Genomic DNA, 55,169 nt, shown 5'->3' with positions numbered 1-55,169 from the left:
ACCCCTTAAGGGTAAGCCCTGTTTTTTTCGCAATATGGCATGAAATCCGCCATATAATTTTCCGCTAAGCAAGCTTTGTGTAAGCAGGCCTGCTTGGTCAGTGCGGCAAACCGTGCTGGCAATTTCCGGAAATTGTCATCAACTTTTAACTAGATAACTCAACATGAACAAGACCCTCGTTCTGGCCGCCGTGATCGCCGCCGCTGCCCTGGCCGCTTGTGGCAAGAAGGAAGAAGCTGCTGCTCCCGCTGCTGCTGCTCCCGCTCCCGCCGCTGCTCCCGCTCCGGCTGCCGACGCTTCGGCGCCCGCTGCTGCTCCGGCCGCCGCTCCCGCTGCTGCCGAGCCGGCCAAGAAGTAATTCTTGTCCCGCCAGTAAAAAAGCCACCTCGCGGTGGCTTTTTTTACGCCCGTACACGGCGCAAGGCCGTGCCAGGCTCTCAGCGCAGATCGTCGGTGATGACCTGCAGGATGCGCTGGGCGTTGTCCGACATTTCGGGCGCGCCCTCGGCATTGAGCACGGACACGGTACTGCTGTCGCCTTGTCCGCGCACCGTGATGCGGTATTTCTGCGGGGTCTTGTCCTTGGGCGTGCCGCTGAACATGCGCGTGAAGAAGCCGGGTTCTTCCTCGCCCGGTTTCCTGGGTTCGACGTAGCGCACGAAATAGATACCCTGGCTGCGGTCGCGGTCCTCGACGGTGAAACCGGTGCGGTCCAGCGTCAGGCCGACACGGCGCCAGGCGCGGTCAAAACCTTCGCTGACCAGCACGACGGGCTGACCGTCGCGTGTGTCCAGACGAGATGTACGGCGAGGCGCCAGGGCAGCCTGCTGGTCGGCTTGCTGGCTGGGCGCCCCGAGCTTGATCATCAGGCGGCGCAGCATCTCCACTTCCATCTCGGGGTCGGTGGCGCGTGGCTGCCAGGCGAGTTTTTCCTTGCTGGCATCGGTATAGACCTCTTCCAGGCCGCGCTGACTGATGAAGATATCGGTGCCACCCGCGGCATTGCGTTCCAGGCGGGTACGGTACTTGTCCAGCATGTTGGTGGAGAACATGGCGCCGATGATCTTGCCCAGCGTGCGGCGCATGAAGTCCTGCGGCAGCTTGGCGCGGTTCTCGGCCCAGTCGGTTTCCATGATGCCCAGCTGGGCCTGTTCTGTGATCAGCGTCAGGCCGGCCTCCTGCCAGAACTCCTTGACCAGGGGCCAGAGCTTCTCGGCGGGCTGGTCGACCACCAGCCAGCGCTGCCCACCGACGCCATCGATGCGCATGCCAGGGTAGGCCGCCACCGCGATCGCATTGGCGGCGACGCCCTGTGCGGCGCTCGTGGCGTTCTGGTAGCCGGTGGCGCTGACCGTGCTGCCCGGCGTGCTGTAACGGGTGTCACGCGGCAGCTGTGTCAGGTCGGGCGGGATCGACAGCGAGGGCGCCTTGGTGGCGGCCTTGTAGTCGACCTTGTCACCGTCCAGTGTGGAGCAGGCGACCAGCGCCAGCGGCAGGCCCAGCAGGGCCAGTTTCAATACAAGCTTCACCGGCGATTTCCTTGGGGGAGAGTTGGTTCAGATCAGGCCGGTCGCGCGCAGCGCCGCTTCGACCACGGGCTGGTTGGCTGCCGTCAGCGGCGTCATGGGCAGGCGCAGCGTGCCGCCGCAACGGCCCATGCGCTGCAGGGCCCACTTGACCGGGATGGGGTTGGGTTCGACGAAGAGCTGCTTGTGCAGCGGCATCAGCTTGAACTGGATATCCATGGCGCGCTTCACGTCGCCGGCCATGGCCGCCACGCACAGTTCATGCATCTGGCGCGGGGCTACGTTGGCCGTCACGCTGATGTTGCCCTGGCCGCCGCACAGCATCAGGGCCACGGCGGTCGGGTCATCACCCGAGTAGATGGCGAAGCCCTTGGGGACCTCACGGATCAGCCATTGGGCGCGTTCGATGTTGCCGGTGGCTTCCTTGATGCCGACGATGCCCGGCACCTGGGCCAGGCGCAGCACGGTGTCGTGCGCCATATCGGCCACGGTGCGGCCGGGCACGTTGTACAGCACCATGGGCAGGTCGCCGACGGATTCGGCAATGGCCTTGAAGTGCAGGTACTGGCCTTCCTGCGTGGGCTTGTTGTAGTAGGGCACGACCTGCAGCTGGCAGTCGGCACCGACCTTCTTGGCGAACTTCGCCAGTTCGATGGCCTCGGCCGTGGAGTTGGCACCGCAGCCGGCCATGATGGGGACCTTGCCCTTGGCCTGTTCGACCGAGACGCGGATGATCTCGCAGTGCTCGTCGACGTTGACGGTGGGCGATTCCCCGGTGGTGCCAACCACGCCGATGCAGTCGGTGCCTTCGGCGACGTGCCAGTCGATCAGTTTGCGCAGTGTGGGGTAGTCGACGCTACCGTCCTCGTGCAGGGGGGTGACGAGGGCAACGATGCTGCCGGTGATCTGGCGATGGGAGGAGGTCATGTCCGCAGAGAGTTAAGTTCAGGCCAAAGAGGCATTCTACCGAGGGTGGGCTTCGGCCCCGCAGGGCAGGGCCTCAGAGTGGATAACGCGCCGGCGCGCTGGCCGTGGACAGGCCTGTTTCGCGCACGGCTGCGATGCGCTGCACATAACGTTGGGGCGCGGTCAGGTAGCCGTCTTCATAGGCCACGATGCGCAAGGTGCGGCAGATCTCCAGCAGTTCGCCGGGGCGCAGCAGGAAGTCCGGGCGCGAGGGCTTGCCGACGGTTTCATTGCCCGCGGTGAAGGTTTCGTAAATCAGGACCCCACCCGGCGCCAGGCTTTGCAGCAGCACTGGAAATAGCGCACGCCAGAGGTAGTTGGTGACCACGACGGCGTCGAAGGCCTGAGGCTGTCCGTCCCGCAGCAGGGGCCAGGGTCCGTTCTCGATATCGGCCTGCAACATGGTGCCCAGGGGCGCCACGGCGGCGATCGCCTCAGGCGAGCGGTCCACACCGGTCACAGGGTGGCCGTGCTGGGCGAACCAGCGCAGATGACGGCCATGGCCGCAGGCCACGTCCAGTACGGTGCCGCCGGGGCGGACCAGATACGACCAGCGCTGGACCCAGGCCGAAGGCGCCTCCGTGCCGTGCACGGGAGGGAGACTCATCGCGGCTTGACCTCGTCCTTGAGCGCGGCCAGGGCCATGCGCTCCACCAGGCCGGGGGCCAGCAGCTTGAGGTAACGCCCCAGCTTGCCCTTGGTGCTCATCACGACTTCGCGTTGGCGGCGGTTCATGCCATCGAGGATGAGGCGGGCGCAGATCTCCACCGGCATGGCGTCGTCTTCCTTCAGGCCGCTGGAGCCGGCGGCCACACCGGCCGCGTTGAGCCCGCGGTAGCGGATCTGCGTGGCCACCACGCCAGGATAGGCCGTGGTGACGCTGACGCCAGCGGGCTTGAGTTCGGCGCGCAGCGCCTCAAAGAAGCCCGTCATGGCGAACTTGCTGGCACTGTAGGCCGTGCGTCCTGGCACGCCCACCAGGCCGGCCAGGGAAGAGACGGCTACGACCTGGCCGCGGCTGGCCTTGAGGTGGGGCAAGGCGGCGTGTGTGCACCAGACGCTGCCCCAGAGGTTCACGCGCATCAGGTCCTCGTACCAGCCCAGGTCTTCGGGTTGAACCTGCTCGAACAGGGCCTGGGCCGAGACGCCGGCGTTGTTGACGAGGGCATCGAGCCAGCCGAATCGCTCTACGCTGCGCTCGATCAGGGCGCGGCACTGGGCGGGATCGGTCACATCGGTGGGCACGACCAGCACCTCGCTGCCATGGCCGCGGCATGCGCTGGCCACTTCCTCGAGCTGGGCTTCCTTGCGGGCGGCCAGGGCCAGGCCGGCACCGGCGCCATGGCGTTGCGCCAGCTGGCGCGCCAGTTCGGCGCCGATGCCGTCGGAGGCACCGGTGATGATGAATGTCTTCATGGTCTCGGGCTTCATGGGCCGAGTTTGCCACGTGCCGCCCCCGGTCGGGGGGCGGGATAGTCCCGATCAGAAACAGGACCAGAGCTGGTCGGCCAGGGTCAGCAGGAACTCGGGTCGGGTGTAAAGCGCGAACACGGCCAGCAGCAGGACCAGGGCCACGCTCCAGACCAGCAGCTGACGCGGGAGCTTCTTCATGCCGCCTGCGGTGAGCGCCGGATCGCGGCTTCGCGCACCGGCAGGTTGACCAGGGCCGCGGCCACGCCCAGGCCGATGGCGATGTACCAGACGATGTCGTAGCTGCCCGTCTTGTCGTAGAGGTAACCGCCCAGCCAGACGCCCATGAAGGAGCCGACCTGGTGGCTGAAGAAGACGAAGCCGCCGAGCATGGAGAGGTGGGCCACGCCGAAGATCTGCGCCACGATGGCGTTGGTCGGTGGCACCGTGGACAGCCACAGCACACCCATGACGGCCGAGAAGACGTAGACGCTCATGGGGGTGAGCGGCACCAGCAGGAAGACCGTGATGGCGATCGAGCGGGCGAAGTAGATGAAGGCCAGGATGTTCTTCTTGGCCAGGCGCTGGCCCAGGGTGCCGGCGATGTAGGTGCCAAAGACATTGAACAGGCCGATCAGCGCCAGCGAGTAACTGGCCACCTGGGGTGAGAGTCCGTGGTCCTTGAGGTAGCTGGGCATGTGCACGCCGATGAAGACCACCTGGAAGCCACAGACGAAATAACCGGCCATCAGCAGCTGGAAGCTCGGGTAGGCGAAGGCTTCGCGCAGGGCCTGCAGGATGGATTGCTCGCGCTTCGGGGCCGTGCCGGCGGCAAAGCTCGGCTCATGCAGGCCCCAGGCCAGCGGGATGATGAGCAGGGCCGCCATGCCCAGCGCCATCAGCGCCTGTTGCCAGCCCAGGCTGCTGATGAGGAAGCCTTCGACCGGCACCATGAGGAACTGGCCGAAGGAGCCGGCCGCGGCGGCCACGCCCATGGCCCAGGAGCGTTTGTCGAGGCTCACGTTGCGGCCGATGACGCCGTAGATCACGGCGTAGGTGGTGCCGGCCTGGGCGATGCCGATCAGCACGCCGCAGCTCAAGGCGAACAGCAGGGGGGTAGGCGCGTTGGCCATGCCGATCAGGCCCAGCGCATAGAGGATGGCGCCGGCGATGATGACCTTGAAGGCGCCGAACTTGTCGGCCAGCATGCCGGCGAAGATGCCGGCCAGGCCCCAGGTGAGGTTCTGGATGGCCATGGCCAGCGCGAAGGTTTCGCGCGTCCAGCCCTGGGTCTGGGTGATGGGCTGCAGCCAGAGGCCGAAGCCGTGGCGTATGCCCATGGAGAGGGTGACGATGGCGGCGCCGCAGATCAGCACCTGGGCCATGGAGAGAGTCTTGTTGCTATGTGTGCTCATCGTTGAAATGTAGCGAATTCGGCCCTTGCCTGCCGGGAGGGCTCAAGTTGTAACTGTATGTTTATCCAGTGAACGCCGTGACTGGGTCTACAATTCCGCGCCATGGCTGTCAAACCCACCCCCGAATACTCCGAAGGCTCCATCCGCGTCCTCAAGGGACTGGAGCCGGTCAAGCAGCGTCCCGGCATGTACACCCGGACGGACAACCCGCTGCACATCATCCAGGAAGTGCTGGACAACGCGGCCGACGAGGCCCTGGCCGGCCATGGCAAGAAGATGGCCGTGACCCTGCATGCCGATGGCTCGGTCAGCGTCGAGGACGACGGGCGCGGCATCCCCTTCGGCCTGCACCCCGAGGAAAAGGCCCCGGTGATCGAGCTGGTCTACACGCGACTGCACGCCGGCGGCAAGTTCGACAAGGGGCAGGGCGGGGCCTACAGCTTCTCGGGCGGCCTGCATGGTGTGGGCGTGTCCGTCACCAATGCCCTGTCCAAGCGTCTGCAGGTCAGCACCTACCGCGAGGGCAAGGTGGCGACGCTGGCTTTCTCGGGCGGCGACGTGGTGGAAAAGCTCAGCACCCGGGCCCAGGCGGCAGGCGACCGCAAGCAAGGCACGACGGTACGCGCCTGGCCCGATGCCAAGTACTTCGAATCCGCCGCCCTGCCCATGGGTGAACTCACGCACCTGCTGCGCAGCAAGGCCGTGCTCATGCCCGGCGTGACGGTGACCCTGACGGTCGAGAAGACCAAGGAGACCCAGACCTGGCTCTACAAGGGTGGCCTGCGCGACTACCTGATGCAGTCGCTGAGTGCCGATCCGGTGATCCCGATGTTCGAGGGCGAAGGGTATGCCGAGAACAACGACAGCTTCGCCGAAGGCGAGGGCGCGGCCTGGGCCGTGGCCTTTACCGAAGACGGCGCGCCGGTGCGCGAGAGCTACGTCAACCTGATTCCCACCAGCGCCGGTGGCACGCACGACAGCGGCCTGCGTGACGGCCTCTTCACCGCCGTCAAGAGCTTCATCGAACTGCACAGCCTGCTGCCCAAGGGTGTCAAGCTCTTGCCGGAAGACGTGTTCGCCCGCGCCAGTTATGTGCTGAGCGCCAAGGTGCTGGACCCGCAGTTCCAGGGCCAGATCAAGGAGCGCCTCAATTCGCGCGATGCCGTGCGCCTGGTCTCCAGCTTCGTGCGCCCGACGCTCGAACTCTGGCTCAACCAGCATGTCGAGTACGGCAAGAAGCTGGCCGAACTCGCCATCAAGGCCGCGCAGACGCGCCAGCGCGCGGGCCAGAAGGTCGAGAAACGCAAGGGCTCGGGCGTGGCTGTGCTGCCGGGCAAGCTGACCGACTGCGAAAGCCGCGACCTGAACCACAACGAACTCTTCCTGGTCGAGGGCGACTCGGCCGGCGGCAGCGCCAAGATGGGCCGCGACAAGGAAAGCCAGGCCATCCTGCCCCTGCGCGGCAAGGTGCTCAACACCTGGGAGGTCGAGCGCGACCGCCTGTTCGCCAACACCGAAATCCACGACATCTCGGTCGCCATCGGGGTTGACCCGCACGGGCCTGACGACACGCCGGATCTGAGCGGCCTGCGTTATGGCAAGGTCTGCATCCTGAGTGATGCCGATGTGGACGGCTCGCACATCCAGGTGCTGCTGCTCACGCTGTTCTTCCGCCACTTCCCCAAGCTCATCGACTCCGGCAATGTCTACGTGGCGCGCCCGCCGCTGTTCCGCGTGGATGTGCCGGCGCGCGGCAAGAAGGCGGCGAGCAAGGCCTATGCCCTGGACGAGGGCGAGCTCACCGCGATCCTGGACAAGTGCGCCAAGGAGGGCGTGGCCAAGGAGCGTTGCCAGATCAGCCGCTTCAAGGGCCTGGGTGAAATGAACGCCGAGCAGCTCTGGGAGACCACGCTGAATCCCGACACGCGTCGCCTGTTGCAGGTGCGCCTGGGCACTTTCGACAATGCGCAGACCGAGACCGAGATCACCAAGCTCATGGGCAAGGGCGAGGCTGCGGCCCGGCGTGAGCTCATGGAACTGCACGGCGATTCGGTGGAGGTGGACATCTGATGTCTTCTCCGGCATACCGTCCCCTCGTTGCGCTCCTGGGGCTGCTGGTGCTGCTGTGGCAGTCGGCCGCCTGGGCCGACGTCTGGGCCTATGTCGACGACAAGGGTGTGCCGCACTTCGCAGCCGAGCAGCTGGACGAGCGCTACGCGCTCTATTTCACGGACCAGGCGCCCGCGGACGCCACCCGTGCCGGTGCCGTGCCCATGGCCCCCACGCGCCTGCATGCCTTCTTCGAGATCTCGCCGGACTACAAGGCAGTGCGCCACCTGCTGCGCGAGGCGGCACGCGAGCACGACATCGACTACGCGCTGCTGCAGGCCCTGATCGCCACCGAATCCGGCTTCGACGCGGCGGCCGTCTCGCCCAAGGGGGCGGTCGGCCTTATGCAGGTCATGCCGGCCACAGCGCGCGGCTACGGCTTGGAGGACCAGCGGCGCCGGCCGGTGGCGCGCCAGCTGGCCGATGCGCGCATCAACATCCAGGTGGGCAGCCAGCACCTGCGCCGCCTGCTGAAAAAATTCCCGGATCGAGTCGATCTGGCGCTGGCGGCGTACAACGCCGGCCTGAAGACCGTGCGCCGTGCCGGCAACCAGGTGCCGCCCTATCCCGAGACACAGAACTACGTGCGCACCGTGCTGGCGCTGTATGCCGTGCTCAAGCCGGCGGCCGACAAGACCTTGCCCCGACCCTACCCGCAGCGTGAACGTGACGAGTTTGCCCGCCTGGACGACGTGGCTGAACCCGGTGCTGCCCTGAAACGCGACAAGAGTTACTGAAGAAACCGATGGATCAACCTACCCTCGATTTAGCGGCCGATCCGGCCGGCGACGACGCCCTGACCCTGGCCCACTACGCACAGCGCGCCTACCTCGAATACGCGCTCAGCGTGGTCAAGGGCCGGGCCCTGCCCGATGTCTGTGACGGCCAGAAGCCGGTGCAGCGCCGCATCATGTACTCGATGTCGCGCATGGGCCTGGGTTACAGCGGTCCCAACAGCAACACGGCGGCCAAGCCGGTCAAGAGCGCACGCGTGGTCGGCGACGTGCTGGGCCGTTTCCACCCGCACGGCGATCAGGCGGCCTACGATGCGCTGGTGCGCATGGCGCAGGACTTCGCGCAGCGTTACCCCTTGATCGACGGCCAAGGCAACTTCGGCAGCCGCGACGGTGACGGCGCCGCGGCCATGCGTTACACCGAAGCGCGGCTGGCCAAGATCAGCACCTTGCTGCTCGACGAGATCGACGAAGGCACGGTGGACTTCCAGCCCAATTACGACGGCTCCACCGAGGAGCCGAAGCAGTTGCCGGCGCGCCTGCCCTTCACCCTGCTCAATGGCGCCAGCGGCATCGCCGTGGGCCTGGCCACCGAGATCCCCAGCCACAACCTGGGCGAGGTCGCCGCGGCCTGCGTGGCCCTGATCAAGAACCCGAAGCTGGCCGATGGTGAACTGCTCGACTTGCTGCCGGGCCCCGACTATCCCGGTGGCGGCCAGATCATCAGCCCGGCGACCGACATTGCCGAGGCCTACCGCACCGGTCGCGGTTCGCTCAAGGTGCGTGCGCGCTGGAAGATCGAGGAACTCGCGCGCGGCCAGTGGCAGCTGGTGGTGACCGAACTGCCGCCGGGCGTGAGCACGCAGAAGGTGCTCGAAGAGATCGAGGAGCTGACCAACCCCAAGGTCAAGGCCGGCAAAAAGGCGCTGACGCCCGAGCAGAACCTGCTCAAGGCCACCGTGCTGGCGGTGCTCGACGTGGTGCGCGACGAGTCCAGCAAGGACGCGCCGGTGCGCCTGGTCTGCGAGCCCAAGACCAGCCGCATCGAGCAGCAGGAACTGATCACGACCCTGCTGGCGCACACCAGCCTGGAGACCTCGGCACCGATCAACATGACCCTGGTGGGGCTGGACGGCCGGCCCACGCAGAAGACGCTGCGCCAGATGCTGGAGGAGTGGATTGCCTTCCGCCAGACCACCATCGAGCGGCGTTCGCAGCATCGCCTGGACAAGGTGCTGGCGCGCATCCACATCCTCGAAGGCCGGCAGCTGGTGCTGCTCAAGATCGACGAGGTCATCGCCCTCATCCGCAACTCGGACGAACCCAAGCCGGCCTTGATCGCGCGCTTCCGCCTGTCCGAGCGCCAGGCCGAGGACATCCTCGAAATCCGCCTGCGCCAGCTGGCCCGGCTCGAAGCCATCAAGATCGAGCAGGAACTGAAAGAACTGCGCGAAGAGCAGAAGAAACTCGAAGACATCCTGGGCAGTCCGGCAGCGTTGCGCCGCCTCATGGTCAAGGAGATCGAGGCCGACGCCAAGGTCTTCGGCGATGCACGCCGCACCCTGATCCAGGCCGAGAAGAAGGCCGTGGCCGAGGTGAAAGTGGTGGACGAACCGGTGACCGTGATCGTCTCGCAGAAAGGCTGGGTGCGCGCGCGCCAGGGCCACGGCCATGATGCGGCAAGTTTCGCCTTCAAGGCCGGTGATGGCCTGTACAGCACCTTCGAATGCCGCACCGTGGACACGCTGCTGGCTTTCGGCAACAAGGGTCGGGTCTACTCTGTGCCGGTGGCCAGCCTGCCCGGCGCGCGGGGCGACGGTCAGCCGGTGACCACCCTGGTCGAACTCGAAGCCGGGACCCAGCTGGTGCACTACTTTGCGGGCGCACCGGCGGCCTGGCTCCTGCTGTCCACCTCCTCGGCTTACGGTTTCCTGGCCACGGTGGAGAACATGAGTTCGCGCCAGAAGGGCGGCAAGTCCTTCATCAACTGCGGCGAGGACGACACCGTGTGCCGGCCTTCGCCGGCCAACGTGCCGCCGCAGCCACCGGCCACGCACGTGATCTGTGCCTCGAGCGGCGGGCGTATCCTGACGTTCGAGATCAGCGAACTCAAGCCCATGCCCAATGGCGGGCGCGGCCTGATGCTGATCGACCTGGAGCCCAAGGACACCCTGGCCGGTGCCGCGGCCTACACGCGCAGCGTGAAGATCGAGGGGCTTGGCCGTGGTGGGAAGGAACGCGACGAGACGCTGGAAATCCGCAGTCTCAACAACGCGCGTGCCGCACGTGGCCGCAAGGGCAAGGCGGCCGACCTGGGCTTCAAGCCGACCTCGGTGGTCCGCGTCGAGTAAGTCGCCAGCCATCGGGCAAAATCAGACCCGATGCATACCGACGTACTGATTGCTGGCGGCGGCATAGGCGGCCTGGCCGCCGGGCTGGCCTGCTCAAAGGCCGGCTGCCATGTCCGCCTCTATGAACGCGCCGAAACCTTTGGCGAGGTGGGGGCGGGCATCCAGATGGGGCCCAACGTCGTGCGCGTGCTGCAGGGCTGGGAGCTGGACAAGTCGCTTCGGCAGGTGGCGGCTTTCCCCGACCGGCTGCAGGTGCGGCACGCCCTCAGCGGGTCTGAGCTGGGCGTCTTGCGCCTGGGGCAGACCACGGTGCAGCGTTACGGCGCGCCCTATGCCACCATCCATCGCGCCGATCTGCAGCAGTTGTTGCTGAATGCCTTGCAGCAGCGCGACGCCGTCTGGTTGCACACCGGCAAGACCGTGAGCCGTTATGTGGAGACCAACGGCGCGGTCGGCCTGAGCCTGGATGACGGCTTGGACGTCGAAGGCGATGCCCTGATCGCGGCTGACGGCCTGTGGAGCCGGGTACGCGAACAACTCCTGAACGACGGTCCCCCGCGCGTGGCCGGGCACCTGGCCTATCGTGCCATGCTGCCGCAGGCCAGCCTGCCGGCAGCACAGCGCAGCCAGCAGGTGACCGCCTGGCTGGGGCCGCGTCTGCACGTGGTGCAGTACCCCGTGCGCGGCGGCGAGTGGCTCAACGTCGTGGCCATCGTGCACGGGCATGTGCAGGGTGGGCTGGAGGATTGGGACCATGGGGCCAATGCGGCCGACCTGCAGGCCGCGCTGGGACGCACCTGCCCCGCCTTGCGCGACCTGATCGCGGCCGTGCCGGACTGGCGCCTCTGGGTGCTGTGCGACCGTCCGCCCCTGAGCGCAGCCGACCAGATGGCGCGCGGCCATGTGGCGCTGCTGGGGGATGCCGCACACCCCATGCGTCCTTATCTTGCCCAGGGCGCCGGTATGGCCATCGAGGACGCGGCCGAACTGGCGCGCCAGGTGGCGCTGGTGGATGGCGTGCTGGACGTGCCCACGCTCTTGCAGCGTTATGCGCTCAACCGCTGGCAGCGGTGTGCGCGGGTGCAGGCCCGCTCCATCCGCAATGGCGAGATCTTCCATATGGAGGGGCCCATGGCCTGGGCGCGCGATGCGTCGCTGCGCCTGCTGGGCGAACGCCTGCTGGATCAGCCCTGGCTTTACCGGTTGCACTGAAACCAGGAAGCTGAGCGAAAGGCCTATCATCGCCAGTCAGGCCGATTCATCTTGCCCATCATTGCGGTCGTGCCGGCAGAGGAAAGCGTATGGCGTATATCGGACCTTTCGATCATGTATAGAAGAAAACTGGTTCTGGCATTTTTCTCGCTGTCCGGTCTGATGGTGGTTCAGGCGGCACTGGCGTACTGGATTGTTCGACAAGTCCAATACCACGAGTTTCGCAGCCATATCGCGCATGACATGCTCACGCGCTACACCAATATTTCAGCGGACAAACAGCGACTCAAAGTCTGGTATGCGCAATTGCTGCTGACGGGACAGGCTCCGGAGGGGACACGTGACGCTCTTCTGATCAATATCGACCAGAATATCGATACCCTGCGCCAGCTCGCCGGGGTGCAGGCCGAATTGGGTCGGGATCCTGCTAGGGTCCAGGCGAACAGTCTGCTCAATCTTGAAACCCTGGCTATTCTGGAGACGAACTTCTCCAACTTCAGTGAGCGGGTCAAGCGCACGAACGAAGAGGGTGCCATCGAAGACAAGAAGCTGATCTGGAACGAGGTGCTGCGGATGTTCGACATGGCGAACCGCCATGACGTGCGCATACTCCTGACCCAGGCGATCGAGCAGCAGACCCTGATCAACCGCGAGGCCGACGAAGATGCACAAGCCGTAATCCTCAGCAGCAACCGGATGATCGCCGGCATGATCGTACTGACCTGCCTGGTGGCGGTTTTCATGGTGTGGTATTTCACACGCAGGCTGAAGCAGCCGCTGGATGATCTCTTGCTGAGTACGCAACAAATGCAGAGCGGACATTTTGATCTTGAACAGCCGGTGGTTGTCCCCCAGCGCCGGCAGGACGAATTCGGCCAGCTCGCCAGAAGTTTCAATGCCATGGCGCTGGAGATCCACACCACGCGATTGCGTGACAAGGCTAAGCATGAAATGCTGGAAGCCGCTGTTCAGGAGCGTACCGCCCAGCTCTCGCGTGCCAATGCCGATCTGGTTCATGAAGACGCGCGCAAACGCCAGCTGTTTGCGGATCTGAGCCATGAACTGCGTACGCCGGCCGCCGCCATTCTGGGCGAGGCCGAGATCGCGCTGCGCGGCGATGACAAGGCGTCAAGTGACTATCGCCTGGCGCTGAACAACATCGCCAGCACCACACGGCAGCTCTCGCAAAGGATCAGCGAACTGCTCCTGCTCGCGCGTGAACAATCCCTGACTACTGGAATCCGGCTGGTTCGGGAGCCCTTGTTGCCGATTCTGGAGGAGGCCGTATCTCAAGCCCGCTCCATTGCCGAGGGGAGTGGGGTCATCGTCGCTGCGGTAGAGGCTCCTGCAGGGGACCTGGCGCAGGAGGTGAAGACGGACGCGCCCAAGCTGCTGCAGATCCTTATGGTGATCTACGATAACGCTGTGCGCTACAACGCCGAAAGCGGTGTCGTGCGAACTGCGTTTTGCGTCTCCAAGTCAGGAGTAGACATCATCATCTCCGATACCGGCATTGGTTTGCAGGATAGCGAAAAGGCTGAGATATTCAAACGCGAATTCAGGGGGACCCAGGCTCGGCGCATGCGCGCGGATGGCGCGGGTCTGGGGCTCGCTATTGCCAAGACCTTGGCCGACGCGCTGGGTGTGAGCATCCATCTTGAAAATCAGGTCGGTGGCGGATGCCGAGCCGCCGTGCGCCTGCCCCTGTGAGGCCCTATGCACATTCTGGCGATTGAAGACGACCGCCGCGTAGCGGATTTCCTGTCCCGGGGCCTGCGCGCCGAGGGCCATACCGTGCAGATGGCGAGCAATGGTATCGACGGCCTGGCGCTGGCTCGGCAGGGTGAGTACGCCGTGATTCTGCTCGACATCATGCTACCGGGGATGAACGGGATAGAGTTGTGCCAGACCCTGCGCAACGAGGGTCGGAGAGTCCCGATCCTGATGCTCACGGCCATGAGCACCGTAGAAGACCGGGTGCTCGGCTTGCGCTGCGGCGCCGACGACTACCTAGGCAAGCCCTTCGCGTTTGAAGAGTTGCTGGCCCGCATCGATGCCCTGCGCCGCCGGAGCAGTACCCGCAGCGGTGATGAGCAGATGCTTACTGTGGCCGACTTAGTGTTCGATCGGGAAAAAATGCTTGTCAGTCGCGCCGGTGTGACCATCAGTCTGACGGCCAAGGAAATGGCCTTGCTCGAATTATTGATGCGTTACCCTGGTCGTCTTTACGGGCGCGAACGTATCCTGGCCAACGTGTGGGGCGTGCACGAGGACCCTCTGACCAATGTGGTCGACGTGTATGTTCGTCGCTTGCGGGCTAAGCTGGATGAAGGTGGCGCCGTGCCGTTGATCAAGACGGTGCGCGGTCTTGGCTACAAGATCGAAGCCTGAGTGTCACGCCGCACCAGAAATGTGAGCGTACCGCCTCGTTCATCAGATGTTAATGTTCCATTAATCAAGGAGTCATCATGATTTTGCTCGGATGCCCTCTAATAGCTGCAGTGGAATGAGGTGCGGGGGCGCACCGAGTCCTCTTTGTTCCCCAATGTTGTTTATTGAGAGGTTTCCCGTGCTGTCAAGACGAAAAGCGATGATTTCCCTCGGCGCGCTGTCCGGTGCCGCCCTGGCCTCCACGGCCCAGGCCAAGGAAGTATGCGAGGTGTATACCCCGGCCACGCAGGCAGCGATGACGCCAGATATGGTGCTCAATGAGCTCAAGCAGGGAAATGAGCGTTTTGTCAGCGGACGTCTGCTCAAGTGCGACTTGATGAAACAGGTCCGGGAAACCGCCGAGCAGCAATCGCCCATAGCGACTGTCGTGGGTTGCATCGATAGTCGTGTTCCGCCCGAACTCGTGTTCGATCAGGATCTGGGTGACATTTTCTCTGCACGCATTGCCGGCAACTTTGTCAATACCGACATCATCGGCAGCCTGGAATTCACGACCAAGCTAGCTGGCGCCAAGCTGATCGTCGTGCTCGGCCACAGCAATTGCGGCGCCGTCAAGGGCGCAGTTGACGACGCCAAGATGGGCAATCTGACTGCGACGCTGGCCAATATCCGCCCGGCGCTTGCCAAGCTCAACTACACCGGCGTCCCGAGTTCCAAGAACAAGGAACTGGTTCAACGCGTGGCCGACCAGAACGCCAAGGATGCCGCCAGGATGATCATGGACCGCAGCGAGGTGATCGCCAACCTGGTGAAAGAAGGTAAGGTCAAAATTGTTGCCGCCATGCACGACCTTTCGACAGGGAAGGTCAGTTGGTTCGGATGATAGCGCGCTCGCACTAGCCTTTCTGTTCATCTGGCGTTCATTTCTGGTTCATCGATGCCTCATCCGAGGACTTGTCATCTCACATCAAATCTGGTCTGCGTCTTTCGCGGGACTGGCGCCAGGACCGATGCATTGACGGCGCTGTCAGCCCGTCAAGCGACCGGTGCCGATGACGCCTGGCCAGGAAGCGAGGTTGGATGGCTGATTCCGCTGCTGATCGTTTAAGTTCCGCATCGAGGATGACCGAGGCGCTCAAACCATGAAACCATTCCAGCGGAAGCAGAGTTTCTGCATGTACGTCATCAGCAGGGTCGTGTCATCATGTGCGGGACCCAGGTGCATGGCATCCAGCCTCGGGAGTCCCACGCAAACTGGTCTTCTGCTGTGCATGATCGCGCTCGCCGTCTTGCATGGCCCGAGTGCGATGGCCCAGGGCGTTCCGCGCACCCAGCCGCTCAAGCCCGGGGTTGCGGTGAAGGCGGGAGAACAGGCGGCAGCCCTGCGTCGCCTTGACCTGGCAGACGACATACAGGAGCAGACGCAGCGTGCGTTCAAGTTCTATCTGCAAATCTTCCTGGATGTCGAGGCCACAAAGTCCCGTGCACGCAAAGGTGAAGCCATCTCGCTCGTGTCGTCCAATCTGGACACGTTGCGCAAGGAACGTCTCTCGGCGCCACAGAATGCCCTGCTGTCGGAGATCGACACCATCTGGTCCTTGATGCTGCGCAAGCTCAGTGCAGATCCCGAGAAGGAGGCGCTGGCCCAGCTCATAGCGCTGAACGACAAGTTGCTGGATGGCTGTGAAAAGCTGGCGGCTTCGCTTTCGAAGGATAGCGTCGGTGGCGATCTGGTTCACCTGATCGGGCACCAGGAAATGCTGATCCAGCTTATCGCGCGCAATTACTTCCTCTACCACGCGGGTTACAAGACGCCGGAAGTCAAGGCCTCCCTCCAGAGCCTGCTGGATCGTTTCACCTCGGTTGTAGAACAACTGACCGAGTTCGGGGCCAGCACACCCCAGTTCAAAAAAAATATTGAACTGGCTACTGTGCAGCTGATGTTCCTGCGGAACAAGATTCGGTCCATAGACCAGGAGGGCAAGGCGGACTGGGTCAGCATGTCGAAGTTGAGCGATCGCCTGCGAGAGGTGCTGCACGAGCTGCGTCTGTGGGCCGAAAAGCAGGCAACTGTGCAGTAGGGATTCGGCTCGCTAGGATCGACGCGACTGACGGCCACGATCCTCCGCTTTGACGCCGTCTGGCGGCCTGACTAGATTTTGCATTTGCTCTCGCTATCCCGGCTTTCTGGGGCGATCAGCGGCGGCAGGCCCACCTTGGCGCGGGCCCGGTGACAGCCCTCGCTGCCTTCCTCGAATTCGCGGCAGGGCGAGGGGCGCCACTCGTAGATGCCGCAGGCCACCTTCTCGCCGAGCTTGCCCGTCAGCGCAGCGCAGCGCGGTGGCCAATGGTCGGTGCCGCGCATGCGTGCGGTGTTGCCGTTGACTTCGACGGTCAGGCCTGTGGGCACATGACCGCCGTTCTCATCGAGTTCGTAGCTGGAGAAATCGACACGGCACCAGGAACAGCAGGCGCCGCAACTGGTGCAGGCAGACATCAGAGCCGGCCCAGCAAAAGATATTCCATCAAGGCCTTCTGCACGTGCAGCCGGTTCTCGGCCTCGTCCCAGACCACCGACTGCGGCCCATCGATGACCTCGGCCTCGACTTCCTCGCCGCGGTGCGCGGGCAGGCAGTGCATGAAAAGCGCATCGGATTTGGCGGCACGCATCATGTCGGCATCGACGCACCAGTCGGCGAAAGCCTTCTTTCGGGCCTCGTTCTCGGCCTCGTAGCCCATGCTGGTCCAGACGTCGGTGGTCACCAGATCGGCTCCCGCGCTGGCCTGCATGGGGTCCTTGAAGACCTTGTAGCAGGAGCTCTTCACGCCGGCCACGGCCGGGTCGATTTCGTAGCCGCTGGGGGTGCTCACGTGCACGGTAAAGCCCAGCAGTTCGGCCGCCTGCAGCCAGGTGTTGGCCATGTTGTTGCCGTCACCGACCCAGGCCACGGTCTTGCCCTGGATCGAGCCGCGGTGCTCGATGTAGGTGAAGATGTCGGCCAGGATCTGGCAGGGGTGGTATTCGTTGGTCAGGCCGTTGATGACCGGCACGCGAGAGTACTCGGCGAAACGCGCGATCTTGTCCTGCCCGAAGGTGCGGATCATCACCAGGTCGACCATGCGGCTGATCACGCGCGCGCTGTCCTCGATGGGCTCGGCGCGACCCAGCTGGCTGTCGCCCGTGGTCAGGTGCACCACGCTGCCGCCGAGCTGGTACATGCCGGCCTCGAAGCTCACGCGCGTGCGCGTGGAGGCCTTCTCGAAGATCATGGCCAGGGTTCGGTCGGTGAGCGGTTGATGCTTCTCGTAGGCCTTGAACTTCTTCTTGATCAGCGCGGCGCGCCCGAAGAGGTAGGCGTATTCCTCGCGGCTCAGGTCGGTGAACTGCAGGTAATGCTTGAGTTTCGTCGCTGTCATCGCGCGGTCCTCAGGCTTCGGCCAGGAAAGATTTCACCAGGGGCACCAGCAGGCTCACCACTTCGTCGGCCTCGGCCGTCGTCATGATGAGCGCAGGCACCAGGCGGATCACGCTGTCGGCCGTCACGCTGATCAGCAGGCCGGCGTCGGCCGCGCGGGTGAGCAGCACACCGCAAGGCTTGGCCAGTTCCACGCCGATCATCAGGCCCTGGCCGCGGATGTCCTTGACGCCGGGCAGCTTGCCCAGTTCACGCTCCAGCGCGGCCTTGAGGTGGGTGCCGACCTTGGCCGCGTTCTCCAGCAGGCGGTCCTCTTCCATGATGCGGATGGTCTCGATGCCGGCGCGCATGGCCAGCGGGTTGCCGCCGAAGGTGGTGCCATGGTTGCCGGGCTGGAAGATGTTGGCGGCCTTGGGGCCGGCCACCACCGCGCCGATGGGTACGCCCGAGCCCAGGCCTTTGGCCAGCGGCATGACGTCGGGTTGGATGCCGGCCCATTGGTGGGCGAACCATTTGCCGGTGCGACCCATGCCGCACTGCACTTCATCGATCATGAGCAGCCAGTCGTTCTGATCACATAGCTTGCGCACCTGCTGCAGGTATTCCGCGCGCATGGCATGGATGCCGCCTTCGCCCTGGATGGTCTCGAAGAACACGGCCACCACATTGGGGTTGCCGGCCGTGGCCTTCTTGAGCGCCTCGATGTCGTTGAGGGGCACGCGGATGAAGCCTTCCACCAGCGGGCCGAAGCCCTTTTGCACCTTCTCGTTGCCGGTGGCGCTCAGCGTGGCGATGGAGCGGCCGTGAAAGGCCTTTTCGTAGACCACGATCTGGGGTTTGTCGATGCCCTTGTCATGGCCGAACTTGCGTGCCAGTTTCAGGGCGGCTTCGTTCGCTTCCAGCCCCGTCGAGCAGAAGAACACATTGCTCATGCCCGAGAGTTCGACCAGCTTCGTGGCGAGCTGCTCCTGGCCGGTCACGTGGTAGTAGTTCGAGGTGTGGATGAGCTTGGTCAGCTGGTCCTGCAGGGCCGGCACCAGGCGGGGGTGGTTGTGGCCCAGGGTGTTGACGGCGATGCCCGCCAGCGCGTCCAGGTATTCCTTGCCGTTGATGTCCCAGACGCGGCAGCCCTGGCCGTGCGACAGCGCGATCGGCACGCGGCCGTAGGTGTTCATCACGTGGGGAGACGCGGCTTCGACGGGTTTGGCGGCGGGGGCGTTCATGGCTACACACTCCGGAGAGATCACAAAACAAGGCGGCCCAACGCAGGTTGGGCCGTTGAGACATGATTTTAGGGCCTGTTCCAGGACTTTTTGCAAGTGTGTCCCGGCGGTTCGGCGCAGACGACCGCTGCCTTGCGGGCGGGGATGGATCAAGTCTTATATAAGATAAAATACTGGCAACCCACCCGCTGCCGGACCAGCCGCTGTACCCAGCCCGCGCCCGGCGCCCGAGTCCCAACCCATGGTCTCCAACGCCGCCAAGGAAGTCTTCATTCTCGGTCTCACCCGGACCGGCAAGGCTTTTCGTCCCAGTGACTGGGCCGAGCGCTTGGCCGGCGTGATGAGCCCCTTCCGCCCGGGCGGCCCGCAGCCTGGCAGTCACCTGCGTTATTCCCCCTGGTGCATCCCCAGCTCGCTCGACGGCGTCAAGTGCGTCATCGTGAACCGCGAGCTGCGCGATGCCGAGCCCATGGCCTGGGACTTCTGCATCAATTTCGCACGCGACAACAACCTGCAGGTGCGCGAAACCGACGGGCAAGGCCGGCCTATCGTCTGAACCATTCCTTGCGCCCACAAAAAAGCCGCTCAAAGAGCGGCTTTTTTGCTTTGCTGACAGCGCACCCGTTACAAACGGCAGACCCTTTTCAGGATCCGTGCGATTTGCCTGAGATTCAGGCGGCGGCCAGGGCCTTGACCTTGGTCGACAGGCGGCTCTTGTCGCGAGCAGCCTTGTTCTTGTGGAAGATGCCCTTGTCGGCCACGGTGTCCACCACGGCCTGCATCTTGCCAAACAGCTCGGTGGCTTTGGCTTTGTCGCCAGCGAGAACGGCTTTTTCAACGTTCTTCACGGCGGTGCGGTATTTGGAGCGCAGGGACGTGTTGGCTGCATTCAGCTTGACGTCCTGACGTGCGCGTTTGCGGCCCGACGCCAGGCGCGGGTTCTTTTTCTTGGGCTTTCCAGATGCCATATCAATAGTTCCTTGTGTCTGTGGATGATGTCAGCAAAGCCGGCTATTGTAGCAGTTTGTGGCGGGTAATGTAAGTGAGCGCTCAGGGGACGGGGAGCCCGGCTACACTCGCTCTCAATGAGCCTCTTCAAAGCCGCCTCGACGGTCTCCTTGCTGACCCTGGCCTCGCGGATCACGGGCTTGGCGCGTGAGCTGCTGATTGCCACCACGTTTGGCGCCAGCGCCCTGACCGACGCCTTCAACGTCGCCTTCCGCATCCCCAATCTGTTCCGGCGCCTGTTTGCGGAGGGGGCGTTCAGCCAGGCCTTCGTACCGGTGCTGGCCACGGTCAAGGAACAAGAGGGCGAGCAGGCCACGCGCCAGCTGGTCGACCGCGTGGCCACGGTGCTGGCCTGGGTGTTGCTGGGTGTGAGCGTGCTGGGGGTGCTGGCCTCGCCGTTGCTGGTCTGGCTGATGGCCGCGGGCTTGCGCAAGGTGGAGGCGGGCAACGCCTTTGACGCGGCCGTCGTCATGACGCGCTGGATGTTCCCCTACATCGCCTGCATGTCGCTGGTGGCGCTGGGCGCCGGCGTGCTCAATACCTGGAAGCGCTTTGCCGTGCCGGCGGCCACCCCGGTGCTGCTCAACGTGGCCATGATCCTGGCCGCCTGGCTGGGGGCGCCCTGGTTCCAGACGCTGGGCATCGAGCCCATCTACGCGCTGGCGGCCGGCGTTCTGGCGGGCGGGCTGCTGCAACTGGGCGCGCAACTGCTGGCCTTGCGGCGCATCGGTCTGTTTCCCTCCATCGGCCTGAGCCCCTCGGCGCTGCGTGCCGCCTGGGCCGACGAGGGAACACAACGCGTGCTCAAACTCATGGCGCCGGCCCTGTTGGGCGTGAGCGTGGCCCAGGTCTCGCTGCTGATCAACACGCAGATCGCCTCGCATCTGGCGCCGGGCAGCGTGAGCTGGCTCAGCTACGCCGACCGCCTGATGGAATTCCCGGTGGCCCTGCTGGGCGTGGCCCTGGGGGTGGTGCTGATGCCGCAGCTGGCGGCGGCCAAGGCCGCCGACGACGCGGCGCGTTATTCGGCCATGCTGGACTGGGGCCTGCGTTTGGTCGTGCTGCTGGCCGTGCCCTGCGCCGTGGCCTTGTTGACCTTTTCGACCCCTCTGGTGTCGGTGCTTTACCACTACGGGGCCTTCAGCGCACGTGATGTGCAGATGACTTCCCTGGCCCTGATGGGCTGGGGCGTGGGCCTGCTGGGGGTGGTGGCGATCAAGGTGCTGGCCCCGGGTTACTACGCCAGCCAGGACATCCGCACGCCGGTGCGCATCGCCATCGTGGTGCTGGTCTTCACGCAACTGCTCAACATTGTTCTGGTGCCGCTGCTGCAGCATGCGGCACTGGCCTTGTCGATCGGCATCGGCGCCATGGTCAATGCCGCCTGGCTGCTGGTCGGCCTGCTGCGCCGCGGCAGTTACAAGCCCTTGCCGGGCTGGGGCGTGTTCGCGCTGCAGGTGCTGGCCGCCTCGGCGCTGCTGACGGTGTTCCTGATGTGGGCCGCCAGTGCCTTCGACTGGACACGCCTGCAGGCCCAGGCGGGCTGGCGCATCGTTCTGCTGGCGTCGCTGGTGCTCGGCGCCGCTGCCATCTACCTGGGGGCCGTCTGGGCCGCGGGCCTGCGCTTCCGGCAATTTCTAAAGCGTTAGGGGCCTGGGCCGCCATGAATCTGTCCTTCAAGCTGCCCACGCCGCTGGACTACTTCGGGACCCTGGTCCAGAGCGACGCGCAATTCCATCTGCTCGAAGTTGCCGTGAGCCTGGGACAGGACGACTACCCGCAGCTGGACGTGCAGCAGGTGCTGGCCGAGGTGGATGCCCTGCTGGCACGCCTGCACCGGCGCCTGCCTGCCGACGCGCCCGCCATGCACCGGCTGCGGCTGCTCAACCATTTCTTCTTCCACGATCTGCATTTCGGCGGCAACCTCAACCACTATGACGACCCGGATAACAGCTACCTGCACCGTGTGTTGGAGCGCCGGCGCGGCATCCCGGTTTCGCTGGCCGTGCTGTGGCTGGAGCTGGCGCAAGGCCTGGGCCTGCCGGCGCGAGGGGTGGGTTTCCCCGGGCACTTCCTGGTCAAGGTCAACCTGCCGCATGCCCAGGTGGTGATCGATCCTTTCAGTGGCCAGTCCCTGAGTCGCGAGGAATTGCAGGCGCGCCTGGAGGCCTGGCGCGGCAGCCACGGCCGGCCCGCTGCCTCCGATCTGCCGCTGGGCCACTACCTGCAGGCCATGCCAGCGCGCGAGATCGTTGCGCGCATGCTGCGCAACCTCAAGGAAATCCATCGCATGCAGCAGGACTGGGTGCGACTGGTGGCGGTGGAGGACCGGCTGCTGGTGCTGCTGCCACAGGCCTGGGAGGAATACCGCGACCGCGGCCTGGCGCGGGTCGAACTGGGGCAGCTGGAGCCGGCGCTACGAGATCTGGAGATCTACCTGGGGCAGGCCGGGGAGGGTGACGACGCGGTCGCCATCACGCTGCGCGTGGCCGAACTGCGCCGCGCGCTTGACTGAAGCCGTCAGGGCTTCAGCACTTCACCAGTTTCAGGAAGGATGGGATGGGGGGCGCTTCTTGCGCCTGGGCCGTCTCGACCGCGCGCATGGGCGCAGGTGTGGTGCGAAGCGGGGCGTTGCCGGCCACCCGGTCCAGCACGCGCGTGTTGTTCAGGCGCGTGACGGCCGGTTGCGGCCGTGAGGCCAGCATGCGCGGCACAGGCGCAGGCGTTTCGCGTGCTTGCGGGCCTGGGGTGGGGCGGGTGGCGGGTGCCGTGATCGGGTCGGTGGAGACGGCGGGGCTGGCCGGTGCGGCGTTGTGCGCCGCCAGCAACCGACTGGGCAGGGCCGCAGGCGCGATAGGCGGGCGGGCGGGCAAGGGGGAAGGCGCGGCCGCGTGCGTCTGGGCCGGGCGGCCGGAGGCCGCCGCCGGTGCTGTGGCCAGCTGGGGTTCGAGCCAGCCCAGGATGGGTTCCCACTGGCGCAGGTCCGTGGTGACACGATCGGGCGACAGGTCGAACAGGGTCATGCCGCGCTCCAGGCACTGCACATAGGCCTGGCTTTCACGCAGCACGCCGAGAAAGGGCATGCCCAGGCCGGTGGCCCAGTCCTTGAGGACCTGGGGGGTGCGGGTGCGGGTGTCGATGCGCATGCCGATGCAGGCGACCTTGCAACGGCCGGTGGCCACGCGCGGCAGGGCCATGAGTTCGGCGTGGCAGTCGGCGGCCGATTCACGGTCGAAGGCCGAGCCGCATACGGGCATGAGGATGATGTCGGCGAACATGACCATGCGCGCCAGGTCGAAGCCGTGCAGGCCTCCCGGCGTATCCAGCACCACGTGGGTGATGCCGGTCGGCACGCGCAGGATGTTCTGGTCTACGGTCCAGGGCGCGATGGCGGGCAGGGCTTCGCTGCGCTTGCGCAGCCAGGAGCGGGTCGATTGCTGCCGGTCCACATCGCCGAGCATGACCGCGCTGCCCTGATGGGCACACCAAGCCGCGAGGTGGGCTGCGAGCGTGCTCTTGCCGCTTCCCCCCTTGCGATTGACCACAGCGATCACAGGCATGAATGCTCCTGGCGGTGAACCAAAAACTGCAGTGTGACCTGAAATAATCTGAAAGTCCAGTGTCAGCGGGTGTGGGCAGCTAGGGATTTTGTAGCGAAAAGCAACACTCGGCCGGATGAACCCGGTGCTCAGGCCGTGCGGTCCGGTGGCGGGGCAGGCCGCCGCAGCGCCAGCAGCACGAGCGCGGCGACGCAAAACGCGGCTCCGGCGGCAAAGGCGCTGGGCGCCCCCCACTGGTCCCACAGCAGCCCGGCCAGGGCGCTGGCCAGCAGCATGGACAGGCCGCTGACCAGGTTGAACATGCCGAAGGCCGTGCCGCGCAGATCCGCGGGGGCGGTGTCGGCCACCATGGTGGCCAGCAGGCCCTGGGTCATGGCCATGTGCAGGCCCCAGAGCACGACGCCGCCCCAGACAAACAGACCGTGGTCACTCCAGGCCAGCAGCCCGTCGGCGCCGATCAGCAGCACCAGGCCCCAGACCAGCAGCTTGCGGTGGTCGACCCGGTCGGCCAGCTTGCCCAGGGGGTAGGCCCCCAGGGCATAGATCAGGTTCATGACGATCAGCACCAGCGGTACCCAGGCCAGAGGCAGGCCACCCTGCTGCGCGCGCAGCACCAGGAAGGCTTCGGAAAAGCGCGCCAGCGTGAAGACCGCACCGATGCCTACCACCCACCAGTAGGCCGGTGTCAGCCGGCGCAGGTTTTCGCGCCGGATCGGGTTGGTGCGGGCGGTGCCGGCCGGGCGTTCGGGCTCCTGCACGCCGAACACGAGCAAGGCGACGCAGAGGAAGGCCGGGATCACGGCGACCCAGAACACGGCGTGGAAGTCATTGGCCCAGAGCAGCATCAGGCCCACGGCCAGCAGCGGGCCGAGGAAGGCGCCCACGGTGTCAAGTGACTGGCGCAGGCCGAAGGCGGCGCCGCGCAGCGCGGGCGGCGCGATGTCGGCCACCAGCGCATCGCGCGGGGCGCCGCGGATGCCTTTGCCAACCCGGTCCAGCAGCCGGGCGGCGATCACGGGCTCCATCGTGGTGGCCAGGGCGAACAGGGGTTTGCTCAGGGCCCCCAGGCTGTAGCCCAGCACGGCCAGCGGCTTGCGCCGGCCCCACCAGTCGCTGAGCGCCCCCGAGAAGACCTTGACGATCAGGGCCGTGGCCTCGGCGGCGCCTTCGAGCAGGCCGACCACCAGCATGCTGGCGCCCAGGCCGGTGACCAGGAAAACGGGGAGCAGGCTGTGGATCAGCTCGGACGAGATGTCCATCAGCAGGCTGACGAAGCCCAGCGCCCAGATGCTGGCGGGCATGCGCGGGGGCTGGTTATTTTCAGGCATGCGGGCCTGGCCAGCCAGGATCAGGCAACGACCACCGGTGCGCCCTGGCCGCGCGCGGCGATGACGCCGATCTCGTGGACCTGTTCACCCAGGCCGCGCAGGGTCTGGGCGGTGGCGGCAGCGCTGGCTGCGTCGACCACCACCACCATGCCGATGCCGTTGTTGAAGGTGCGGTTCATCTCGAAATCGTCGATGCCCGCGGTCTTCTGCAGCCAGGCGAAGAGTTCGGTCTGCGGCCAACTGCCCTTCTTCAGGTGGGCGGCCGTGCCCTCGGGCAGCACGCGCGGGATGTTCTCCAGCAGGCCGCCGCCGGTGATGTGGGCCAGTGCCTTGATCGGGTGCTGCGCCAGCGCGGCCAGCACGTTCTTCACGTACAGGCGGGTCGGCTCCATGACGGCCTGCCTGAAGGGTTTGCCGTCCAGCGTGGCCGGGGTGGTGGCGCCGACGCGCTCGAGGCACTTGCGCACCAGCGAGAAGCCGTTGGAGTGCACGCCGCTGGAGGCCAGGCCCAGGACCACGTCGCCGGGCTTGACGCTCTGGCCGGTCAGGATCTTGGATTTTTCGACGGCGCCGACGCAAAAGCCCGCCAGGTCGTACTCCCCGTCCGGGTACATGCCGGGCATTTCAGCCGTCTCGCCGCCGATCAGGGCGCAGCCCGAGAGTTCGCAGCCCTTGGCGATGCCGCCCACTACGGCCGCGGCCGTGTCCACGTGCAGCTTGCCGCAGGCGAAGTAGTCCAGGAAGAACAGGGGTTCGGCGCCCTGCACCAGCACGTCGTTCACGCTCATGGCCACCAGGTCGATGCCCACGGTGTCGTGCATATTCCATTCGAAAGCCAGCTTGAGCTTGGTGCCTACGCCGTCGGTGCCGGAGACCAGCACCGGTTCCTTGTAGCGCTTGGGCACCTCGAACAGTGCGCCGAAGCCGCCGATGCCGGCCAGCACGCCCTCGCGCATGGTCTTCTTGGCCAGGGGTTTGATGCGCTCGACCAGCGCGTCACCGGCATCGATGTCGACGCCAGCGTCTTTGTAGCTGAGGGGAGAAGTGGAGGGATGGGTCATGCTGGGGGCTCTGGTAGGGCGGGTCGGCGGGCGGCTGTGTTTTTAGTCCGGGCGCCAGCAGGCAAGCCCGATAGAATTCAGCCCTAGATTCTAAGGGTTCACCCCCCGTCTGCCTCCATGCAATTGACGCCCACCCAAAAACGCACCCTGACCTGGTGCCTGATCGCCGCCCTGGTGACGCTGGCCCTGTGGTTGCTGGCGCCGGTGTTGACACCCTTCGTCGTGGCGGCCGTGCTGGCCTATGTGCTGACGCCGGTGGTGGACAGGCTGGACCACCTGGGACGGGGTCGGATGCCGCGTGTGCTGGCGGTCCTGGTCGTGGAAACCCTGTTCATCCTGATCCTGGTGTCCATCGTGCTGCTGGTCGTTCCGATCTTCGCCAAGGAGCTGCCCCTGCTGCGCGAGCAACTGCCCCTGCTGGCCGACCGGGTCAACAGCGTGCTGAGTCCCTGGCTGGCCCAGTTCGGCATCAAGGTGTCGCTGGACGGCAAAAGCATCCACGCCTTTGTCGTCAAGTACCTCAATGCCAATGTCGAAGATACGGTCGGCTCGGTCATGGCCTCGCTCAAACTGGGGGGCAGCGTGGCGCTGGCGATCATCGGCAATGTCGTGCTGATTCCCGTGGCCCTGTTCCTGTTGCTCAACGACTGGGAGCAATTCGTGGCGCGCGCGGTCACGCTGGTGCCGCCACGGATGCGCACCGCCTATGACAACTTCATGACGGAAGCCGACGAAGTGCTCGGCCAGTACCTGCGTGGCCAGTTGCTGGTGATGGCGGCGCTGACGGTCTATTTCAGCGGGGCGCTGGCCCTCTTCGGCTTTGACCTGGCCGTGCCGCTGGGGGTGTTCACCGGCCTCGCCTTTTTCATCCCCTACCTGGGTTTCGGCCTCGGGCTGATCCTGGCCTTGCTGGCCGGCATGCTGCAGTTCGGCGGTCTGTATGGCGTGCTGGTGGTGGCGGGGGTGTATGGCGTCGGGCAGCTGGTCGAGAGTTTCTACCTCACGCCGCGGCTGGTGGGCCAGCGCATCGGCCTGCATCCGCTGGCCGTGATTTTTGCCTTGATGGCCTTTGGGCAGGTCTTCGGTTTCCTGGGCCTGCTGATCGCCTTGCCGGCCAGTGCCGTGCTGCTGGTGGCCATCCGCCGCGTGCGGGCCGGCTACCTGGCCAGCAAGCTGTACCTGGGCTGACGATGGCAGCCCCGGCATGAAGCAGATCGCGCTGGACATCGGGCTGGGCAGCGGCCCGACCCTGGCCAATTTCATGGCAGGCCCCAACGAAGCCGTGTTGCGCCATCTCAAGCTGTGGGTGGGGGACGGCTCCAGCGCGGCGATGCGCTCGCCGGTGCCGACCTATCTCTGGGGCGCCTCGGGCAGCGGCAAGACCCACCTGCTCAAGGCCGTGCGCGAGGCCTTGCGCGAGCAGGGGGCCACGGTGGGCTGGCTCGACGCCTCGGTGGCCGAGCCGCCGCCCTTCGACGAAGGCTGGGCTGCCGTGCTGCTGGACGACGTACAGCTCTACACCGCGGTGCAGCAGCACGCGGCTTTCAACTGGTTCGTGCACGCGCAGACCGGCCACCAGTGGGTGCTGGCCGCCGGGGCGACGCCGCCGGCCGATCTCAAGCTGCGCGAGGACCTGCGCACCCGCCTGGGCTGGGGCCATGTCTACGCCCTGCAGGTGCTCAGCGAGGCCGAGCGCCGTGCCGTGCTGCGCCAGGCGGCCGACGCACGTGGCATCTTCCTGGGCGACGAGATCATGGACTTCATGCTCACGCGCTTCAGCCGCGATCTGGGCAGCCTGATGCAGTTGCTCGACCACCTGGACGGTTATGCCTTGCAGACCCAGCGCGCCATCACGATCCCGCTGATCAAGGCGATGCTTCAAGAGATATGACCCACAAGACCAAGCTGGCCCTGTTCGACCTGGACCACACCCTGCTGCCGATCGACTCCGACTACGCCTGGGGCACCTTCACCACCACCATCGGCTGGACCGACGCGGTCGAGTTTGCGCGGCGCAACGACGAGTTCTACGCCCACTACCAGGCTGGCACGCTCGATGTGCACGACTATGTGCGCTTTGCCACCGAGGCCGCCCGTCTCAAGGGCCCCGAGGTGGCGCTGGCGGCGCGCGAGCGTTTCATGCGCGAGGTCATTGCGCCGGCCATGCGCCCACAGGCGCTGGAACTGGTGCGCCGGCACAAAGACGCAGGTCACGACGTGCTGATCATCACCGCGACCAACGAGTTCGTCACACGCCCGATCGCCGACGCCTTCGGTGTGGCGCAACTGATCGCCGTCGAGCTCGAGCGCGACGCCAGTGGCTGGATCACCGGTGAGATCCGCGGCACGCCCTCTTTCCGCGAAGGCAAGGTCCGGCGTTTTGGCGAGTGGCTGGCTGCACGCGGGCTGCATCGCCATGAAACCGAGGTCACTTTCTACTCGGATTCGATCAACGACCTGCCACTGATGGACAATGTGGACCATCCGGTGGCCACCAACCCCGACGACCGCCTGCGCGCCCTGGCTCTGGAGCGCGGCTGGCGGGTACTGGAACTCTTTACGCAATGATCAAGAAAATCATCAACAAGCTGCTGGGCAAGTCGAGCGCTGCCCAGCCCGCCTTCGGCAAACGCCAGGAAATCGGCGCCGCCGAACATGGCATCGATCCGGCCCTGGTCGACAAGCGTGCGCTGGACGTGGTGCACACCCTTCAGGATGCCGGCTTCGAGGCCTACATCGTGGGTGGCGCCGTGCGCGACCTGCTGGTCGGCCTGCGGCCCAAGGACTTCGACGTCGCAACCGATGCGACCCCCGAGCAGGTCAAGGGCCTGTTTCGCCGTGCCTTCATCATCGGGCGACGCTTTCGCATCGTGCACGTGGTCTACGGCCGCGGGCGTGAACACGAGGTGATCGAGGTTTCCACCTTCCGCGCCTACATGGACAACGCCGCCGCCGAGCAGGTGGCCGGCAACGAGCGCACCAGCAAGAGCGAACTGGCCGGCATGAAACACGCGGTGGACTCGACGGGGCGCGTGCTGCGCGACAACGTCTGGGGCCCGCAGGATGAGGACGCTACGCGCCGCGACTTCACCATCAACGCCATGTACTACGACCCGGAAACACAGGTCGTGGTCGACTACCACGGCGGCCTCAAGGATGCGAAGAAGCGTGTGCTGCGCATGATCGGCGACCCGGTGGCGCGCTACCGCGAGGACCCGGTGCGCATCATCCGCGCCGTGCGTTTCGCCGCCAAGCTCAGCCCCCTGGGCTTCAAGCTGGAGGCCAAGACGGCCAAGCCGCTGACCCAGTCCAAGGCCCTGCTGGCCGACGTGCCGCAGAGCCGCCTGTTCGACGAGATGCTCAAGCTGCTGCAGACCGGCCATGCCCTGGCCACGGTGGAGCAGCTGAAGATCCTGGGCCTGTCGCGCGGCATCTACCCGCTGCTGGACCTGGTGGTCGAGCGGGCCGCCGAACCCTTTGTGAAGGCCGCCCTGGAAGACACCGACCGCCGCGTGGGAGAGGGCAAGCCGGTGGCGCCCAGTTTCCTGCTGGCCTGCGTGCTGTGGTCCGACGTGCGTGAAGGCTGGGCCGAGCGCATCAGGCAGCGCCAGCACTCGCACCCGGCGTTGCAGGACGCCATCGACGACGTCTTCAACGCCCGCATTGGCGACGTCTCGGGCCGTGGCAAGCTCGCCGCGGACATGCGCGAGATCTGGATGATGCAGCCGCGCTTCGACAAGCGTGTGGGTAGCGCGGCCTATGGCCTGGTCGAGCAGCCGCGTTTCCGTGCCGGCTTCGACTTCATGCGCCTGCGCGCCGACGTTGGCGAGATCGATGTGGTGCTGGCCGACTGGTGGCAGGAGTTCAGTACCGGCGACGACAACCTGCGCCAGGACCTGATCGACCAGGTGCGCGAGGAACAGACGCGTCAGCGCACACACACGCCGCGTCAGCCGGCGGCACGCACGGCCAGCGCTGCACGCCAGCCCGACGCGCCGCGCGCCGCCGAGGCCGAGACGTCTGCTGAGGATGGCGCTGCGCCCAAGAAGCGTCGCCGGCGGCGTCGTTCCGGCGCGAAAAAATCCGGTGACGGCGCGCCGGACGCCGGGGCGTGAACACGGCTCCCGGTACTGCGGTGACGGCCTATGTCGCACTGGGTGCCAATCTGGGGGATGCTCCGGCCGCCTTGCGCCAGGCGCTGAACGACCTGGGAGCCTTGCCGCATACGCGGCTGGTGCGCGCCTCGTCCTTGTATCGCAGCGCGCCGGTTGATTCCTCGGGGCCGGACTACGTCAATGCCGTGGCCGAGTTGTCCACGGCTCTGGGACCTTACGACTTGCTGGCCGGGCTGCAAGGCCTGGAGCAGGCCGCCGGCCGCGAGCGTCCCTGGCACAACGCCCCGCGCACGCTGGACCTGGACATCCTGCTTTATGGTGAGTTGCGACAGGATGATCCGGTGCTGACCGTACCGCATCCGCGCATGATGGAGCGTGCTTTTGTGCTTCTGCCCCTGGCAGAAATCGCTCCGGGCCTCGTCAGTGCGGCGCAATTGCTCAGGGTCGAACAGCAGGTGATTTCGCGCCTGGCCGACCAGTGAAGCGGCGAGGTCGCCGCACTAGAATGGGGCGATCATTCATCAGGATGGAGCGATGAACTTCAGAAGCATGCACGTGGCGACCAAGCTCTGGCTGGCGGTCGCCGTCATCATCATTTCCCTCACCGTCTTGATCGCCTTTGCCGCTGCACGCTCGGCCCGCCTGCAGGCGGAGAGCGAAAGTACCCTGCGTGCGCTCAATAGCCGGGTCAATCTGGCCAGCAGCTGGGCGGGCCTGACCGAGGCCAATGCGGCGCGCACGGTGGCCATGATCCTGACCTTTGATCCCGGCGTCGAAAGCCGCATGGGCGATGACATCAAGGCCACCACGGCGCGCATTTCCAAGGTGCAGCAATCCATCGAGGCCATGGCGCTGAGCGCCGAGGAAAAGGCGCAGATGGGCAAGATTGCGGACCGTCGCAAGTCCATGATCGACGTGCGCAACCAGGCCCAGAAAGCCAAGGCGGCAGGCGACAGCGAGGGCGCCCAGAAGATCGTGAACGAACAGTACACGGCGGCCGTCAACGCCTACGTGGCCACGCTGCAGGAACTGGTGGCGCTGGAAGAGCGCGCCGAAAAGAGCTACACGGAAGAGGTCGCCCAGGCCCGTAGCCTCACCCTCAAGATCGCTGGCGCCGCCGTCGCCGTCATCCTGGCGGCCATCCTGGCCGGGGCGATGGTGCTGATCCGCTCCATCCGCGAGCCCCTGCGCGAGGCCAACGAACTGGCCTCGCGGATCGCCCAGGGCGACCTGAGCGCGCGCATCGACACTTCGCGCGGTGACGAATTCGGCGACCTCATGAAATCGCTGGCACGCATGAACGAGTCGCTGGCGCAGATGGTGCGGCAGGTGCGCCAGAGCACCGACAGCATCGCCACCGCCAGTGCCGAGATCGCCACCGGCAACCACGACCTGTCGGTGCGTACCGAGCAGACGTCCAGCAACCTGCAGTCCACGGCTTCGGCCATGGAAGAGCTGACCAGCACGGTCTCCCACAGTGCCGACAATGCGCGTCAGGCCTCGCAGCTGGCCTCCAGTGCCTCCACCGTGGCGCAAAAAGGCGGGACCGTGGTGCAGGAAGTGGTCGCCACCATGGGCGAGATCAACGCCAGCAGCAAGAAGATTTCCGACATCATCGGCGTGATCGACGGGATTGCCTTCCAGACCAACATCCTGGCGCTCAACGCTGCGGTGGAAGCCGCGCGGGCCGGCGAACAGGGCCGCGGTTTTGCCGTGGTGGCCGGCGAGGTGCGCTCACTGGCTGGACGCAGCGCCGAAGCGGCCAAGGAGATCAAGACCTTGATCAACACCTCGGTGCAGAAGGTGGACTCGGGTGCCCGGCTGGTCGGCCAGGCCGGCGACACCATGAACGAGATCGTGCAGTCGGTGCGCCGTGTGGCCGATGTGATCAGCGAGATCACCGCCGCCGCCGGCGAGCAGAGCACCGGCATCGCCCAGGTCAACACTTCGATTGCCAACCTGGACCAGATGACCCAGCAGAACGCCGCCCTGGTGGAGCAGAGCGCCGCCGCCGCGCAAAGCCTGCGCGAACAAGCCGACCAGCTGGCCCAGGCCGTGGCGGTCTTCAAGCTGGCGGGTGCTCAGACGGCTATCGCGACGGCGCAGCGCGCTGTGCCCGACAGCCACCCGAAGCCGCAAGCCCTGGCCCGTTCCGCGCCCGGTGCAGCCAAGCCGACAGCGGCCAGAGTGCCCGCTCTGACGGCCGCCAGGCCGGCAGCTTCAGCCACCCCGGCCAAGGCGGGCAGCGACGAGGACTGGGAAACCTTCTGACGGCCGCCGTTCTGTGCATGCCTCAGGGGCCTGCGCTGCAGGCCCCTGGCGTTTTCACTCGACCTCGGCGATCAGTTCGATCTCCACACAGGCGCCCAGCGGAATCTGCGCCACGCCAAAGGCGCTGCGTGCGTGTGCGCCCTTGTCGCCGAAGACCTGGCCCAGCAGCTCGCTGGCGCCATTGGTAACCAGGTGCTGCTCGGTGTAGTCCGGCGTGGAGTTGACCAGGGACATGAGCTTGACGATGCGCTTGACGCGGTTGAGGTCGCCGACGGCGGCCTGCAGCGTGCCCATGAGGTCAATGGCCACGGCGCGCGCGGCGGCCTTGCCTTCCTCGGTGCTCATGGTCTTGCCGAACTGGCCGACCCAGGGCTTGCCCTCCTTCTTGGCGATATGGCCGCTCAGGAAGACCAGCTTGCCGGTCTGCACATAGGGAACATAGGCGGCGGCCGGCGTGGCCACCGGGGGCAGCGTGATGCCGAGCTGCTTGAGTTGGTCGTTGATGCTCATGGGGACTCCAGGGGGATGAAAGCAAAGCGCGTCATTGTCGGTTATTGTTGCTGCCGGGTCTGCCCTCCCACATGAATTGCACGCATGACGAACCCGTTTGCCAACCTCCCGCGCGACAGCCGCGACACCCTGTTCCTGCTGGCCGTGATCGCCTGGGTCCTGTTGCCGCATGCCGGTCACCTGCCCTGGTGGTGCAGTGCCATGGCTGCGGGCATGCTGCTCTGGCGTGGCTGGCTGGCCTTCACGCTGCGTCCGCTGCCAGGCCGCTGGTGGCTGCTGGCGGCCCTGGTGCTGACGGTGGGCGCGACCTGGGTCACCCACCGCACGCTGCTGGGGCGCGACGCCGGCGTGACGCTGATCGTGGTGCTGCTGGCCCTCAAGACCCTGGAGCTGCGCGCGCGGCGCGACGCCTTCGTGGTCTTTTTCCTCGGCTTCTTCACGATGCTGACGAATTTCTTCTACTCGCAGTCCCTGCCCACGGCCGCCGCCATGCTGCTCGGGCTGATGGGCCTGCTGACCGCGCTGGTCAACAGCCACATGCCGGCGGGCCGGCCGTCGCTGTGGCAGTCGGCAAGCATGGCCACACGCATGACCTTGCTGGGCGCTCCGATCATGGTGCTGCTGTTCCTGCTGTTTCCCCGCCTGTCCCCGCTGTGGGGTACGCCGGGTGACGCCCTGAGCGGACGCAGCGGCCTGTCGCAGCGCATGCAGGTGGGCAACATTGCCAGTCTGGCGCTGGACGACAGCGTGGCCCTGCGCCTGCGCTTCGAGGACGGCACCCCGCAGCCGCTGCAGGGCACGCTGTATTTCCGCGGACCGGTGCTGTCCACCTTCGATGGGCGCGAATGGCTGCCCCTGCAGGCCACTTTCCCGCTGTCCATGCAGCCCCGTGCCGATCTGCAGGTGAACGGGGCACCGCTGCGCTACGAGGTCACGCTGGAGCCGCACAACCGTCCCTGGCTGCTCACGCTGGAGGCGACCGCCGTTGCGCCCGAGCTGCCGGGTGATCTGGTGGCGCGCATGAGCGAGGACTTGCAGTGGCGCGCCAGCGGGCCCGTCAACGACCTGCTGCGCTACCGGGCGCAGAGCCATACCGACTTCCGCCACGGCCCGCAGCGCATGCTGGCCAGCCTGCAGGACTACACCTCCTTGCCGCGCGGTTTCAATCCGCGCACCCTGCAGTGGGCGATGGAGCTCAGCCGTGAAACCGGCAACGATCCGGTGGCGCTGATCAACCGGGTCCTGAACCATCTGCGCACGGGAGGCTACACCTACACGCTGGAGCCCGGCGAATACGGCCAGCACACCGCCGACGAGTTCTGGTTCGACCGGAAACTGGGTTTCTGCGAGCACCTGGCCTCGGCCTTTGTCGTGGTGATGCGCGCGGCCGGCATCCCGGCGCGCATCGTCACCGGCTACCAGGGTGGCCAGCGCAACACGGTCGACAACTTCTGGGTGGTACGCCAGAGCGACGCCCACGCCTGGACCGAAGTCTGGCTCGCCGGCCAGGGCTGGCTGCGGGTGGACCCGACCGCGGCGGTCTTGCCCGGGCGCATCGGTTCCTTGCAGCGCCTGGTGGCGCCACGCGGGGCCGTCGCCACGGCCATGGGCAACGTCATCAGCCCGACCTTCGTACAGAATGTGCGGGCCGTGTGGGAGGCCGTCAACAATGCCTGGAACCAGCGGGTGCTGAACTACACGCAGAGCCGCCAGCTCAACCTGCTGCGCGCGCTGGGTTTCGAGACGCCGAGCTGGGAAGACCTGGGCCTGTTGCTGCTGGGCGCCCTGGTCACGGCCAGCCTGGGCGGTGCGCTGTGGACGCGCTGGGAGCGCCGGCGCCAGGACCCCTGGCTGCGTCTGCTCGAGCGTGTGCGCAGCCGCTTGCAGCGCGAGGGCCAGCCCCTGGGTGCGGCGGTGACACCACGCGAGATGGCTGCGCGGCTGGCGCAAATGCATGATCCCAAGGACAATCGGGTGCAGGCCATCCAGGCCTGGCTGCAACGCTACGAACAGCTGCGTTATGCGCCGCGCCGCGGACGCGGCAGCAGCAGCGACCTGGCGGCCCTGCGACGCGAACTGAAAGAACTGAGCTGGCCCACGTGAGCAAACGACAACCGACCTTCCTGCTGCTGACGGCCTTGCTGTTTCTGCTGTCCTGCCTGCTGCCGACGCAGGCCGCCACAGCCAAGAAACCCCGTCTCAAGCGCGTGCAGGACACGGTCCTTACCCTGATCGAAGGCAGCGGCCCGCCTTATGCCGGCCGTCCGGAGGCCATGGCGCTGGCCGACGAGATCGCCGAGCGCCATGGCCTGGACCGCAAGTGGGTGCGCCGCACCCTGGGCAAGGCCCGCCAGGTGCCCCAGGTGGTCAAGCTCGTGGTCCCGCCACCGGTGACAACGCCACGCAACTGGCAGCAGTACCGCAGCCGCTTCCTGGAGACGGAGCGCGTCCAGGCGGGCGTGGCCTTCTGGCAGGCCAACCGTGAACTGCTGGAGCGTGCCAGCAGCACCTACGGTGTGCCCGCCGAGATCATCATCGGCATCATCGGCGTGGAGACCTACTACGGCCGCCATATGGGCCGCTATCGCGTGCTGGACGCCCTGGCCACACTGGCTTTCGACTTCCCGCAGGAGCATCCCCGTGCGGCGCAGCGCACGGCCTTCTTTCGTGCCGAGCTTGGCGAGTTCTTGAAGCTGCGCCAGCAGGCCGGCGCCGACCCCTTCAAGGCGCGCGGAAGTTATGCGGGCGCCATGGGCATTCCGCAGTTCATGCCGTCCAGCTGGGCACGCCACGCCGTGGACTTCGACGGCGATGGCCGTGTGGACCTGGTCGACAGCACGGCCGATGCCATCGGTTCGGTCGCCAGCTATTTCAAGGCGCATCACTGGCGGCCCGGCATGCCCACCCACTATCCGGTGGAGTTCGACTACGAGCGCCTGGACATGCCGACCCTGCTGGCACCCGACATCAAGCCGACCTTCCCGGTAGAACAGTTCACGGCCAATGGCATCCTGCTGGGCGCTGCCGGCCGCGGGCATGCCGGCCCCCTGGCCCTGGTGGAACTGCAGAATGGCGACTATTCACCCAGCTACGTGGCCGGCACGGACAACTTCTACGTCGTCACCCGCTACAACTGGAGCAGTTATTACGCGCTGGCCGTGATCGAACTCGGGCAGGCGGTGGCGGCAGCGTTGCCGGCCCAGGACCTTCAGGCCAGCACCACGCCTTCGAACACCGGGTGCAGGGTATCGACCCAGAGGTCCACTTCGGACGCGCCGATCTGCAGATAGTTCAGGCAGGCCGGACCAAAGCGTTCCCATTCGGTCTGCGTCTGCACCCCTTCGTAATCGGCCACCAGGTGCTCGGCCACGGCGGTCAGCGCCACCAGGTTGCGTACCCCGGCCGGGATCGAACTGACGCGCAGCACGGTGAAGTCATGGTGCAGGCGGATGGCAAAGGCGATCACCGGCGGCAGAAACCAGGTGCGTGACACGATGGCGCCGACCACCGCGTGGTCGGTCCGGTGCACGGCGTTCTCGGTTTCAGTGAAGCTGCGGTCCTGCCGGGCCATGGCCTCGGCCAGCGTGCCGGCATAGCCGCGCACGCCCTGCAGCATGATGGGAATGCCCACGTGCATGAAAAGGCCGCAGGTCTGTGCCACCTCGGCATCCACGCCATAGAGCTGGCGGGCGATATAGGCCATGGCCAGCGAGCGCCGCGTCGAGGTCTCCCAGAAGTGTTCCACCAGCGGCGAATTGATACGGATCGCGCTGCGCGCCAGGAAGCCGGTCAGGATGGCCGCGGCCTGGCCCATGCCCAGCATGGTCACGGCTTCGGCCACGGTGCTGGCGGGGCGTGCGCGGGAATACAGCGGGCTGTTGGCTACGCGCATCAGTGCTGCGGCCATGGCCACGTCGCTGCCGGCAATGCGCGTGATCTCGGCCGGATCAGGGTCGCTCTGGCGCATCTCCAGCTGCAGGGCCGTGAGCAGTTCGGGACAGGGCGGGATGACGATGTCGCGCACCGGCCCTTCCGATCTGGCCTGATCGAGTTCCCTGTCGATGTCTGTCACTTGCATGCCCATGGCCTGGCTCCTGTCGGGGCCATTATCCGCACAAAACACCTGCCGGCCTTGTCCTGCCGCAAGTCCCGGCTCCTTCTAGGGCGTCGCCACGTGGCGGTGCTGCCAATAGCGTGCCTGCACCTGGCGCTCGCAGCGCGTCTGCCGGGGCTGGGCCGACTGCCAGCTGGCCGCACCGCAGTGGGCCGAGGTGAGCACCTGCACGTTGCGTTCCTCATAGCGCTTCAGTACCTCCGGTGCAGGATGGCCGAAACGGTTGCGGTAACCTGCCTGCACCAGGGCGGTGTGCGGCGCCACGGCGTCCAGGAAAGCGGCCGTGCTGGAGGTCTTGCTGCCGTGATGCGGCACCAGCAGCCAGTCGGCGCGCAAGGCCGCGTTCTCAAGCACCAGCCGGGCCTCCTGGGCCTTCTCGATATCGCCAGCCAGCAGCGCCGTCTGCGCGCCATTGCTGATGCGCAGCACACAGGACAGGGCATTGCTGCGGCGTGCCTTGCCGTAGTCTTCGGCCGACGGGTGCAGCAGCTCGAAGTGCACGCCATCCCAGTCCCAGGCCTGGCCGGCCATGCAGCGGCTGCTGCGACGCAGGGCCAGCAGCTCGTGGGCGTCTTCCAGGGAGCTGAGCAGTTCGGCGTCCGGCTGTGTCGCCAGCACGGCCGCAGCGCCGCCGGTGTGGTCGCTGTCGCGGTGGCTCAGCACCAGGCGGTCCAGCCGCACATCCAGGGCCCGCAACAACGGCACCAGCACACGCTGGCCGGCGTCGCTCTCGTTGGCATGGCGCGGTCCGGCGTCGTAGAGCAGGGCGTGCGTGGCGGTGCGCACCAGCACGGCATTGCCCTGGCCGATATCCGCTGCCAGCAGTTCGAACTGGCCTGGTACGGGGCGAATCGGCTGCCACAGCAGTACGGGCAGCAGCAGCGGCAGGCCGGCCAGACGCATGGCCCAGGGCAGACGCAGCACCAGCAGCAGACCGCCCAGCACACCGGCGATACCGGCCCAGAGCGGTGCCTGTGCCACCGAGAGCGTGGCCAGGGGCCAGGCGGCCATGAAGTGCAGCACGGCGGCCAGCCACTGCACGGTCTGCGCGGCAAGGTCCCACAGTGGAGACCAGAGCATGCCCAGCAGCGCCAGCGGCGTCACCACCAGCGTGACCCAGGGGATGGCCGCCAGGTTGGCCAGCAGACCGACCAGAGAGACCTGGCCGAACAGCAGCAAGGTCAGCGGTGCCAGGGCCAGCGTGATCAGCCACTGCTCGTGCAGCAAGCCCGCAACCTTCTGTTTCCAGGTTTGCGGTGTCTCCTGCGGCTGGCCCGCACCGGCGAACAGAACGCCCACCGCCACAAAGCTGAGCCAGAAGCCCGCCTGCAGCAGCGCCCAGGGATCGGCCAGCAGCACCACGGCCGCGGTCAGCAGCCAGAGCGGCGGCCAGGGCCAGCGCCGTGCCGACAGGCGCAGCAGGGTCACCGTGGCCAGCATGAGCACCGTGCGTTGTGCCGGTACGCCCCAGCCGCTGAACAGGGCGTAGCTGGCTGCCAGCAGCAGACCGCCTATCAGGCCCGCATGCTGGGCCGGATACGCCAGGCACAGGCGCGGCGAGCTGCGCCAGAGCGCGCGCAGCAGCAGCGCGGCCAGCCAGGCGAAGAGCGTGATGTGCAGGCCGGAGATGCTCATGAGATGGGCCACGCCGGTGGCGCGGAAGATATCCCAGTCACTGCGGGTGATGGCCTGCTGGTCGCCCGTCACCAGCGCGGCCACGATGCCCATGGCCCTGGCCTGTGCCTCCTCGCCCGGGGTCCCGGTGACAACGGGTACACGTTGCTGGATGGTGTCGCGGACCTGCTGGCGCGCCCATTCCACCGGGTGCTGCCAGCTCTGTCCCAGCGGCTGCGGCTGCGGGTCGCGCCTGCCGGTGCGCACATACCCCGTGGCCTGCAGGTCCCGCTCCCAGAGCCAGAGCTCGAAGTCGAAACCGTGCGGGTTGCGTGTCCCATGCGGTGCGCGCAGCCGCACGGTGAACAACCAGCGCTCTCCTGCCTGCAAGGGAGGTGCCACTTGCAGGGGTTCCAGCAGCGCGCCATCTTCATTGCGGATGCCGCCGTACCAGCTCAGGTAGAGCTGCGGTGGCACCCGCACGGCCTGCCCGTTCCGCGTTGCGCTTTCCACCGTGAAACGAAAGCGTGTGCTGTTCTCGCCGAACTGCGGCATGGCGTTGATGCGGCCGGTGATGCTGATGTCTTTGCCCTCCAGCGCCGGGTCCAGGGCCTGCTGCTGGAAGAGCGTGGCACGCAGGCCGGTGCTGGCATGGGCCAGCAGGGCTGCCGCGATGAAGCTGCCGAGCAGCTTGACCACCATGTGATGCCATCTGCCGATGGCGAGCACCAGTGCAAGCGCGGCGGCACACAGCAGGCCATAGTGGGCGGCGGGCCAGAGATCGCCTTGCTGCAATTGCAGGGCCAGGCCGGTGATCCAGCCGAGGAGGGCGGGCGTCAGGAGTCTGGCTTGGCTCTGGGTAGGGCTTTGCGGCATGGCTCCATGTTAATGGGCAGCCTTGCTGCTTTTGACGCTGCGTCGCAGCGTGCGTGTCTTGTCGGGCGCATATCCCGACAAGACACGCAAACCAAACAAGACCGGTAAAAGAAAGTCAGTACAAAGCCAACGCTTCCAGACACCGCCGCTGGTGCATCTCCCCCTGCTCCGGCGGCAACTCCAGCCCGGGCAGACGCAAGCCGTAATCCAGCTCCTGCGCCTGCGCCGACAAGACCCAGGCGCACAACCTTGACAGGCGTTGCTCCAGCGAGGCGCCATGGGTTTCGGCCAGGTCCAGCCAGAGCTGGAAGTGCTGGGCCTGCAGGCTGTCGCGGCTGACCAGTTCATCGGTCTTGGCGGCTTTTTTCCAGACGACGCTCTTGAGCGGGTCACCGCGGCGGTAGGGGCGCACGCCGTCGAACTCGCTGCTGGCCACGTGGCGTGCGGCGCTGCCGCCTTGGCTGTGGGCCTGGCCCTCAGGCAGTGCGGGGGGCGAGGCTTCGGCCTGGGGATAGATCAGCACGCTGGCGGCCGGACGCCAGAGGGTCCAGACACGGAAGATGCCCAGGGGGAAACGGGTTTCGGCCGTGAGCATGGGGACTTCGTGCCGGCCGCGCGACAGGCCGGGCCATACCAGTTCGGTGTCGGTGCTGCCCCCTCCCGGTACGTCGCACCAGACCCAGGGAGCCTGCGCATCCTCGCCGTAGACGCGCAGGCCGATGCCGTAGCGCGGTGCGCTGCGAGCGTTGTGCAGGCTGATGCGCAGTTTGCTGGGCGTGTCGGCGTGGTGGGCGTCGACCGGATGCAGCACCAGGGTGAGGCCGCGCAGCGTGCCATGCGAGATGTAGGTACTGACGACGGCGCTGCCGCCCAGCAGAAAGGTCAGCAGGTAACCCAGGTTGAGCTGGTAGTTGATGGACGCCACCAGCAACACCAGCAGGGTGCCGGCCAGCATGAAACCGGCGCGCGTGGGCAAGATGTAGACGTTGTGCTGCGTCAGCGTGAGCGTATCGCTGCGCGGCAGACGCGCCTGCCACCAGCGACGAAATCTTGCACGCACCATGGTCGCCGGGTTCCATGCGCGGGCCACCGTGGAACCGGCTTCGCCGGGCCACTGGTGGCGCCCCCTCGAGGGGGAGGCGCCGGAGGCGCTTCGGGGGGGAGTCATAAGTTCAGGGCAGGGGCACGGCTTCCAGCATCGCGCGTACCTGCTCCAGCGGGCCGCGGCCGGCGCTGGCCACGGGCACCAGGCGGTGGGCCGTGGTCTGCGGCAGGATGGCCTGCAGGTCGTCCGGGGCCACGTAGTCGCGCCCGTTCAGCAAGGCCTGGGCCTTGGCGGCGCGCAGCACGGCCAGGCCGGCGCGCGGCGAGAGACCCTGCACGAACCAGCGGCCATTGCGGGTGGCGGCGATCAGGTCCTGCAGGTAGTCCAGCAGGGGTGGGGCAGCATGCACGGCCTGCACCTGCTGCTGCAGGGCCTTGAGCTCTTCAGAACTCAGCAGGCCGGGCAGGCGGTCCACCATCTCGCGCCGGTCGCTGCCGGCCAGCAAGGCACGCTCAGAAGCGCGGTCCGGGTAACCCAGCGAGATGCGCATGAGGAAGCGGTCCAGTTGCGACTCGGGCAGGGGGTGCGTGCCCAGCTGTTCCTGCGGGTTCTGCGTGGCGATGACAAAAAATGGCACGGGCAGGGGGCGGGTCTCGCCCTCGATGCTGACCTGCTTTTCCTCCATGGCTTCGAGCAGGGCACTCTGCGCCTTGGGGCTGGCGCGGTTGATCTCGTCGGCCAGCAGCACCTGCGCGAAGATGGGGCCGGGGTGGAAGACGAAGGCGCTCTGGTTGCGGTCGTAGACCGAGACGCCCGAGAGGTCGCTGGGCATCAGGTCGGCGGTGAACTGCACGCGCGAGAACTGCAGCCCGAAGCTGCGCGCCAGCGCATGGGCCAGCGTGGTCTTGCCCACGCCGGGGGCATCCTCGATCAGCAGGTGGCCGCCGGCCAGCAGGCAGGCCACGCCGTCCTGTACCTGGGCTGATTTCCCCACGATCACCGTGTTAAGCTGATCGAGCAATATTTTGAGCTTGGGTTGTGCATCCATGGCTCGACATTAACCCAATCCAGGTGAGACATGAGCAAGACGGGTTACTTCACCCACCGTGATTGCCGCAAGCATGAGATGGGGCCGGGGCACCCCGAATGCCCCGAGCGGCTCGACGCCATCGAGGACCGCCTGCTGATTTCGGGCCTGGACCTGGCGTTGACGCGCCAGGAGGCGCCGCTGGCTTCGGTCGAGGAGATGGAGCTGGCCCACGGTCGCATGCACCTCGCTGCGCTGCGCGGCCTCAGCGCTTCCCTGCAGGAGGAGGTGGAGGCGGGGGGGCCGAGTTACGCCCACGTCGATCCGGACACCGCCATGAACGTGCATTCGTGGAATGCCATCCTGCGCGGCGCCGGGGCCGCGATGGCGGCGACCGATGCGGTGATGGCTGGCGAGCTGGAGAACGCCTTCTGCGCCATCCGTCCGCCCGGTCATCACGCCTGCCGCGACAAGGCCATGGGCTTCTGCTTTGTCAACAACGTGGCGCTGGCGGCCAAGTACGCGGTGGAACGCCATGGTCTCAAGCGCGTGGCCATTGCCGACTTCGATGTGCACCACGGCAACGGCACCGAGGACATCGTGGCCGATGACAAGCGCATCCTGATGGTGAGCATCTACCAGCATCCTTTTTACCCGCACGGCGGCGCACGGCCGGACACCGACACGATGGTCAATGTGCCGGTGCCGGCCTACACCAAGGGCATGGAGGTGCGCGAACTGATCGAGATGCTGTGGATCCCGCGCCTCGAAGCCTTCAAGCCCGAGATGATCTTCATCAGCGCCGGCTTCGACGCGCACCGCGAGGACGAGCTGGGCCAGCTGGGGCTGGTGGAGGCGGATTACGCCTGGATCACGGAACGTCTCAAGGGAGTGGCCCGCCGTTTCAGCAAGGGGCGCATCGTTTCCTGCCTGGAAGGTGGCTACAACCTGAGCGCGCTGGGGCGCAGTGTAGAAGCGCATCTGCGGGCGCTGGCGGACGTATAGAGTTCCCCCAGGCTCCTGCACGCCGTTGCCGGCCACCCGCTTACCAAGCTATGTAGGCGTAGCCCTTTTCCTGCAGCTCCATGATGGCCGCGGCGCCGACTTCCTCGACCTTGGCGAAATCGAGCATGTCGGCCTGCTCCCAGCCCAGGGTGTGCATGGTGTTGCCGCAGGCGATGAACTCGATGCCGTAGGATTCGCTCATGCCGCGCACGCGCTGCTGCAGGGTCCTGGGCACCGGACGCTTGGGTTTTTTCGCCAGCAGGTGGATGCCCGGACCCCAGGCCACCACGACGATGCTGACATCGTCCACGTATTTCTTGAGCATGGCGCCGATCGAGTTGAGGATGGCTTCCTGGTACTCGGGCTCGTGACGGTTGATCTGGTAGACGACCTTGTGTGGCGGCCCATCGGCCGCAGTCGGGGCCTTGGGATTGGCGGCACGGGCCGGCAGCGCGGCACCGGCCGTGGCCGCCGCGGCGACGGCGCCGAGCAGCTGGCGGCGGGCGAGAGGGGTAGGGTTCGACATGATCCAGTGTTTTCCGTGGGGTTCCCCGTAGATTAGCCCATGCCGTGCCGAGTTCCCGGCGCAATTCGGTGAAAATCACTCTCCATGACCGAACTCCAAAATCTCCTGCACGATCTGGGCGGCGCGCGTGTCTGGGTCGAGGTGCTGGTGTTGCTGGCCTGTCTGGCCCTGGCCTATGGCGTGGCACGTTACGCACGACGCGGGCACGGGTCTGACTCCGTCTGGTTCGGTCGCCATGTCTTCGACGGCCTGCTGTTTCCCGTGCTGGCCCTGGTGCTGATCTATGCCGCGCGTCATGGCGTGGCCCAGGTCCAGCCGGTGGCCGTGCTCAAGGTGGCCCTGCCCATCTTCACCTCGCTGGCCGCCATCCGGCTTTTCGTGCGTGTGCTGGGCGCTTCTTTCCCGAAGTCGTCGGCGGTCAAGCTGATCGAAAACCTGGTGTCCTGGCTGGCCTGGGGCGCGGCCGTGCTCTGGATCACGGGCCTGTTGCCGGCCGTGCTGGACGAACTCGATGCCATCCATTTCGCCTTCGGCAAGTCGCGCATCAGTGTGCGCACCCTGCTCGATGGCGTCCTCTCCTCGGGCGTGATGCTCGTGGTGGTGCTGTGGATCTCGGCCACCATCGAAAGGCGCATCCTGCGCGAGAACGTGGGTGACCTGTCCATGCGCAAGGTGGCGGCGAACGCCATCCGCGCTGCCCTGCTGCTGCTGGGGCTGTTGTTCGTGCTCTCGGCCGTGGGGGTGGACCTGACCGCCCTCTCTGTGCTGGGCGGAGCGCTCGGTGTGGGGCTGGGTTTCGGCTTGCAGAAGCTGGCGGCCAACTACGTCAGCGGCTTTGTCATCCTGCTGGAGCGTTCGCTGCGCATCGGCGACGTGGTGCGCGTGGACAACTTCGAAGGCGTGGTCACCGACATCAAGACGCGTTACACCCTGATCCGCGCGCTCAATGGCCGCGAGTCGGTGGTGCCCAATGAGCTGATCATCACCCAGCGCGTCGAAAACCTGTCCACCGCCGACCCCAAGGTGCAGCTGTCGATCAATGTGGCGGTGGGCTACGACAGCGATGTCGAGCGCGTGCGCCAGATCCTGTGTGCGGCGGGCGCTGCCAGTGCGCGTGTCCTGAAGGACCCGGCGCCGGCCGCCTACCTGGCGAACTTCGGTCCCGACGGGCTGGAGTTCGCCCTGTCGGTCTGGATCACCGATCCCGAGAACGGGCAGCTGGCCCTGCGCTCGGAGATCAACCTGGCGATCCTGCAGGGCCTGCGCGAGGCCGGCATCGAGATTCCGTATCCCCAGCGTGTCGTTCACATGAAAGCCTGAAGGGCGCGTCATTTCTCGGCGTATAATAAAAAAGCACGACCGTTCGTTTTTGTGTCGCGCAGGTGCCGGCTCCCCGTAGCCGGTGCGCCTAGAATCCTCTGATTGACGTACACGTCAATCACAACAACCGAATTTGCAACTAGCAGGAGTGCCTCCCATGAAAGTCCTGGTACCCGTCAAGCGCGTGGTGGACTACAACGTCAAAGTCCGCGTCAAGTCGGACAACACCGGTGTGGATATTGCCAACGTCAAGATGAGCATGAACCCCTTCGACGAGATCGCCGTCGAAGAGGCCGTGCGCCTGAAGGAGAAGGGTGTCGTGACCGAGGTCATCGCCGTCTCCTGCGGCGTGGCCCAGTGCCAGGAAACCCTGCGCACCGCCATGGCCATCGGCGCCGACCGCGCCATCCTGGTCGAGACCGCTGAGGAACTGCAGCCGCTGGCCGTGGCCAAGCTGCTCAAGGCCCTGGTCGACAAGGAGCAACCCGGCCTGATCATCCTGGGCAAGCAGGCCATCGACGACGATTGCAACCAGACCGGCCAGATGCTGGCCGCGCTGGCCGACCTGCCGCAAGCCACCTTCGCGTCGAAGGTCGAGGTTGCGGATGGCAAAGCCAAGGTCACGCGCGAGGTGGATGGCGGCCTGGAGACGCTCTCCATCAGCCTGCCGGCCGTCGTCACGACCGACCTGCGCCTGAACGAGCCGCGTTACGTGACGCTGCCCAACATCATGAAGGCCAAGAAAAAGCAGCTCGACACCTTCAAGCCGGAAGACCTGGGCGTGAACGTCGCGCCGCGCATCAAGACCCTCAAGGTCTCGGAGCCCCCGAAGCGCAGCGCCGGTATCAAGGTGCCCGACGTCGCCACGCTGGTGAGCAAGCTGAAAAACGAAGCCAAAGTGATCTGAGGACCTGAAATGACTGCACTCGTTATTGCCGAACACGACAACGCGTCCATCAAGGGCGCTACCCTCAACACTGTCACTGCGGCCAAGGCCTGCGGTGGCGACGTCCACGTGCTGGTGGCTGGTCACAACGCTGCGGCTGCGGCTGCTGCCGCCGCCCAGATTGCCGGCGTGAGCAAGGTGATCCATGCCGACGGTGCCCAGCTGGCGCACGGCCTGGCCGAGAACGTGGCCGCCCAGGTGCTGGCCATCGCCGGCAACTACAGCCACATCCTGTTCCCGGCCACGGCCGCGGGCAAGAACGTGGCCCCGCGTGTGGCCGCCAGGCTGGATGTGGGCCAGATCTCCGACATCACCAAGGTGGACAGCCCTGACACCTTCGAGCGCCCGATCTATGCTGGCAACGCCATCGCCACCGTGCAGAGCATGGACGCCAAGAAGGTCATCACCGTGCGTACCACCGGTTTTGACCCCGCAGCCGCCACCGGTGGCAGTGCTGCGGTGGAAACCGCCGCCGCAGCCGCCGACAGCGGCAAGAGCAGCTTTGTCGGTTCCGAGATCGCCAAGAACGACCGCCCCGAACTGACCGCCGCCAAGATCATCGTCTCCGGCGGACGCGCCCTGGGTTCGAGCGAGAAGTTCAACGAGGTCATGACCCCGCTGGCCGACAAGCTGGGTGCCGCCATCGGTGCCAGCCGCGCCGCGGTGGACGCGGGTTACGCGCCCAACGACCTGCAGGTCGGCCAGACCGGCAAGATCGTGGCGCCCCAGCTCTACATCGCCTGCGGCATCAGCGGCGCCATCCAGCACCTGGCCGGCATGAAGGACAGCAAGGTGATCGTGGCCATCAACAAGGACCCCGAGGCGCCGATCTTCAGCGTGGCCGACTACGGCCTGGAGGCCGACCTGTTCACGGCCGTGCCCGAGCTGGTCAAGGCCCTTTGATCCGCTGAACCAAGGGCGTCACATGGTGACGCCCTTTTTTTTGTACCTGATTCGTCCCCGGAGTCTTCCATGAGCTACACCGCCCCCCTCAAGGACATGCTGTTCAACATCAAGCACCTGGCGCAGATCGACGTGATCGCGCGCCTGCCCGGTTTTGAGGATGCCGGCTACGACACGGCCCAGGCCGTGCTGGAGGAGGCGGCCAAATTCAACGAGCAGGTGGTCGCGCCGCTGAACTGGGATGGCGACAAGAACCCCTCGAGCTGGAAAGACGGCGTGGTCACCACCACCCCGGGTTTCAAGGACGCCTTCCGCCAGTTCGGTGAAGGCGGCTGGCAGGGCCTGCAGCATCCGGCGGACTTCGGCGGCCAGGGCCTGCCCAAGACCATCGGCGCGGCCTGCATCGAGATGGTCAACAGTGCCAACCTGAGCTTCGCCCTGTGCCCGCTGCTGACCGACGGCGCCATCGAGGCCCTGCTGACCGCGGGCAGCGATGAACTCAAGGCCACCTACCTGGAGAAGCTGGTCAGCGGCGAGTGGACCGGTACCATGAACCTGACCGAGCCGCAGGCCGGCTCCGACCTGGCCCTGGTGCGCAGCCGCGCCGAGCCGCAGCCCGACGGCAGCTACAAGGTCTTCGGCACCAAGATCTTCATCACCTACGGCGAGCACGACATGGTGGAGAACATCGTGCACCTGGTGCTGGCGCGCGTGACCGGTGCGCCTGAAGGCATCAAGGGTATCAGCCTGTTTGTCGTGCCCAAGTTCCTCGTGAACAAGGACGGCTCGCTGGGCGCGCGCAACGATGTGCATTGCGTGAGCATCGAGCACAAGCTGGGCATCAAGGCCAGCCCGACGGCGGTTCTGCAATACGGCGACCACGGTGGCGCTGTTGCTTATCTGGTCGGCCAGGAGAACCGCGGCCTTGAGTACATGTTCATCATGATGAACGCGGCACGCTACGCCGTGGGCATGCAAGGCATTGCCGTGGCCGAGCGCGCCTACCAGCAGGCCGTGGCCTACGCACGCGACCGTGTGCAGAGCCGCCCGGTCGACGGTTCGCTCAAGACCAGCGCGCCCATCATCCACCACCCGGACGTGCGCCGCATGCTCATGACCATGCGCGCCTACATCGAGGGTTGCCGTTCGATGGCTTCCGTGGCGGCGGCGGCCTATGATGCCGCGCACCATCATCCGGATGCCGAGGTGCGCAAGCAGAACCAGGCCTTCTACGAATTCATGGTGCCCCTGGTCAAGGGCTACAGCACCGAGATGAGCCTGGAGGTCACCAGCCTGGGCGTGCAGGTGCACGGCGGCATGGGTTTCATCGAGGAAACCGGCGCGGCCCAGCACTACCGCGACGCCAAGATCCTGACCATCTACGAAGGCACCACGGCCATCCAGGCCAACGACCTCGTGGGCCGCAAGACTCTGCGTGACGGCGGCCAGACCGCCAAGGCGATTGCGAAACAGATCGAAAGCACCGAGGCCGAACTCAGGAAGAATGGCAGCGCCGACGCGCTGGCCGTGGCCAAGCGCCTGGGCGCAGCCCGACTCGCCTTCGTCGACGTGGTCGACTTCATGGCCAGCCAGCAGGACCCCAACGCCGTGTACGCCGGCAGCGTGCCCTACCTGATGCTGGCGGGCAACCTGATGGCGGGCTGGCAATTGGCGCGCGCCTTGCTGGTGGCGCAGGCTGAACTGGCCCGCGGCGAAGATGTGGCCTTCATGCAGTCCAAGATCACGGTGGCGCGCTTTTATGCCGAGCACATCCTGAGCAAGGTCCCGGGCGTACGCGACGGCATCGTGGAAGGTGCCGGCAGCGTGACAGCGCTGGCGCTCGAAGCCTTCTGATATCTGCTATTGAATTGATAGCTCTTCGGCTGTCGCGCGATGGACATCGACGGCAGCCGTTTTTCTTGAGAATGTCAGCATTCCCCTGGAGACACGATGTCCAAGCTTCCCGCGACCCTGCAGAACCTGCCCCTGCCCATCATCGGTTCGCCGCTGTTCATCATCAGCAATCCCAAGCTGGTGATCGCCCAGTGCATCGCGGGCGTGGTCGGCTCCATGCCGGCGCTCAACGCACGCCCTGCGGCCCAGCTCGATGAATGGCTGGCCGAGATCACCGAGGCGCTGGCCGCACACAACCGGGCACATCCAGAGCGCCCCGCCGCGCCCTTCGCCATCAACCAGATCGTGCACAAGTCCAATGACCGGCTCGAGCACGACATGGCGCTGTGCGTGAAGTACAAAGTGCCGGTCATCATCACCTCCCTGGGCGCGCGCGAGGAGATCAACCAGGCCGCCCACAGCTATGGCGGCGTCGTGCTGCACGACATCATCAACAACAAGTTCGCGCACAAGGCCATCGAGAAGGGTGCCGACGGCCTGATCGCCGTGGCCGCCGGTGCTGGCGGCCACGCGGGCGTGAAGAGTCCCTTTGCCCTGGTGCAGGAGATCCGCCAGTGGTTCGACGGCCCCTTGGCTCTCAGCGGTTCGATTGCCAATGGTGCGTCCGTGCTGGCGGCGCAGGCCATGGGCGCAGATTTCGCCTACATGGGGACGGCCTTCATCGCCACGCACGAGGCCCGCGCGGTCGATGCCTACAAGCAGGCCATCGTCGAAGGCAGCTCGGACGACATCGTCTACAGCAATCTCTTCACCGGTGTGCACGGCAACTACCTGGCGCCCAGCATCCGCGCCGCGGGCCTGGATCCGGAGAACCTGCCCGAGAGCGACCCGAGCAAGATGAACTTCGGTGGGGACGCCAAGAAGGCGTGGAAGGACATCTGGGGCTCGGGCCAGGGCATCGGCGCCATCACCCAGGTGCAGGGCGCCGGTGAGTTCATCGAGCAGCTGCGTCGCGAATACCGCGCTGCGCGGGAACGCCTGCTGGCGGTTTCGGCCGGGGTCTGAGTCGGGCAGCGACGTTCAGGCGCAGGCCTCGACGCGGTCGCGCCCGGCCTGCTTGGCCTTGTACATGGCCTCGTCGGCGCGGCGCAGGCAGTCCTCGATGGACTGGTCCTGGGCCTTGAGCTGGGTGACACCGGCGCTGAAGCGCAGGTGCAGCATCTGCCCGGCCACGGCGCTGGCCTCCTCGGCAATGGCCAGGCGCAGGCGTTCCGCCATCAGCGCCGCACCGGCCAGGCCGGTGCTGGGCATGAGGATGGCGAATTCCTCACCGCCGATGCGTGCCAGCAGGTCGTTTTCACGCAGCAAGGCGCCGATCTTCTGGTTCAGCAGTTTCAGCACTTCGTCCCCGGTGGCATGACCGTACTGGTCGTTGATGTGCTTGAAATGGTCGACGTCGATCAGCGTGATGGACAGCGGGGTCTGATAACGGCGGCTGCGCATGAATTCCTGTTCGGCGCGCTCGAAGAAATAGCGCAGGTTGGCCGTGCCGGTCAGCGGGTCGTGCCGGGCCAATTGGATCAGTGCGGCTTCGTGGTTTTTCTGGATCGTGATGTCGCGGAAGAACCAGACGCGTCCGAGGTACTCGTCATGCTCGCCGCGCAGGTACGGCGCGCGGACCATCATAGCGAACGCCCGAAAGCTGGCAAGGGTAGCGACCGCGGGCGACCGCTGACTTCAGTGGCGCAGGCTCAGCAGCGTGTTGAACGGGCTGAGCAGTTCGAGCCAGCGCGGCTGGTCCTGCAGCAAGGGCAGCAGCGCCGTTTTGCCCAGAAACCAGACCAATCCCAGCAGGCAGACGAAGATCAGCAACAGCAGCATGTTCTGCGGCAAACGGCTGGCCAGGGCGACGCGGCGCAGGCTGAGCTGCCACATCCACACCGAGGGCACGAGCGCCAGCAGGCCAAAGGCCAGCAGGGGCTGCCACAGGGGCAGGGCACGCAACTGGGCCCAGACGGCCTGTGCCTTGCCGGGCGGCAGGTGGGTGCTCAGGTAGCCGTGACCGGCCCACAGCAGGAGCGAGTTGAGGGCGACCAGCCACAGCAGCAGGGTGATGACGGCTTTCAACAGCCAGGGCCAGTTCAACAGGCTGAGCAGGGCACCGAGTGCGGCGGTCGTCAGCAGACCGAAGCACAGGCCGATCCACAGCAGCGAACCGCCGTCCATGGGCAGGCGGATGAGCTCACGCCAGAAGGGAAGATTGCCAGTGAGGGCCAGCCAGAGGCTGGCCCAGAGCAGGAGCTGCGCCGGATGCCGCGCTTCGCGCTGGTCGGCGGGCGACAGCATCGATTGTGCGAATTCGGTGACGTGGAACAGTCTCAGGCTCATGGCGGGCCATTCTGACCGATTGGCGCCGGGTCGCGTAACAGGGGGTAACCCTGCGTGCTGATCTCAAACCGGCCAGGTGGCGCCATGCTCAGGTACCAGGGCACGCCAGCCCAGACCGTGCTCGATGCGCTGGCGCAGGGTATCGGCGGCGTTGATCTCGCCGTGGACCACGTAGACCTGGCCTGGCGGGGTGGGCAGGGTGCGCAGCCATTCCATGAGCTGGGGGGCGTCGGCATGCGCCGAGGCCGATTGCAACTGCACGACTTCGGCGCCCACGCTGACATCCTTGCCGTGGATGCGTACCGAGGGCGCAGCGCTGGCCAGTGTGGCACCGCGCGTGCCGGGCGACTGGAAGCCGGTCAGCACGATCATGTTGCGGTGGTCCCCGGCGTAGAGGGACAGATGGTGCAGCACACGTCCGCCGGTGGCCATGCCGCTGGCGGCCAGGATGACCATGGGGCCGTGCCGGCGCGCCAGGGCCTTGGATTCGTCGGGGGTGTTGACCATGGTGGCGCAGTGCGTCATGGCCTTGACCGCCCTGGCGTCGAGCCGATGTTCATCGGGGAAGTGCTCGAACAGATGGGTGGTGTGGATGGCCATGGGGCTGTCCAGGAAGACCGGCAGCCTGGACGGGATCTCGCCGCGCGCCTTGAGCACGGTGATGGCGTGCAGGATTTCCTGTGCGCGCCCGACGGCGAAGACCGGGATCACCGCCACCCCGCCGCGCCCGGCCAGCCGGTGCAGGGCCGGGCCGAGTTCGGCCAGCACGTCCTCTTTCGGGTGGGTGCGGTCGCCGTAGGTCGATTCGATCACCACCGTGTCGGCCGCCGGCGCGCGGTCGGGCGGGTTCATGAGGAAGTCGTCGGTGCGCCCCAGGTCGCCCGAGAACAGGATGCGCCGCCCTGCCACTTCCAGCAGCAGGCTGGCTGCGCCCAGGATGTGGCCGGCGCGAAAGAAGGTGGCGCGCCAGCCCTTGATGGGATCGAAACTGTGGCTGAAGTCATGCGGCTTGATCAGCTTGAGGCAGGCCAGCGCGTCCTTGCGTGTGTACAGCGGCAGGGCCGGCGCATGCTTGGAAAAACCGTGGCGGTTGGCGAAGGCAGCGTCTTCTTCCTGGATATGGCCGCTGTCGGGCAACAGCACCGCGCACAGCTCGCGTGTGCCGCGGGTGGCGTGTACATGGCCGCCGTAGCCCTCGCGTGCCAGCAGCGGCAGGTAGCCGCTGTGGTCCAGATGCGCATGCGTGAGGATGACGGCATGGATCTGGCTGGGGGCGACGGGCAACGGGTTCCAGTTGCGCAGGCGCAGCTGCTTGTAGCCCTGGAACAGGCCGCAGTCCACCAGCAGCGTTTCGGCGCCGTGGCGCACCAGGTATTTGGAGCCGGTGACCGTGCTGGCACCGCCAAGGAAGGTGATGGAGACGCTCATGGCCGCATGTTAGTCCCGTGCTGCCCGGCCTTGCGCGATCCAGATCAAAAAAGCCGCGCGAGGACAACCCTTGCGCGGCTTCTGACGGTACAGCCTACGGTCAGCTGAAGAAGCTCTTGAGCCGGTCGGCCCAGCTGCCTTCGCCCGGCGAGTGCTTGGCGCCGCCCTTCTGCAGGGACTGGCCCAGCTCGCGCAGCAGCTTGCGCTGATGCTCGGTGAGCTTGACGGGTGTCTCCACCGTGATGTGGCAATACAGGTCCCCGGGGTAGCTGGCGCGCACGCCCTTGATGCCCTTGCCGCGCAGGCGGAACTGCTTGCCGGTCTGCGTGCCTTCGGGGATGTCGATGGCAGCCTTGCCCTGCAAGGTGGGCACATCGATCTCGCCGCCCAGCGCCGCCGTGACGAAGCTGATGGGCACGGCGCAATGCAGGTCGTCGCCGTCACGCTCGAAGATATCGTGCTTGCGCAGGCGGATCTCGATGTAGAGGTCACCCGGCGGTCCGCCGTTCATGCCCGGCTCACCGTTGCCGGTGCTGCGGATACGCATGCCGTCGTCGATGCCGGCGGGGATCTTCACCTCCAGCGTCTTCTGGCGCTTGATACGGCCCTGGCCCTGGCAGCTGGTGCAGGGTTCGGGGATGATCTTGCCCGTGCCGTGGCAATGCGGGCAGGTCTGCTGCACGCTGAAGAAACCCTGGCGCATCTGCACCGAACCCGAGCCGTGGCAGGTGCTGCAGGGCTTGACCTGGGTGCCGGGTTTGGCGCCCGTGCCGCGGCAGGTGTCGCAGTTGTCCCAGCTGGGGATGCGGATCTGCGCGTCCTTGCCGCGGGCCGCTTCCTCCAGTGTGATTTCCATGGCGTAGCTCAGATCGCTGCCACGGTAGACCTGGCGGCCGCCGGCCCCGCGCCCGCGCTGCTGGCCGAACATGTCGCCAAAGATATCGCCGAAGGCTTCGGCAAAGCCGCCGCCAAAACCTTCGCCGGCACCGCCACGCATATTGGGGTCGACGCCAGCGTGGCCGTACTGGTCGTAGGCCGCGCGCTTCTGCGCATCCGACAGCATCTCGTAGGCCTCCTTGGCCTCCTTGAATTTTTCCTCGGCCGCCTTGGCGCTGTCACCCTGGTTGCGGTCAGGGTGGTGCTTCATCGCGAGCTTGCGATACGCCTTCTTGATCTCCTCCTCGGAGGCGTTCTTGGGCACGCCGAGGATTTCGTAAAAGTCTCTTTTGGTCGCCATAGTCGTTGAGTTCCAGAGCAGTAACGCCGCGTTGACCTTACCGCAGGGTAAGCGTCGAACGCGGCGAGTTGAGGCGGCGCAAGGCGTCCGGCGTTAACCCTTCTTGACTTCCTTGACTTCGGCGTCCACCACATTGTCGTCGGCCGGACGGCTGGCCTGCGGCTGCTCGGCGCCCGGGGCGGCACCGCCACCGGCGGCGCCTGCTGCGGCCTGCTGCTCGGCGTAGAGCTTCTCGCCCAGCTTCTGGCTGGCCAGCATCAGCGCTTCGGTCTTGGCCTCGATGGCGGCCTTGTCCTCGCCTTTGATGGCTTCTTCCAGGTCCTTGGCGGCGGCTTCGATCTTTTCCTTCTCGCCAGCATCGAGCTTGTCGCCATGCTCGGTCATGCTCTTGCGCACGCCATGCACCGTGGCGTCGGCCTGGTTGCGGGCCTGCACCAGCTCAAGGCGCTTCTTGTCGTCGGCGGCGTTGAGTTCGGCGTCCTTCACCATCTGCTGGATTTCCTCCTCGGACAGACCCGAGTTGGCCTTGATGGTGATCTTGTTTTCCTTGCCGGTGGCCTTGTCCTTGGCGCCCACGTGCAGGATGCCGTTGGCGTCGATGTCGAAGGTCACCTCGATCTGCGGCAGGCCGCGCGGGGCCGGCGCAATGCCTTCGAGGTTGAACTCGCCCAGCGACTTGTTGCCGCTGGCCATCTCGCGCTCGCCCTGGTAGACCTTGATGGTCACGGCCGGCTGGTTGTCGTCGGCCGTGGAGAAGGTCTGTGCGAACTTGGTCGGGATGGTCGTGTTCTTGGCGATCATCTTGGTCATCACGCCGCCCAGGGTCTCGATGCCCAGGGACAGGGGGGTGACGTCCAGCAGCAGCACGTCCTTGCGGTCACCGCTGAGCACCTGGCCCTGGATGGCGGCGCCCACGGCGACGGCCTCGTCGGGGTTGACGTCCTTGCGCGGCTCCTTGCCGAAGAACTCCTTGACCTTGTCCTGCACCTTGGGCATGCGGGTCATGCCGCCGACCAGGATCACATCATGGATGTCGCCCACGCTCACGCCGGCATCCTTGATGGCGGTACGGCAGGGAGCGATGGTGCGCTCGATCAGTTCCTCCACCAGGCTTTCCAGCTTGGCGCGGGTCAGCTTGACGCTCAGGTGCTTGGGGCCCGAGGCGTCAGCGGTGATGTAGGGCAGGTTGATGTCGGTCGAGGTCGAGCTGGAGAGTTCGATCTTGGCCTTCTCGGCAGCTTCCTTGAGGCGCTGCAGGGCGAGCACGTCCTTGGTCAGGTCCACGCCCTGGTCCTTCTTGAACTCGCCAATGATGTAGTCGATGATGCGCTGGTCGAAGTCTTCGCCGCCCAGGAAGGTGTCGCCGTTGGTGGACAGCACTTCGAATTGCATCTCGCCGTCGACGTCGGCGATCTCGATGATGGAGACGTCGAAGGTGCCGCCGCCCAGGTCATACACGGCGATCTTGCGGTCGCCCTTGCCGCCCTTGTCCAGGCCGAAGGCCAGGGCTGCAGCGGTGGGCTCGTTGATGATGCGCTTGACGTCCAGGCCGGCAATGCGGCCGGCGTCCTTGGTGGCCTGGCGCTGGGCGTCGTTGAAATAGGCCGGCACGGTGATGACGGCTTCGGTCACGGGCTCGCCCAGGTAGTCCTCGGCGGTCTTTTTCATCTTGCGCAGGATGTCGGCGCTGACCTGCTGGGCCGAAATCTGCTTGCCGCGCACTTCCACCCAGGCGTCGCCGTTATCGGCGGCCACAATGCTGTAGGGCATCAGATCGATGTCCTTCTGCACTTCCTTCTCGGTGAACTTGCGGCCGATCAGGCGCTTGATGGCGTACAGCGTGTTCTTGGGGTTGGTGACCGCCTGGCGCTTGGCCGAGGCGCCGACCAGCACTTCACCGTCTTCCTGGTAGGCGACGATGGAGGGGGTGGTGCGCGCACCTTCCGCGTTCTCGATCACCTTGGTGGTGTTGCCCTCCATGATGGAAACGCAGCTGTTGGTGGTACCGAGGTCGATGCCGATGATTTTGCCCATGTCTTACTCCTGAGATTCCTGGAAATTCTGATGCGCTGTACTTGTGGATAACTGGCCCGGTTTCAAGGGCTTTTTATTTGGGGGCCGCCACGGTCACCAGGGCGGGGCGCAGTACGCGCTCGGCAATGGTGTAGCCCTTTTGCAGCACGCTGACCACGGTGTTGGCGTCCTGTTCGGCCGGCACCACGCTGATGGCCTGGTGCTGATGCGGATCAAACTTGCTGCCCGCGGCCGGGTTGATGACGA

The 55,169-nt window shown here is 66.1% G+C and carries 51 protein-coding genes (1 of these 51 cut by a window edge); 26 read left to right on the top strand and 25 right to left on the bottom strand.

The annotated features are described in order from the left end of the window. Positions 1-163: 163 nt before the first annotated feature. Entirely contained in the window at positions 164-358 is a 195-nt protein-coding gene (locus AC1RRP_RS00540; RefSeq protein ID WP_493032199.1) for a hypothetical protein, read from the top strand. Positions 359-437: 79 nt separating this feature from the next. Here AC1RRP_RS00540 and bamC read toward each other — a convergent pair whose 3' ends face one another. The 6 genes from bamC to AC1RRP_RS00510 all read right to left on the bottom strand — a co-directional run bounded on the left by bamC (position 438) and on the right by AC1RRP_RS00510 (position 5,317). Continuing rightward, a complete protein-coding gene (gene bamC, locus AC1RRP_RS00535) occupies positions 438-1,529 on the bottom strand; it encodes an NlpB/DapX family lipoprotein (RefSeq protein ID WP_493032197.1) in 1,092 nt (363 codons plus the stop codon). Between the two features lie 27 nt (positions 1,530-1,556). After that, positions 1,557-2,453 (bottom strand): 4-hydroxy-tetrahydrodipicolinate synthase, encoded by an 897-nt coding sequence (dapA, locus tag AC1RRP_RS00530; protein WP_493032195.1) that lies wholly within the window; start codon positions 2,451-2,453, stop codon positions 1,557-1,559. A gap of 73 nt (positions 2,454-2,526) precedes the next feature. Beyond that, positions 2,527-3,099 carry a class I SAM-dependent methyltransferase gene (locus AC1RRP_RS00525; RefSeq protein WP_493032193.1) on the bottom strand — a complete coding sequence of 191 codons (573 nt, stop codon included), beginning with the start codon at positions 3,097-3,099 and terminating at the stop codon, positions 2,527-2,529. Further along, positions 3,096-3,908: an SDR family oxidoreductase gene (locus tag AC1RRP_RS00520; RefSeq protein ID WP_493033408.1), complete on the bottom strand. Its 813-nt coding sequence runs from the start codon at positions 3,906-3,908 to the stop codon at positions 3,096-3,098. The genes AC1RRP_RS00525 and AC1RRP_RS00520 overlap by 4 nt, the downstream gene beginning before the upstream one ends. 66 nt (positions 3,909-3,974) lie before the next feature. After that, positions 3,975-4,103: a hypothetical protein gene (locus AC1RRP_RS00515; RefSeq protein WP_493032191.1), complete on the bottom strand. Its 129-nt coding sequence runs from the start codon at positions 4,101-4,103 to the stop codon at positions 3,975-3,977. Next, the gene (locus tag AC1RRP_RS00510) at positions 4,100-5,317 is read right to left on the bottom strand and encodes an MFS transporter (RefSeq protein WP_493032189.1); all 1,218 of its coding nucleotides are present in this window, start codon (positions 5,315-5,317) and stop codon (positions 4,100-4,102) included. Before AC1RRP_RS00510 ends, AC1RRP_RS00515 begins: the two co-directional genes overlap by 4 nt. Positions 5,318-5,419: 102 nt before the next feature. Between AC1RRP_RS00510 and AC1RRP_RS00505 the strand changes: the two genes are divergently transcribed. The 8 genes from AC1RRP_RS00505 to AC1RRP_RS00470 all read left to right on the top strand — a co-directional run bounded on the left by AC1RRP_RS00505 (position 5,420) and on the right by AC1RRP_RS00470 (position 16,195). Further along, positions 5,420-7,387, top strand: a complete 1,968-nt coding sequence (locus AC1RRP_RS00505) for a DNA topoisomerase IV subunit B (RefSeq protein ID WP_493032187.1) — start codon at positions 5,420-5,422, stop codon at positions 7,385-7,387. Further along, positions 7,387-8,163: a lytic transglycosylase domain-containing protein gene (locus tag AC1RRP_RS00500; protein WP_493032185.1), complete on the top strand. Its 777-nt coding sequence runs from the start codon at positions 7,387-7,389 to the stop codon at positions 8,161-8,163. Before AC1RRP_RS00505 ends, AC1RRP_RS00500 begins: the two co-directional genes overlap by 1 nt. Positions 8,164-8,171: 8 nt before the next feature. Then, positions 8,172-10,511 (top strand): DNA topoisomerase IV subunit A, encoded by a 2,340-nt coding sequence (gene parC / locus AC1RRP_RS00495; RefSeq protein ID WP_493032183.1) that lies wholly within the window; start codon positions 8,172-8,174, stop codon positions 10,509-10,511. A gap of 30 nt (positions 10,512-10,541) precedes the next feature. Then, positions 10,542-11,723, top strand: coding sequence for an FAD-dependent monooxygenase (locus AC1RRP_RS00490; protein ID WP_493032181.1), 1,182 nt, complete (start codon positions 10,542-10,544; stop codon positions 11,721-11,723). A gap of 51 nt (positions 11,724-11,774) precedes the next feature. Beyond that, the gene (locus tag AC1RRP_RS00485; protein ID WP_493032179.1) at positions 11,775-13,433 is read left to right on the top strand and encodes a HAMP domain-containing sensor histidine kinase; all 1,659 of its coding nucleotides are present in this window, start codon (positions 11,775-11,777) and stop codon (positions 13,431-13,433) included. A gap of 6 nt (positions 13,434-13,439) precedes the next feature. Then, on the top strand, positions 13,440-14,114 hold the full coding sequence (locus tag AC1RRP_RS00480) for a response regulator transcription factor (RefSeq protein WP_493032177.1): 675 nt from the start codon (positions 13,440-13,442) through the stop codon (positions 14,112-14,114). Between the two features lie 199 nt (positions 14,115-14,313). Beyond that, the gene (locus tag AC1RRP_RS00475; protein WP_493032175.1) at positions 14,314-14,997 is read left to right on the top strand and encodes a carbonic anhydrase family protein; all 684 of its coding nucleotides are present in this window, start codon (positions 14,314-14,316) and stop codon (positions 14,995-14,997) included. A 340-nt stretch (positions 14,998-15,337) separates the two neighbouring features. Then, positions 15,338-16,195: a hypothetical protein gene (locus tag AC1RRP_RS00470; protein ID WP_493032173.1), complete on the top strand. Its 858-nt coding sequence runs from the start codon at positions 15,338-15,340 to the stop codon at positions 16,193-16,195. A gap of 71 nt (positions 16,196-16,266) precedes the next feature. Here the strand turns inward: AC1RRP_RS00470 and AC1RRP_RS00465 are convergent, their stop codons facing one another. The 3 genes from AC1RRP_RS00465 to AC1RRP_RS00455 are packed head-to-tail and all read right to left on the bottom strand — an operon-like array spanning position 16,267 to position 18,753. Then, complete coding sequence (locus AC1RRP_RS00465; RefSeq protein ID WP_493032171.1) at positions 16,267-16,611, bottom strand: YkgJ family cysteine cluster protein; 345 nt, start codon at positions 16,609-16,611, stop codon at positions 16,267-16,269. Further along, positions 16,611-17,531, bottom strand: coding sequence for an ornithine carbamoyltransferase (gene argF, locus AC1RRP_RS00460; RefSeq protein ID WP_493032169.1), 921 nt, complete (start codon positions 17,529-17,531; stop codon positions 16,611-16,613). Before argF ends, AC1RRP_RS00465 begins: the two co-directional genes overlap by 1 nt. Positions 17,532-17,541: 10 nt before the next feature. After that, positions 17,542-18,753 carry an aspartate aminotransferase family protein gene (locus tag AC1RRP_RS00455; RefSeq protein ID WP_493032166.1) on the bottom strand — a complete coding sequence of 404 codons (1,212 nt, stop codon included), beginning with the start codon at positions 18,751-18,753 and terminating at the stop codon, positions 17,542-17,544. 241 nt (positions 18,754-18,994) lie between these two features. On the opposite strand from AC1RRP_RS00455, the gene AC1RRP_RS00450 reads away from it, so the two are divergent. Beyond that, positions 18,995-19,309: a DUF3579 domain-containing protein gene (locus AC1RRP_RS00450; protein ID WP_493032164.1), complete on the top strand. Its 315-nt coding sequence runs from the start codon at positions 18,995-18,997 to the stop codon at positions 19,307-19,309. Positions 19,310-19,424: 115 nt separating this feature from the next. Here the strand turns inward: AC1RRP_RS00450 and rpsT are convergent, their stop codons facing one another. Next, positions 19,425-19,721: a 30S ribosomal protein S20 gene (gene rpsT, locus AC1RRP_RS00445; RefSeq protein WP_174252649.1), complete on the bottom strand. Its 297-nt coding sequence runs from the start codon at positions 19,719-19,721 to the stop codon at positions 19,425-19,427. Positions 19,722-19,838: 117 nt separating this feature from the next. On the opposite strand from rpsT, the gene murJ reads away from it, so the two are divergent. After that, positions 19,839-21,410, top strand: coding sequence for a murein biosynthesis integral membrane protein MurJ (murJ, locus tag AC1RRP_RS00440; protein ID WP_493032162.1), 1,572 nt, complete (start codon positions 19,839-19,841; stop codon positions 21,408-21,410). Between the two features lie 14 nt (positions 21,411-21,424). Further along, complete coding sequence (locus AC1RRP_RS00435) at positions 21,425-22,276, top strand: SirB1 family protein (protein WP_493032160.1); 852 nt, start codon at positions 21,425-21,427, stop codon at positions 22,274-22,276. A 13-nt stretch (positions 22,277-22,289) separates the two neighbouring features. Here the strand turns inward: AC1RRP_RS00435 and AC1RRP_RS00430 are convergent, their stop codons facing one another. From AC1RRP_RS00430 to purM, 3 genes are all read right to left on the bottom strand, one after another. After that, on the bottom strand, positions 22,290-23,321 hold the full coding sequence (locus AC1RRP_RS00430; protein WP_493032158.1) for a nucleotide-binding protein: 1,032 nt from the start codon (positions 23,319-23,321) through the stop codon (positions 22,290-22,292). A 128-nt stretch (positions 23,322-23,449) separates the two neighbouring features. Next, positions 23,450-24,622 (bottom strand): MFS transporter, encoded by a 1,173-nt coding sequence (locus AC1RRP_RS00425; RefSeq protein WP_493032156.1) that lies wholly within the window; start codon positions 24,620-24,622, stop codon positions 23,450-23,452. Positions 24,623-24,669: 47 nt separating this feature from the next. Further along, complete coding sequence (gene purM, locus AC1RRP_RS00420) at positions 24,670-25,710, bottom strand: phosphoribosylformylglycinamidine cyclo-ligase (RefSeq protein ID WP_493032153.1); 1,041 nt, start codon at positions 25,708-25,710, stop codon at positions 24,670-24,672. A gap of 117 nt (positions 25,711-25,827) precedes the next feature. Here purM and AC1RRP_RS00415 point away from each other — a divergent pair, with 117 nt between their 5' ends. Genes AC1RRP_RS00415 through AC1RRP_RS00390 form a run of 6 tightly spaced genes read left to right on the top strand, consistent with a single transcriptional unit; the run spans position 25,828 to position 32,096 of the window. Beyond that, on the top strand, positions 25,828-26,898 hold the full coding sequence (locus tag AC1RRP_RS00415) for an AI-2E family transporter (protein WP_493032151.1): 1,071 nt from the start codon (positions 25,828-25,830) through the stop codon (positions 26,896-26,898). Positions 26,899-26,914: 16 nt separating this feature from the next. Beyond that, positions 26,915-27,601, top strand: coding sequence for a DnaA regulatory inactivator Hda (gene hda, locus AC1RRP_RS00410; RefSeq protein WP_493032149.1), 687 nt, complete (start codon positions 26,915-26,917; stop codon positions 27,599-27,601). Next, positions 27,598-28,278 carry a histidinol-phosphatase gene (locus AC1RRP_RS00405; protein WP_493032147.1) on the top strand — a complete coding sequence of 227 codons (681 nt, stop codon included), beginning with the start codon at positions 27,598-27,600 and terminating at the stop codon, positions 28,276-28,278. The genes hda and AC1RRP_RS00405 overlap by 4 nt, the downstream gene beginning before the upstream one ends. Next, positions 28,275-29,825: a polynucleotide adenylyltransferase PcnB gene (gene pcnB / locus AC1RRP_RS00400; RefSeq protein ID WP_493032145.1), complete on the top strand. Its 1,551-nt coding sequence runs from the start codon at positions 28,275-28,277 to the stop codon at positions 29,823-29,825. Before AC1RRP_RS00405 ends, pcnB begins: the two co-directional genes overlap by 4 nt. Next, positions 29,822-30,307, top strand: coding sequence for a 2-amino-4-hydroxy-6-hydroxymethyldihydropteridine diphosphokinase (folK, locus tag AC1RRP_RS00395; RefSeq protein WP_493032143.1), 486 nt, complete (start codon positions 29,822-29,824; stop codon positions 30,305-30,307). Before pcnB ends, folK begins: the two co-directional genes overlap by 4 nt. 52 nt (positions 30,308-30,359) lie before the next feature. Continuing rightward, on the top strand, positions 30,360-32,096 hold the full coding sequence (locus AC1RRP_RS00390) for a methyl-accepting chemotaxis protein (protein WP_493032141.1): 1,737 nt from the start codon (positions 30,360-30,362) through the stop codon (positions 32,094-32,096). Between the two features lie 54 nt (positions 32,097-32,150). Here the strand turns inward: AC1RRP_RS00390 and AC1RRP_RS00385 are convergent, their stop codons facing one another. Further along, positions 32,151-32,606, bottom strand: coding sequence for a RidA family protein (locus tag AC1RRP_RS00385; RefSeq protein ID WP_493032139.1), 456 nt, complete (start codon positions 32,604-32,606; stop codon positions 32,151-32,153). Positions 32,607-32,690: 84 nt separating this feature from the next. Here AC1RRP_RS00385 and AC1RRP_RS00380 point away from each other — a divergent pair, with 84 nt between their 5' ends. Both AC1RRP_RS00380 and mltB read left to right on the top strand, forming a co-directional pair. Further along, positions 32,691-34,709, top strand: coding sequence for a transglutaminase TgpA family protein (locus tag AC1RRP_RS00380; RefSeq protein WP_493032137.1), 2,019 nt, complete (start codon positions 32,691-32,693; stop codon positions 34,707-34,709). Beyond that, the gene (gene mltB / locus AC1RRP_RS00375; protein ID WP_493032118.1) at positions 34,706-35,896 is read left to right on the top strand and encodes a lytic murein transglycosylase B; all 1,191 of its coding nucleotides are present in this window, start codon (positions 34,706-34,708) and stop codon (positions 35,894-35,896) included. Before AC1RRP_RS00380 ends, mltB begins: the two co-directional genes overlap by 4 nt. Here mltB and AC1RRP_RS00370 read toward each other — a convergent pair. The 4 genes from AC1RRP_RS00370 to AC1RRP_RS00355 all read right to left on the bottom strand — a co-directional run bounded on the left by AC1RRP_RS00370 (position 35,815) and on the right by AC1RRP_RS00355 (position 41,303). Beyond that, on the bottom strand, positions 35,815-36,690 hold the full coding sequence (locus AC1RRP_RS00370) for an HDOD domain-containing protein (protein ID WP_493032117.1): 876 nt from the start codon (positions 36,688-36,690) through the stop codon (positions 35,815-35,817). The two genes, mltB and AC1RRP_RS00370, sit on opposite strands and share 82 nt — an antisense overlap. Positions 36,691-36,765: 75 nt before the next feature. After that, complete coding sequence (locus AC1RRP_RS00365; RefSeq protein WP_493032116.1) at positions 36,766-39,210, bottom strand: DNA internalization-related competence protein ComEC/Rec2; 2,445 nt, start codon at positions 39,208-39,210, stop codon at positions 36,766-36,768. A 115-nt stretch (positions 39,211-39,325) separates the two neighbouring features. Further along, positions 39,326-40,378, bottom strand: coding sequence for a DUF58 domain-containing protein (locus AC1RRP_RS00360; protein ID WP_493032115.1), 1,053 nt, complete (start codon positions 40,376-40,378; stop codon positions 39,326-39,328). Between the two features lie 4 nt (positions 40,379-40,382). Further along, positions 40,383-41,303, bottom strand: a complete 921-nt coding sequence (locus AC1RRP_RS00355) for an AAA family ATPase (protein WP_493032114.1) — start codon at positions 41,301-41,303, stop codon at positions 40,383-40,385. Between the two features lie 30 nt (positions 41,304-41,333). Here AC1RRP_RS00355 and AC1RRP_RS00350 point away from each other — a divergent pair, with 30 nt between their 5' ends. Next, entirely contained in the window at positions 41,334-42,287 is a 954-nt protein-coding gene (locus tag AC1RRP_RS00350) for a histone deacetylase family protein (protein WP_493032113.1), read from the top strand. Positions 42,288-42,327: 40 nt separating this feature from the next. Here the strand turns inward: AC1RRP_RS00350 and AC1RRP_RS00345 are convergent, their stop codons facing one another. Then, positions 42,328-42,813 (bottom strand): DsrE family protein, encoded by a 486-nt coding sequence (locus tag AC1RRP_RS00345; protein ID WP_493032112.1) that lies wholly within the window; start codon positions 42,811-42,813, stop codon positions 42,328-42,330. 84 nt (positions 42,814-42,897) lie between these two features. Between AC1RRP_RS00345 and AC1RRP_RS00340 the strand changes: the two genes are divergently transcribed. The 5 genes from AC1RRP_RS00340 (at position 42,898) to AC1RRP_RS00320 (ending at position 48,901) form a co-directional block, all read left to right on the top strand. Then, complete coding sequence (locus AC1RRP_RS00340) at positions 42,898-44,133, top strand: mechanosensitive ion channel family protein (RefSeq protein ID WP_493032111.1); 1,236 nt, start codon at positions 42,898-42,900, stop codon at positions 44,131-44,133. Between the two features lie 157 nt (positions 44,134-44,290). After that, a complete protein-coding gene (locus AC1RRP_RS00335; RefSeq protein WP_493032110.1) occupies positions 44,291-45,040 on the top strand; it encodes an electron transfer flavoprotein subunit beta/FixA family protein in 750 nt (249 codons plus the stop codon). Between the two features lie 9 nt (positions 45,041-45,049). Next, on the top strand, positions 45,050-45,982 hold the full coding sequence (locus tag AC1RRP_RS00330) for an electron transfer flavoprotein subunit alpha/FixB family protein (protein WP_493032109.1): 933 nt from the start codon (positions 45,050-45,052) through the stop codon (positions 45,980-45,982). A gap of 69 nt (positions 45,983-46,051) precedes the next feature. Continuing rightward, on the top strand, positions 46,052-47,836 hold the full coding sequence (locus AC1RRP_RS00325) for an acyl-CoA dehydrogenase (RefSeq protein ID WP_493032108.1): 1,785 nt from the start codon (positions 46,052-46,054) through the stop codon (positions 47,834-47,836). A 96-nt stretch (positions 47,837-47,932) separates the two neighbouring features. Continuing rightward, entirely contained in the window at positions 47,933-48,901 is a 969-nt protein-coding gene (locus AC1RRP_RS00320; protein WP_493032107.1) for an NAD(P)H-dependent flavin oxidoreductase, read from the top strand. A 15-nt stretch (positions 48,902-48,916) separates the two neighbouring features. Here AC1RRP_RS00320 and AC1RRP_RS00315 read toward each other — a convergent pair whose 3' ends face one another. The 6 genes from AC1RRP_RS00315 to grpE form a co-directional block, all read right to left on the bottom strand. After that, positions 48,917-49,522, bottom strand: a complete 606-nt coding sequence (locus AC1RRP_RS00315) for a GGDEF domain-containing protein (RefSeq protein ID WP_493032106.1) — start codon at positions 49,520-49,522, stop codon at positions 48,917-48,919. A 51-nt stretch (positions 49,523-49,573) separates the two neighbouring features. Then, the gene (locus AC1RRP_RS00310) at positions 49,574-50,224 is read right to left on the bottom strand and encodes a phosphoethanolamine transferase domain-containing protein (protein WP_493032105.1); all 651 of its coding nucleotides are present in this window, start codon (positions 50,222-50,224) and stop codon (positions 49,574-49,576) included. 63 nt (positions 50,225-50,287) lie between these two features. Beyond that, the gene (locus AC1RRP_RS00305) at positions 50,288-51,652 is read right to left on the bottom strand and encodes an MBL fold metallo-hydrolase (RefSeq protein WP_493032104.1); all 1,365 of its coding nucleotides are present in this window, start codon (positions 51,650-51,652) and stop codon (positions 50,288-50,290) included. Between the two features lie 100 nt (positions 51,653-51,752). Further along, the gene (gene dnaJ / locus AC1RRP_RS00300) at positions 51,753-52,889 is read right to left on the bottom strand and encodes a molecular chaperone DnaJ (protein WP_493032103.1); all 1,137 of its coding nucleotides are present in this window, start codon (positions 52,887-52,889) and stop codon (positions 51,753-51,755) included. A gap of 93 nt (positions 52,890-52,982) precedes the next feature. Beyond that, positions 52,983-54,923 (bottom strand): molecular chaperone DnaK, encoded by a 1,941-nt coding sequence (gene dnaK, locus AC1RRP_RS00295; RefSeq protein ID WP_493032102.1) that lies wholly within the window; start codon positions 54,921-54,923, stop codon positions 52,983-52,985. A 73-nt stretch (positions 54,924-54,996) separates the two neighbouring features. Then, positions 54,997-55,169: the 3' end of a nucleotide exchange factor GrpE gene (gene grpE / locus AC1RRP_RS00290; protein WP_493032101.1), read on the bottom strand. It continues 364 nt past the right edge of the window; 173 of the gene's 537 nt are visible here — the last part of the coding sequence; the start codon falls outside the window, past its right edge; it ends in the stop codon at positions 54,997-54,999.

The organism is Hylemonella sp. GW821-FHT12C09 (assembly GCF_058807395.1).
This window is presented reverse-complemented; position numbering and strand designations above follow the sequence as displayed.

What these genes read in the sequence shown, in the direction of transcription:
- AC1RRP_RS00540 (WP_493032199.1), top strand. Translation starts at nt 164, where the DNA reads ATGAACAAGACCCTCGTTCTGGCCGCCGTGATCGCCGCCGCTGCCCTG.
- dapA (WP_493032195.1), bottom strand. Translation starts at nt 2,453, where the DNA reads ATGACCTCCTCCCATCGCCAGATCACCGGCAGCATCGTTGCCCTCGTC.
- AC1RRP_RS00525 (WP_493032193.1), bottom strand. Translation starts at nt 3,099, where the DNA reads ATGAGTCTCCCTCCCGTGCACGGCACGGAGGCGCCTTCGGCCTGGGTC.
- AC1RRP_RS00520 (WP_493033408.1), bottom strand. Translation starts at nt 3,908, where the DNA reads ATGAAGACATTCATCATCACCGGTGCCTCCGACGGCATCGGCGCCGAA.
- AC1RRP_RS00515 (WP_493032191.1), bottom strand. Translation starts at nt 4,103, where the DNA reads ATGAAGAAGCTCCCGCGTCAGCTGCTGGTCTGGAGCGTGGCCCTGGTC.
- AC1RRP_RS00510 (WP_493032189.1), bottom strand. Translation starts at nt 5,317, where the DNA reads ATGAGCACACATAGCAACAAGACTCTCTCCATGGCCCAGGTGCTGATC.
- AC1RRP_RS00505 (WP_493032187.1), top strand. Translation starts at nt 5,420, where the DNA reads ATGGCTGTCAAACCCACCCCCGAATACTCCGAAGGCTCCATCCGCGTC.
- AC1RRP_RS00500 (WP_493032185.1), top strand. Translation starts at nt 7,387, where the DNA reads ATGTCTTCTCCGGCATACCGTCCCCTCGTTGCGCTCCTGGGGCTGCTG.
- parC (WP_493032183.1), top strand. Translation starts at nt 8,172, where the DNA reads ATGGATCAACCTACCCTCGATTTAGCGGCCGATCCGGCCGGCGACGAC.
- AC1RRP_RS00490 (WP_493032181.1), top strand. Translation starts at nt 10,542, where the DNA reads ATGCATACCGACGTACTGATTGCTGGCGGCGGCATAGGCGGCCTGGCC.
- AC1RRP_RS00480 (WP_493032177.1), top strand. Translation starts at nt 13,440, where the DNA reads ATGCACATTCTGGCGATTGAAGACGACCGCCGCGTAGCGGATTTCCTG.
- AC1RRP_RS00475 (WP_493032175.1), top strand. Translation starts at nt 14,314, where the DNA reads ATGATTTCCCTCGGCGCGCTGTCCGGTGCCGCCCTGGCCTCCACGGCC.
- AC1RRP_RS00470 (WP_493032173.1), top strand. Translation starts at nt 15,338, where the DNA reads ATGGCATCCAGCCTCGGGAGTCCCACGCAAACTGGTCTTCTGCTGTGC.
- AC1RRP_RS00465 (WP_493032171.1), bottom strand. Translation starts at nt 16,611, where the DNA reads ATGTCTGCCTGCACCAGTTGCGGCGCCTGCTGTTCCTGGTGCCGTGTC.
- argF (WP_493032169.1), bottom strand. Translation starts at nt 17,531, where the DNA reads ATGACAGCGACGAAACTCAAGCATTACCTGCAGTTCACCGACCTGAGC.
- AC1RRP_RS00455 (WP_493032166.1), bottom strand. Translation starts at nt 18,753, where the DNA reads ATGAACGCCCCCGCCGCCAAACCCGTCGAAGCCGCGTCTCCCCACGTG.
- AC1RRP_RS00450 (WP_493032164.1), top strand. Translation starts at nt 18,995, where the DNA reads ATGGTCTCCAACGCCGCCAAGGAAGTCTTCATTCTCGGTCTCACCCGG.
- rpsT (WP_174252649.1), bottom strand. Translation starts at nt 19,721, where the DNA reads ATGGCATCTGGAAAGCCCAAGAAAAAGAACCCGCGCCTGGCGTCGGGC.
- murJ (WP_493032162.1), top strand. Translation starts at nt 19,839, where the DNA reads ATGAGCCTCTTCAAAGCCGCCTCGACGGTCTCCTTGCTGACCCTGGCC.
- AC1RRP_RS00435 (WP_493032160.1), top strand. Translation starts at nt 21,425, where the DNA reads ATGAATCTGTCCTTCAAGCTGCCCACGCCGCTGGACTACTTCGGGACC.
- AC1RRP_RS00430 (WP_493032158.1), bottom strand. Translation starts at nt 23,321, where the DNA reads ATGCCTGTGATCGCTGTGGTCAATCGCAAGGGGGGAAGCGGCAAGAGC.
- AC1RRP_RS00425 (WP_493032156.1), bottom strand. Translation starts at nt 24,622, where the DNA reads ATGCCCGCCAGCATCTGGGCGCTGGGCTTCGTCAGCCTGCTGATGGAC.
- purM (WP_493032153.1), bottom strand. Translation starts at nt 25,710, where the DNA reads ATGACCCATCCCTCCACTTCTCCCCTCAGCTACAAAGACGCTGGCGTC.
- AC1RRP_RS00415 (WP_493032151.1), top strand. Translation starts at nt 25,828, where the DNA reads ATGCAATTGACGCCCACCCAAAAACGCACCCTGACCTGGTGCCTGATC.
- hda (WP_493032149.1), top strand. Translation starts at nt 26,915, where the DNA reads ATGAAGCAGATCGCGCTGGACATCGGGCTGGGCAGCGGCCCGACCCTG.
- AC1RRP_RS00405 (WP_493032147.1), top strand. Translation starts at nt 27,598, where the DNA reads ATGACCCACAAGACCAAGCTGGCCCTGTTCGACCTGGACCACACCCTG.
- pcnB (WP_493032145.1), top strand. Translation starts at nt 28,275, where the DNA reads ATGATCAAGAAAATCATCAACAAGCTGCTGGGCAAGTCGAGCGCTGCC.
- AC1RRP_RS00390 (WP_493032141.1), top strand. Translation starts at nt 30,360, where the DNA reads ATGAACTTCAGAAGCATGCACGTGGCGACCAAGCTCTGGCTGGCGGTC.
- AC1RRP_RS00385 (WP_493032139.1), bottom strand. Translation starts at nt 32,606, where the DNA reads ATGAGCATCAACGACCAACTCAAGCAGCTCGGCATCACGCTGCCCCCG.
- AC1RRP_RS00380 (WP_493032137.1), top strand. Translation starts at nt 32,691, where the DNA reads ATGACGAACCCGTTTGCCAACCTCCCGCGCGACAGCCGCGACACCCTG.
- AC1RRP_RS00370 (WP_493032117.1), bottom strand. Translation starts at nt 36,690, where the DNA reads ATGGGCATGCAAGTGACAGACATCGACAGGGAACTCGATCAGGCCAGA.
- AC1RRP_RS00365 (WP_493032116.1), bottom strand. Translation starts at nt 39,210, where the DNA reads ATGCCGCAAAGCCCTACCCAGAGCCAAGCCAGACTCCTGACGCCCGCC.
- AC1RRP_RS00360 (WP_493032115.1), bottom strand. Translation starts at nt 40,378, where the DNA reads ATGACTCCCCCCCGAAGCGCCTCCGGCGCCTCCCCCTCGAGGGGGCGC.
- AC1RRP_RS00355 (WP_493032114.1), bottom strand. Translation starts at nt 41,303, where the DNA reads ATGGATGCACAACCCAAGCTCAAAATATTGCTCGATCAGCTTAACACG.
- AC1RRP_RS00350 (WP_493032113.1), top strand. Translation starts at nt 41,334, where the DNA reads ATGAGCAAGACGGGTTACTTCACCCACCGTGATTGCCGCAAGCATGAG.
- AC1RRP_RS00345 (WP_493032112.1), bottom strand. Translation starts at nt 42,813, where the DNA reads ATGTCGAACCCTACCCCTCTCGCCCGCCGCCAGCTGCTCGGCGCCGTC.
- AC1RRP_RS00340 (WP_493032111.1), top strand. Translation starts at nt 42,898, where the DNA reads ATGACCGAACTCCAAAATCTCCTGCACGATCTGGGCGGCGCGCGTGTC.
- AC1RRP_RS00335 (WP_493032110.1), top strand. Translation starts at nt 44,291, where the DNA reads ATGAAAGTCCTGGTACCCGTCAAGCGCGTGGTGGACTACAACGTCAAA.
- AC1RRP_RS00330 (WP_493032109.1), top strand. Translation starts at nt 45,050, where the DNA reads ATGACTGCACTCGTTATTGCCGAACACGACAACGCGTCCATCAAGGGC.
- AC1RRP_RS00325 (WP_493032108.1), top strand. Translation starts at nt 46,052, where the DNA reads ATGAGCTACACCGCCCCCCTCAAGGACATGCTGTTCAACATCAAGCAC.
- AC1RRP_RS00320 (WP_493032107.1), top strand. Translation starts at nt 47,933, where the DNA reads ATGTCCAAGCTTCCCGCGACCCTGCAGAACCTGCCCCTGCCCATCATC.
- AC1RRP_RS00315 (WP_493032106.1), bottom strand. Translation starts at nt 49,522, where the DNA reads ATGATGGTCCGCGCGCCGTACCTGCGCGGCGAGCATGACGAGTACCTC.
- AC1RRP_RS00310 (WP_493032105.1), bottom strand. Translation starts at nt 50,224, where the DNA reads ATGAGCCTGAGACTGTTCCACGTCACCGAATTCGCACAATCGATGCTG.
- AC1RRP_RS00305 (WP_493032104.1), bottom strand. Translation starts at nt 51,652, where the DNA reads ATGAGCGTCTCCATCACCTTCCTTGGCGGTGCCAGCACGGTCACCGGC.
- dnaJ (WP_493032103.1), bottom strand. Translation starts at nt 52,889, where the DNA reads ATGGCGACCAAAAGAGACTTTTACGAAATCCTCGGCGTGCCCAAGAAC.
- dnaK (WP_493032102.1), bottom strand. Translation starts at nt 54,923, where the DNA reads ATGGGCAAAATCATCGGCATCGACCTCGGTACCACCAACAGCTGCGTT.